At 71.6% G+C, this 56524-nt stretch carries 49 protein-coding genes and 1 pseudogene (1 of these 50 running past the window's edge); 29 read left to right on the forward strand and 21 right to left on the reverse strand.

All coding sequences use genetic code 11. The features are described 5' to 3' along the window. Positions 1–205: 205 nt before the first annotated feature. Complete coding sequence (locus ACFVQG_RS04930) at positions 206–961, reverse strand: hypothetical protein (RefSeq protein ID WP_383376910.1); 756 nt, start codon at positions 959–961, stop codon at positions 206–208. Positions 962–1089: 128 nt separating this feature from the next. On the opposite strand from ACFVQG_RS04930, the gene ggt reads away from it, so the two are divergent. After that, positions 1090–2886 (forward strand): gamma-glutamyltransferase, encoded by a 1797-nt coding sequence (gene ggt, locus ACFVQG_RS04935; RefSeq protein WP_383376913.1) that lies wholly within the window; start codon positions 1090–1092, stop codon positions 2884–2886. Between the two features lie 26 nt (positions 2887–2912). Here ggt and ACFVQG_RS04940 read toward each other — a convergent pair whose 3' ends face one another. Both ACFVQG_RS04940 and map read right to left on the reverse strand, forming a co-directional pair. Then, entirely contained in the window at positions 2913–5504 is a 2592-nt protein-coding gene (locus ACFVQG_RS04940) for an ATP-dependent Clp protease ATP-binding subunit (protein ID WP_383376915.1), read from the reverse strand. Between the two features lie 284 nt (positions 5505–5788). Beyond that, a complete protein-coding gene (gene map, locus ACFVQG_RS04945; RefSeq protein WP_383376917.1) occupies positions 5789–6556 on the reverse strand; it encodes a type I methionyl aminopeptidase in 768 nt (255 codons plus the stop codon). A 32-nt stretch (positions 6557–6588) separates the two neighbouring features. On the opposite strand from map, the gene ACFVQG_RS04950 reads away from it, so the two are divergent. From ACFVQG_RS04950 to ACFVQG_RS04990, 9 genes are all read left to right on the forward strand, one after another. Further along, positions 6589–6840 carry a helix-turn-helix domain-containing protein gene (locus tag ACFVQG_RS04950; RefSeq protein WP_383376919.1) on the forward strand — a complete coding sequence of 84 codons (252 nt, stop codon included), beginning with the start codon at positions 6589–6591 and terminating at the stop codon, positions 6838–6840. Between the two features lie 79 nt (positions 6841–6919). Next, positions 6920–8239, forward strand: a complete 1320-nt coding sequence (locus ACFVQG_RS04955; RefSeq protein WP_383376921.1) for a hypothetical protein — start codon at positions 6920–6922, stop codon at positions 8237–8239. A gap of 157 nt (positions 8240–8396) precedes the next feature. Further along, positions 8397–9239 (forward strand): nitrilase-related carbon-nitrogen hydrolase, encoded by an 843-nt coding sequence (locus ACFVQG_RS04960; protein ID WP_383376923.1) that lies wholly within the window; start codon positions 8397–8399, stop codon positions 9237–9239. Beyond that, positions 9236–10522 (forward strand): aspartate aminotransferase family protein, encoded by a 1287-nt coding sequence (locus ACFVQG_RS04965; protein WP_383376925.1) that lies wholly within the window; start codon positions 9236–9238, stop codon positions 10520–10522. The genes ACFVQG_RS04960 and ACFVQG_RS04965 overlap by 4 nt, the downstream gene beginning before the upstream one ends. Positions 10523–10628: 106 nt before the next feature. Beyond that, complete coding sequence (locus tag ACFVQG_RS04970) at positions 10629–12191, forward strand: PucR family transcriptional regulator (RefSeq protein WP_383376927.1); 1563 nt, start codon at positions 10629–10631, stop codon at positions 12189–12191. A gap of 156 nt (positions 12192–12347) precedes the next feature. Beyond that, positions 12348–13190, forward strand: a complete 843-nt coding sequence (locus tag ACFVQG_RS04975; protein WP_383376929.1) for a nitrilase-related carbon-nitrogen hydrolase — start codon at positions 12348–12350, stop codon at positions 13188–13190. A 27-nt stretch (positions 13191–13217) separates the two neighbouring features. Beyond that, positions 13218–14621 (forward strand): dihydropyrimidinase, encoded by a 1404-nt coding sequence (gene hydA / locus ACFVQG_RS04980; RefSeq protein WP_383376931.1) that lies wholly within the window; start codon positions 13218–13220, stop codon positions 14619–14621. A 14-nt stretch (positions 14622–14635) separates the two neighbouring features. After that, positions 14636–15655, forward strand: coding sequence for a TIGR03842 family LLM class F420-dependent oxidoreductase (locus ACFVQG_RS04985; RefSeq protein WP_383376933.1), 1020 nt, complete (start codon positions 14636–14638; stop codon positions 15653–15655). A 106-nt stretch (positions 15656–15761) separates the two neighbouring features. Continuing rightward, entirely contained in the window at positions 15762–17297 is a 1536-nt protein-coding gene (locus ACFVQG_RS04990; protein ID WP_383377932.1) for an NCS1 family nucleobase:cation symporter-1, read from the forward strand. A 23-nt stretch (positions 17298–17320) separates the two neighbouring features. Here ACFVQG_RS04990 and ACFVQG_RS04995 read toward each other — a convergent pair whose 3' ends face one another. The 3 genes from ACFVQG_RS04995 to ACFVQG_RS05005 all read right to left on the reverse strand — a co-directional run bounded on the left by ACFVQG_RS04995 (position 17321) and on the right by ACFVQG_RS05005 (position 20241). After that, a complete protein-coding gene (locus ACFVQG_RS04995; protein WP_383376935.1) occupies positions 17321–18001 on the reverse strand; it encodes a hypothetical protein in 681 nt (226 codons plus the stop codon). 423 nt (positions 18002–18424) lie between these two features. Next, entirely contained in the window at positions 18425–19243 is an 819-nt protein-coding gene (locus ACFVQG_RS05000) for a class I SAM-dependent methyltransferase (RefSeq protein ID WP_383376938.1), read from the reverse strand. Further along, entirely contained in the window at positions 19240–20241 is a 1002-nt protein-coding gene (locus ACFVQG_RS05005; RefSeq protein ID WP_383376941.1) for a carboxymuconolactone decarboxylase family protein, read from the reverse strand. Before ACFVQG_RS05005 ends, ACFVQG_RS05000 begins: the two co-directional genes overlap by 4 nt. 165 nt (positions 20242–20406) lie before the next feature. Between ACFVQG_RS05005 and ACFVQG_RS05010 the strand changes: the two genes are divergently transcribed. Both ACFVQG_RS05010 and ACFVQG_RS05015 read left to right on the forward strand, forming a co-directional pair. Continuing rightward, positions 20407–21522, forward strand: coding sequence for a sensor histidine kinase (locus tag ACFVQG_RS05010; protein ID WP_383376943.1), 1116 nt, complete (start codon positions 20407–20409; stop codon positions 21520–21522). 58 nt (positions 21523–21580) lie between these two features. Beyond that, positions 21581–22243, forward strand: coding sequence for a response regulator (locus tag ACFVQG_RS05015; protein ID WP_383377934.1), 663 nt, complete (start codon positions 21581–21583; stop codon positions 22241–22243). A gap of 83 nt (positions 22244–22326) precedes the next feature. Here the strand turns inward: ACFVQG_RS05015 and ACFVQG_RS05020 are convergent, their stop codons facing one another. The 3 genes from ACFVQG_RS05020 to ACFVQG_RS05030 form a co-directional block, all read right to left on the reverse strand. After that, on the reverse strand, positions 22327–23313 hold the full coding sequence (locus ACFVQG_RS05020) for a polysaccharide deacetylase family protein (RefSeq protein WP_383376946.1): 987 nt from the start codon (positions 23311–23313) through the stop codon (positions 22327–22329). 34 nt (positions 23314–23347) lie between these two features. Then, positions 23348–24328, reverse strand: coding sequence for a glycoside hydrolase family 11 protein (locus ACFVQG_RS05025; protein ID WP_383376948.1), 981 nt, complete (start codon positions 24326–24328; stop codon positions 23348–23350). Between the two features lie 670 nt (positions 24329–24998). After that, positions 24999–25730 carry a hypothetical protein gene (locus ACFVQG_RS05030; RefSeq protein WP_383376950.1) on the reverse strand — a complete coding sequence of 244 codons (732 nt, stop codon included), beginning with the start codon at positions 25728–25730 and terminating at the stop codon, positions 24999–25001. 243 nt (positions 25731–25973) lie between these two features. On the opposite strand from ACFVQG_RS05030, the gene ACFVQG_RS05035 reads away from it, so the two are divergent. The 5 genes and pseudogenes from ACFVQG_RS05035 to ACFVQG_RS05055 form a co-directional block, all read left to right on the forward strand. Next, complete coding sequence (locus ACFVQG_RS05035; protein WP_383376953.1) at positions 25974–27803, forward strand: gamma-glutamyltransferase family protein; 1830 nt, start codon at positions 25974–25976, stop codon at positions 27801–27803. Between the two features lie 102 nt (positions 27804–27905). Further along, positions 27906–28760 (forward strand): inositol monophosphatase family protein, encoded by an 855-nt coding sequence (locus tag ACFVQG_RS05040; RefSeq protein WP_383376955.1) that lies wholly within the window; start codon positions 27906–27908, stop codon positions 28758–28760. A 101-nt stretch (positions 28761–28861) separates the two neighbouring features. Continuing rightward, entirely contained in the window at positions 28862–30271 is a 1410-nt protein-coding gene (locus ACFVQG_RS05045; RefSeq protein ID WP_383376957.1) for a phytoene desaturase family protein, read from the forward strand. 88 nt (positions 30272–30359) lie between these two features. Then, on the forward strand, positions 30360–30869 hold the full coding sequence (locus ACFVQG_RS05050; RefSeq protein WP_383376959.1) for an O-acetyl-ADP-ribose deacetylase: 510 nt from the start codon (positions 30360–30362) through the stop codon (positions 30867–30869). Between the two features lie 244 nt (positions 30870–31113). Continuing rightward, a pseudogene (locus ACFVQG_RS05055) lies at positions 31114–31306 on the forward strand (macro domain-containing protein); the annotation flags it as partial. A gap of 12 nt (positions 31307–31318) precedes the next feature. Here ACFVQG_RS05055 and ACFVQG_RS05060 read toward each other — a convergent pair. From ACFVQG_RS05060 to ACFVQG_RS05075, 4 genes are all read right to left on the reverse strand, one after another. Continuing rightward, on the reverse strand, positions 31319–32131 hold the full coding sequence (locus ACFVQG_RS05060; protein WP_383376962.1) for an MBL fold metallo-hydrolase: 813 nt from the start codon (positions 32129–32131) through the stop codon (positions 31319–31321). Positions 32132–32341: 210 nt separating this feature from the next. Then, positions 32342–32950, reverse strand: coding sequence for an ABATE domain-containing protein (locus ACFVQG_RS05065; RefSeq protein WP_383377936.1), 609 nt, complete (start codon positions 32948–32950; stop codon positions 32342–32344). A gap of 217 nt (positions 32951–33167) precedes the next feature. Further along, positions 33168–33875 (reverse strand): lytic polysaccharide monooxygenase, encoded by a 708-nt coding sequence (locus ACFVQG_RS05070; RefSeq protein WP_383376964.1) that lies wholly within the window; start codon positions 33873–33875, stop codon positions 33168–33170. 236 nt (positions 33876–34111) lie between these two features. Further along, positions 34112–35572, reverse strand: coding sequence for an aldehyde dehydrogenase family protein (locus tag ACFVQG_RS05075; protein WP_383376966.1), 1461 nt, complete (start codon positions 35570–35572; stop codon positions 34112–34114). Between the two features lie 290 nt (positions 35573–35862). Between ACFVQG_RS05075 and ACFVQG_RS05080 the strand changes: the two genes are divergently transcribed. The 4 genes from ACFVQG_RS05080 (at position 35863) to lpdA (ending at position 42687) form a co-directional block, all read left to right on the forward strand. Next, the gene (locus ACFVQG_RS05080) at positions 35863–40002 is read left to right on the forward strand and encodes a glycoside hydrolase family 2 TIM barrel-domain containing protein (protein WP_383376968.1); all 4140 of its coding nucleotides are present in this window, start codon (positions 35863–35865) and stop codon (positions 40000–40002) included. 280 nt (positions 40003–40282) lie between these two features. Beyond that, complete coding sequence (locus ACFVQG_RS05085; protein ID WP_383376970.1) at positions 40283–40708, forward strand: CBS domain-containing protein; 426 nt, start codon at positions 40283–40285, stop codon at positions 40706–40708. 19 nt (positions 40709–40727) lie between these two features. Beyond that, positions 40728–41069 (forward strand): DUF6343 family protein, encoded by a 342-nt coding sequence (locus tag ACFVQG_RS05090; RefSeq protein WP_383376972.1) that lies wholly within the window; start codon positions 40728–40730, stop codon positions 41067–41069. Between the two features lie 196 nt (positions 41070–41265). Then, positions 41266–42687 carry a dihydrolipoyl dehydrogenase gene (gene lpdA / locus ACFVQG_RS05095; RefSeq protein WP_383376975.1) on the forward strand — a complete coding sequence of 474 codons (1422 nt, stop codon included), beginning with the start codon at positions 41266–41268 and terminating at the stop codon, positions 42685–42687. A gap of 64 nt (positions 42688–42751) precedes the next feature. Here the strand turns inward: lpdA and ACFVQG_RS05100 are convergent, their stop codons facing one another. Further along, on the reverse strand, positions 42752–43120 hold the full coding sequence (locus ACFVQG_RS05100) for an ArsR/SmtB family transcription factor (protein WP_383376978.1): 369 nt from the start codon (positions 43118–43120) through the stop codon (positions 42752–42754). Between the two features lie 57 nt (positions 43121–43177). On the opposite strand from ACFVQG_RS05100, the gene ACFVQG_RS05105 reads away from it, so the two are divergent. The 3 genes from ACFVQG_RS05105 to ACFVQG_RS05115 all read left to right on the forward strand — a co-directional run bounded on the left by ACFVQG_RS05105 (position 43178) and on the right by ACFVQG_RS05115 (position 47209). Further along, on the forward strand, positions 43178–45091 hold the full coding sequence (locus ACFVQG_RS05105; RefSeq protein ID WP_383376981.1) for a heavy metal translocating P-type ATPase: 1914 nt from the start codon (positions 43178–43180) through the stop codon (positions 45089–45091). Between the two features lie 96 nt (positions 45092–45187). After that, positions 45188–46693, forward strand: coding sequence for an AlkA N-terminal domain-containing protein (locus ACFVQG_RS05110; RefSeq protein ID WP_383376983.1), 1506 nt, complete (start codon positions 45188–45190; stop codon positions 46691–46693). Between the two features lie 21 nt (positions 46694–46714). Then, complete coding sequence (locus ACFVQG_RS05115) at positions 46715–47209, forward strand: methylated-DNA--[protein]-cysteine S-methyltransferase (protein WP_383376985.1); 495 nt, start codon at positions 46715–46717, stop codon at positions 47207–47209. 13 nt (positions 47210–47222) lie between these two features. Here the strand turns inward: ACFVQG_RS05115 and ACFVQG_RS05120 are convergent, their stop codons facing one another. Continuing rightward, on the reverse strand, positions 47223–47918 hold the full coding sequence (locus tag ACFVQG_RS05120; protein WP_383376987.1) for a TetR/AcrR family transcriptional regulator: 696 nt from the start codon (positions 47916–47918) through the stop codon (positions 47223–47225). Positions 47919–48027: 109 nt separating this feature from the next. Between ACFVQG_RS05120 and ACFVQG_RS05125 the strand changes: the two genes are divergently transcribed. Then, positions 48028–48753: an NAD(P)-dependent oxidoreductase gene (locus ACFVQG_RS05125; protein ID WP_383376990.1), complete on the forward strand. Its 726-nt coding sequence runs from the start codon at positions 48028–48030 to the stop codon at positions 48751–48753. Here ACFVQG_RS05125 and ACFVQG_RS05130 read toward each other — a convergent pair. Further along, the gene (locus ACFVQG_RS05130; RefSeq protein ID WP_383376992.1) at positions 48750–49754 is read right to left on the reverse strand and encodes an NAD-dependent epimerase/dehydratase family protein; all 1005 of its coding nucleotides are present in this window, start codon (positions 49752–49754) and stop codon (positions 48750–48752) included. The genes ACFVQG_RS05125 and ACFVQG_RS05130 overlap by 4 nt on opposite strands. A gap of 156 nt (positions 49755–49910) precedes the next feature. Here ACFVQG_RS05130 and ACFVQG_RS05135 point away from each other — a divergent pair, with 156 nt between their 5' ends. Together ACFVQG_RS05135 and ACFVQG_RS05140 are read left to right on the forward strand one after the other, a co-directional pair. Beyond that, on the forward strand, positions 49911–50741 hold the full coding sequence (locus ACFVQG_RS05135; protein WP_383376993.1) for a helix-turn-helix transcriptional regulator: 831 nt from the start codon (positions 49911–49913) through the stop codon (positions 50739–50741). A gap of 62 nt (positions 50742–50803) precedes the next feature. Next, on the forward strand, positions 50804–51295 hold the full coding sequence (locus tag ACFVQG_RS05140; protein ID WP_383376995.1) for an NUDIX domain-containing protein: 492 nt from the start codon (positions 50804–50806) through the stop codon (positions 51293–51295). Between the two features lie 3 nt (positions 51296–51298). Here the strand turns inward: ACFVQG_RS05140 and ACFVQG_RS05145 are convergent, their stop codons facing one another. Beyond that, on the reverse strand, positions 51299–51499 hold the full coding sequence (locus ACFVQG_RS05145) for a DUF2191 domain-containing protein (RefSeq protein ID WP_383376998.1): 201 nt from the start codon (positions 51497–51499) through the stop codon (positions 51299–51301). Positions 51500–51568: 69 nt separating this feature from the next. Here ACFVQG_RS05145 and ACFVQG_RS05150 point away from each other — a divergent pair, with 69 nt between their 5' ends. Then, positions 51569–52300 (forward strand): NAD-dependent deacetylase, encoded by a 732-nt coding sequence (locus tag ACFVQG_RS05150; RefSeq protein WP_383377000.1) that lies wholly within the window; start codon positions 51569–51571, stop codon positions 52298–52300. Positions 52301–52316: 16 nt separating this feature from the next. On the opposite strand, the gene ACFVQG_RS05155 is transcribed toward ACFVQG_RS05150, so the two are convergent. Beyond that, positions 52317–53384 (reverse strand): ADP-ribosylglycohydrolase family protein, encoded by a 1068-nt coding sequence (locus tag ACFVQG_RS05155; RefSeq protein ID WP_383377003.1) that lies wholly within the window; start codon positions 53382–53384, stop codon positions 52317–52319. A 166-nt stretch (positions 53385–53550) separates the two neighbouring features. Here ACFVQG_RS05155 and ACFVQG_RS05160 point away from each other — a divergent pair, with 166 nt between their 5' ends. Further along, positions 53551–54693, forward strand: a complete 1143-nt coding sequence (locus ACFVQG_RS05160) for a glycerate kinase (RefSeq protein WP_383377938.1) — start codon at positions 53551–53553, stop codon at positions 54691–54693. Positions 54694–54811: 118 nt separating this feature from the next. On the opposite strand, the gene pssA is transcribed toward ACFVQG_RS05160, so the two are convergent. The 3 genes from pssA to ACFVQG_RS05175 form a co-directional block, all read right to left on the reverse strand. Then, positions 54812–55663 carry a CDP-diacylglycerol--serine O-phosphatidyltransferase gene (pssA, locus tag ACFVQG_RS05165; RefSeq protein WP_383377005.1) on the reverse strand — a complete coding sequence of 284 codons (852 nt, stop codon included), beginning with the start codon at positions 55661–55663 and terminating at the stop codon, positions 54812–54814. Then, positions 55650–56306, reverse strand: coding sequence for a phosphatidylserine decarboxylase (locus tag ACFVQG_RS05170; protein ID WP_383377007.1), 657 nt, complete (start codon positions 56304–56306; stop codon positions 55650–55652). The genes pssA and ACFVQG_RS05170 overlap by 14 nt, the downstream gene beginning before the upstream one ends. 171 nt (positions 56307–56477) lie before the next feature. Further along, positions 56478–56524 carry the final stretch of an acyl-CoA dehydrogenase family protein gene (locus ACFVQG_RS05175; protein WP_383377009.1) on the reverse strand. It continues 1159 nt past the right edge of the window, so the window shows 47 of its 1206 coding nt (coding positions 1160–1206); its start codon lies off the right edge, out of view — the gene reads right to left on this strand; its stop codon occupies positions 56478–56480.

Consider the following 56524-nt stretch of genomic DNA (forward strand, 5'->3'; position numbering starts at 1 on the left):
TCGTAGCCTGAGACCGCCGATGCGCGGGGTCATGCCGGGAGGAGGGGTGCTCCAGGCCTCGACTACGATGTGGCGTTCATCCCCGTGAGCCCGGCCGGGCGCGGCCGCCGATCACTGCTCGGGCGGTGGAACCGACATCTGTCGGCCCCCGCCGAGGAGAAGGTCAGCCGCGCGCCGGACGGGCTCGGTCGGCCTCAAGGGGTGCTCACGAGGCGCGGTGGGAGTTCTTGGGCGCCGACACCGGCAGCGCGGTCTGGGCGGTGCGGGTCACGTCGGCGACCAACTCCACTACATCCGGGCCGTACGCCTGCGAGTTGACGACCTTCAGCAGCAGCACGAAGGAGTTGCCGCCGTGCTTGCGGGCCAGTCGTTCGTGGTGGCGGGCGAGATAGCGGGTGGCGGCCTGGTTGGTGATCGCGCGCTGACCGCAGAACAGGAACACCGGGCGCGTCTCCCGGCGGTCACCGGCCGTCAGCCGCGCCAGCAGGACGTACTCGGTGATCCCCGGCTCCATGCGGTAGCGCTCGGTGCCGATCTGGAAGGCGCCCCGGTCCGGGCCGGGTTCGGGATCGACGTTGACGCGTATGCCCGGCAGCATCGCGGCCATATGGGCGACCATACGGCGGTTGGAACCGGGTCCGCCGACGCAGAACTCGGTGCGTTCACCGAAGCCTTGGGGGTTGGCGTCCTGGGTGACCACCTGGAAGTGGGCGCCGCAGTCCTTGATGAGCGCGGACAACTCCAGCAGGGCGAACACGTCGAAGCGGTGCACCGCCGGTTCCGCGGTGGCCGGGTCGCGGTTGACGACGAGCAGCGACTCGGAGTTCTCCGGCAGCCCGAAGAAGGCCTGTTTGCGGCGGAGCTTGCGCTTCCACAGATAGGTACGGGCGATCCAGCCGAGCGCGGCACTGATGCCCGCCGCGACCACGCCCAGGACGATGTTGCGCACGTCGTCATTCATGGGCGGGGATGGTAGCGGGTGAACACAAACCGTTGTTCGACGCGGGGGGCGGGGGAGGGGGTGGCGGTCCTGACGCGGGCATGCCGCTCGGACTACGCTGCGCGGACATGCCCTGCCTGGAGGTGCGGATGCGTCGCCCTGTCATGCGGAAACTGACGGTTCTCGTGGTGTCGGCCGCTGTGGTGGCCTCGGTGGGGGCCGCGGCTCCGCCGGGGAGCGGGGGTGAGAAGACCCCGGTCGCCGTCGGGTACGGCGGTGCGGTCGCCAGCGTCGACGCCGACGCCTCGGCCGCGGGGATCGAGGTCTTGCGGAACGGCGGCAACGCCGTGGACGCGGCGGTCGCCACCGCCGCGGCGCTGGGGGTCACGGAGCCCTACTCGGCGGGGATCGGCGGGGGCGGGTACTTCGTCTACTACGATGCCAAATCCCGTATGGTGCATACAGTCGACGGTCGGGAGACGGCACCACTGTCGGCAGGATCCGACCTCTTCCTGGAGGACGGGCGGCCGATCCCCTTCGCCGAGGCCGTGAGCAGCGGACTGTCGGTCGGAGTGCCGGGGACGCCCGCCACTTGGCAGAGCGCGCTCGACAAGTGGGGCAGCCGGAAGCTGGGGACGCTGCTGAAGCCCGCCGAGCGGCTCGCGCGGGACGGCTTCGTCGTCGACGAGACCTTCCGGTCCCAGACCGCCGCGAACGAGACGCGGTTCCGGTACTTCCCCGACACGGCCGAGCTGTTCCTGCCGCAGGGCGAGCTTCCGGTGGTGGGTTCGGTGTTCCGCAACCCCGACCTGGCCCGCACCTACCGGGAGTTGGGGCGGCCGTCGGGCGTCGGGCAGTTCTACCGCGGGGACGTGGGGCGGGAGGTCGTCCGGACCGTCAACCAGCCGCCGGTGGACGCCGCTTCGGGGTGGCGGGCCCGCGGCGGCGATCTGTCGACGCGGGACCTCGCCTCGTACCGGGCCAGGTTCCAGGCGCCGTCCAAGACCTTCTACCGAGGGCTCGGCGTCTACTCCATGGCGCCCTCGTCGTCCGGCGGTACGACCGTCGGGGAGGCACTCAACATCCTGGAGGGGACGGATCTGTCCCGGGCGAGCGAGGCCGCGTACCTGCACCGGTTCATCGAGGCCAGCCGTATCGCGTTCGCCGACCGGGGGCGCTGGGTCGGGGACCCGGCCTTCGAGGACGTACCCACACAAGGGCTGCTGTCCCAGGAGTTCGCCGACTCGCGGGCCTGTCTGATCAAGGACGACGCGGTGCTGAGCAGCCCCGTCGCGCCCGGTGATCCGCGGGACCCGGTGGCCTGCGGGGTCGGGGGTGCCGCGGCGCCCACCACGTACGAGGGCGACAGCACCACGCATCTGACGGTGGCTGACAAGTGGGGCAACGTCGTGTCCTACACCCTCACCATCGAGCAGACCGGCGGCAGCGGCATCACCGTGCCCGGCCGTGGGTTCCTCCTCAACAACGAGCTGACGGACTTCTCCTTCGCCCCGGCCAACCCCGCCGTCCACGACCCCAACCTGCCCGGTCCCGGGAAGCGGCCCAGGTCGTCGATGGCGCCGACGATCGTGCTCGACGGGGACCGGCGGCCGGTGGTCGCGCTGGGGTCGCCCGGCGGTGCGACCATCATCACGACCGTGCTCCAGACCCTGACCGGGTTCGTCGACCGTGGGCTGCCGCTGGTGGACGCGATCGCCGCGCCTCGGGTCAGTCAGCGGAACGCCGCTCTGACCGATGTGGAGCCCGGGCTGTACGGCGCGCCGGTGCGGGGCGAGTTGGAGGGGATCGGGCATGCCTTCCGGGTCAGTGCGGAGATCGGGGCGGCTACGGCGGTCCAGCGGCTGCCCGGGGGCAAGTGGCTGGCCGCCGCGGAGACCGTGCGGCGGGGCGGGGGGTCCGCGATGGTGGTGCGGTCTGGTCCCTAGGGCGACGGTGTGGTGAGGGGCGTTCCCTAGGGCGACGGTGTGGTGAGGGGCGTTTCCGGGGTGGGCGTGTGGAACGTGAGGGCTCCGTTCTCCGCGTCCACCGTCACCTGGTCGCCCTCCCTGAGGCGGCCGTCCAGGAGGAGGCGGGAGAGCCGGTTGTCGACCTCCCGCTGGATCGTGCGGCGCAGCGGGCGGGCGCCGTACTCCGGCTGGAAGCCTTCCTTGGACAGCCAGTCGACCGCCGCGTCCGTGAACTCGACGGTGATGTCCTGCGCGTGCAGCAGGCGCCGGGTGCCCTCCAGGAGGAGGTGGGTGATCCGGTGCAACTGGTCCGGCGAGAGCTGGCGGAAGACCACGATCTCGTCGATGCGGTTGAGGAACTCCGGGCGGAAGTGGTCCCGCAGCGGGCGCAGGATCTGCTCGCGGCGGGCCTCCTCGTCCGCGTCGGCGCCGCCCGAGCCGAAGCCGATGCCCGTGCCGCGCCGGGTGATCGCCTCCGAGCCGAGGTTGCTGGTCATCACGATGACCGTGTTGGTGAAGTCGACCGTGCGGCCCTGCGAGTCGGTGAGGCGGCCGTCGTCCAGTACCTGGAGGAGGATGTTGAAGACGTCCGGGTGCGCCTTCTCCACCTCGTCCAGGAGCAGCAGCGAGTACGGGTGGCGGCGGACGACCTCGGTCAGCTGGCCCGCCTCCTCGTGGCCCACGTAGCCGGGGGGAGCGCCGACGAGACGGCTGACCGTGTGGCGCTCCTGGTACTCGCTCATGTCCAGGCGGACCATGCGGTCCTCGCTGCCGAACAGGGCCTCGGCCAGGGCGCGGGCGAGTTCGGTCTTGCCGACGCCGGTCGGGCCGAGGAAGAGGAAGCTGCCGATCGGACGGTTGGGGTCGGCGAGGCCCGCCCGTGACCGCATGATCGCGTCGGAGACGACACGGACCGCCTCGTCCTGCCCGACGACGCGTTCGTGCAGGTGCTGTTCGAGACCGAGCAGGCGGTCCTTCTCCTCCTCGGTGAGGCGGCTCACCGGGATGCCGGTCTGCCGGGACACCACCTCGGCGATCGCCTCCGCGGTGACCTCCAGGTGCTGGCCCTCGTCGGCCTCGCCGTCGTGGCTGGCCTCGGCGATGCGGCGCTTGATCTCGGTGATGCGGTCGCGCAGGCGCATGGCCTCCTCGTACTGCTCGTCCGCGACCGCCTGGTCCTTGTCCCGGGTGAGCTGGTCGGCCTCGCGTTCCATGGCCCGTACGTCGGTGCCCTTGGTCTTGGCGCGCAGGCGGACGCGGGCGCCCGCCTGGTCGATCAGGTCGATCGCCTTGTCCGGGAGGCGGCGGTCGGTCAGGTAGCGGTCGGACAGCTCCACGGCCGCCGTGAGCGCCTCGTCGGTGTAGCGGACCTGGTGGTGGGCCTCGTAGCGGTCGCGCAGGCCGCGGAGGATCTCGATGGCGTCCGCGGTGGTGGGTTCCGGGACGAGGATCGGCTGGAAGCGGCGGGCGAGGGCCGCGTCCTTCTCGATCCGGCGGTACTCCTCCAGGGTCGTGGCGCCCACGATGTGCAGCTCGCCCCGGGAGAGGGCGGGCTTGAGGATGTTGCCCGCGTCCATCGAGCCGCCCTCGCCGCCGCCGCCCGCGCCGACCACGGTGTGCAGTTCGTCGATGAAGACGATCAGGCGGTCCGTGTTGGCGCGGATCTCGCCGACGATGTTGTTGAGGCGCTCCTCGAAGTCGCCGCGGTAGCGGGTGCCCGCGACGACGCCGCTGAGGTCGAGGGCGACGACGCGACGGCCGGTGAGGACGTCCGGGACGTCGCTGTCGGCGATGCGCTGGGCGAGGCCCTCGACGATGGCCGTCTTGCCGACGCCCGCGTCCCCGATGAGGACGGGGTTGTTCTTGCCTCGCCGGGACAGCACCTCGATGGTCTGCTCGATCTCCTCGTCGCGGCCGATCACCGGGTCGATACGGCCCTGGCGGGCCATGTCGGTGAGGTCGCGCCCGTACTTGTCCAGGGTGGGGGTGTCGGAGCGGCGGGGCTGCTCCGGGCCGACCCGGGGAGCGGGGCCCGTGCCCGGACCCTGCTGGCCGCGCAGGGCGGGGTCCTGGGAGTCGGGGGGCAGGCCGCCCGGGGTGAAGCGGGCCGCGTTGAGGATGTGGCCCGCCGCGGAGTCGGGGTTGGAGGCGAGGGCGCTGAGGACGTGCTCGGGACCGATGTACCCCGCGCCGCTGGAGCGGGCCATGTCGTGGGCGTCGAGGAGGGCGCGCTTCACGGCCGGGGTGAGCGAGAGGGAGGTGGGCGGCGGGGCCTCGCCCTCCGCGTACTGGACCGGGCCGGAGCGCTCGTCGATCTCCGAAGCGAGGGAGTCCGGGTCGGCGACGCCCGCGCGGCTGAGGAGGCTGCGGGTGGGCTCGGTACTGAGCGCCGCGCGCAGCAGGTGCTCGGTGTCGAGGTCCCGGCTGCCGTGCTCGGCGGCGTACTGGGCGGCGCCCTGGACCAGCTCGCGGGCCGGCTGGCTGAGCAGTCGGCCTATGTCGATCTGGCGGGGGCGGGGTCCACCGAAGAAGCGTGCGAGGAATTCTCCGAAGGGGTCCGGGCCGTAGCCCTGCGGACCGTTGAAGCCGCTGGTCATGGCCTTCCGTTCCGGCGTCCCGGCGGTGGCCTTGCGGTGGCCGACCGGGACGCGCTCGCTGATCGACGTGCCGGTTCGGACGCGGGTGCCCGGGGGTGGTCCGGTTACACCTGGGGGACACCTGGGGCGTGGGGCCGGTCCGTAGAACACCTTCGCATGAACGGGGGCGGGGGGCATGTTCAGCGATTCGGTGGGGGGAGGGTGGGCGCAGCAGCCCCCGCAGCGGCCCCGCAGCGGCCCCCGCAGCGCCGGGCCGCGCGCCCCACCCACCCTCATCCGGGCGGTCAGCGAGCCGTCAGCACCCGCGGCCCTCCCTCCGTCACGGCCACCGTGTGCTCCACGTGCGCCGCCCGCGACCCGTCGTCCGTGCGCAGGGTCCAACCGTCCGGCAGGGCGTGGTAACCGTCGCCACCCCCGGCAGTCAGCATCGGCTCGATCGCGAGGACCATGCCGTGCCGGAGGCGAAGACCGCGCCCGGCGCGCCCCTCGTTGGGGACCGGCGGGTCCTCGTGCATATGGCGGCCGATGCCGTGACCGCCGAACCCGTCCGGGATGCCGTAACCGCCCGCCCGGCACACCGAGCCCACGGCGGAGGCGATGTCGCCGACGCGGTTGCCGACGACCGCCGCCTCGATGCCCGCGGCGAGTGCCCGTTCGGCGGTGTCGATCAGGCGGAGGTCGGCGGCCCGCGGTCGGCCGACGGTGAAGCTGATCGCCGAGTCACCCGCCCAGCCGTCCAGGACCGCGCCGCAGTCGATGGAGACGAGGTCGCCGTCGCGCAGCCGGTACGGCGTGGGGATGCCGTGCACGATCGCCTCGTTCACCGAGGCGCAGATGACCGCGGGGAACGGCGTCGGCGCGAAGGAGGGCCGGTAGCCGAGGAACGGCGAGGACGCGCCCGCCGCGCGGAGGACCTCGCGTGCCACCTCGTCCAGCTCCAGCAGGGAAACGCCGACGTCAGCGGCCTTCCGCACGGCGGTGAGGGCTTGTCCGACCACGTGCCCCGCCGCGTGCATCGCGTCGATCGATGCGTCTGTCTTGAGTTCCACCATGCCAATTAATATACCGGTATTAGAATGGCCGCATGGTGCGCACCCCTCTCACCCCAGAAGAACGCGAGCGCGGCGAACGGCTCGGACAGTTGCTCCGCGACGCCCGCGGCGGCCGCAGCATGGCCGAGATCGCGGCGGACGCCGGTATCTCCGCCGAGACGCTGCGGAAGATCGAGACCGGACGGGCCCCGACCCCGGCCTTCTTCACCGTGGCCGCGCTGGCCCGCGCCCTCGGGCTGTCGATGGACGACCTGGCCGGACGGTGTGCCCTCGCGGGCGTCTGAAAACTGCCCGTAGTCCCCCTGTAACACGGCTGGTGTTGTCTACTGGACCGGAGTGCTCCGGTCTTGCGGGGGTTCGGCAATGGCAGTGGATCAACTCCCGGGAAAAGCACGGGAGTTCGCGGACTATCTGAGTGGGTTGCTGACGCGCCTGGATCCCGGGACCGGGTGGTGCGCGGTGTTCTGGCAGCGCGACCCGGACGGCATGCGAGCCTGCCGGGAGGGGCGCGAAGTGCCGCCCTGGGATGTCGTGGAGGCCCTGTTGCAGGACCTCGCCACCGCCTACGGGACGCAGGCCGCCGCCGCTGAGCGGGAGCCCGTCCGCGCGCTGCACGCCGCCGCGCTGGAGGCCTGGGATGCCCGGCCCGGGGCGCGCGACGCCCTCGGCGACCGGCTCGACGTCATGCTCCGGGAGCAGAAGTACGCCGCCGACCGGCTGGCCGGGCTGGGGCGGGCCCTCGCCTCGGTGAGCAGTCCCGAGCAGGATCGGGCCCTGCGGCTCGATCTGGCCTGGGCCCGCGACGACCATGAGCGGGCCACCTCCCGCTGCGCCGAACTCCGCGCGCGGATCGAACGGTTGGAGCGCGATGCCGGGGGGCGGCCTGCCGCCGTTGCCGTCTCCGCGCCCGTCTCCGCGCCCGTCACCGTCCCCGAGGAGCCCCAGCCCGCCGTACCCAAGCAGCGCAAGCGCCGACGGGGCGGTGCGCGGTTCGCCGGGGTGGTGGAGGACGACGTCGCCCCTGCCGCTGTCGTGGTGCCGGAGGAGGTTGTTCCGGCTGGGGGGAGCGGTACGCCCCGCGGCGCTCGGTTCGCCGGTGCCGCCGAGGAGGAGAGCGCGTCGGTGCCGCGGGAGCGGGCCGTGGCCGTGGACGGGGCCGTGCGGCGGCAGATCGCCGGGACGGTGGAGGCGCTGGTGCGGCTGCGGGCGGCCGGGCGCAGCGGGGAGGCCCACGCGGTGTTGGTGGAGGCCGCGTACTGGCCCCCCGACTGGTATCCGCCGCTGGCCGTGGAACTGGAGCGGGCCGGGCTGGGCGCGGACTGGGCGACCCTGTTGTGGGAGGCCGCCTCGATGCCCGCCGACCGGCTCGTCGCCGCGGCTGACGCGCTCGTCGCCGCCGGGCGGCTGGGGGACGGGCGGCAGATCCTGCGGCAGGGCGTCGTGCGGCCCGCCGAGGAGATCGGGATCGCCGTGCTCTCACTGCTGGGCGAGGGGCGGCGGCGGGAGATCGACGCGCTGCTCGACGCCTGTGTGCGGATGCGTACGCCGGAGGAGGCGGCCCGCAGCGCCGGGGCCGATCCGCCGACGCTGGTGCCGTTACTGCTTCAGGCCGCCCAGCGGGTCTCCGAGGAGCGGCACTGGGATGTGCTGCACGCCCTGCGCGTCGCCGGGCTGACCGCCTGACCGGCCCCGTCGCCCGCCCACGGGAGGGTGAAACACGCCCGACTCGGTGGGTTAACGACGATGGTCTTGGCAAGGCCGTTTCCTAGGCATACGTTCATCCCTCTACGGCCTGCTCTACGGGCGTAGAGGCTCTGACGTCCCGTCGAAGGAGCAGCTCATGGCCAACGTCGTACGCGCCGCTCTGGTCCAGGCGACCTGGACCGGCGACACCGGGTCCATGGTGGCGAAACACGAGGAGCACGCCCGCGAGGCGGCCCGGCAGGGCGCGAAAGTCATCGGTTTCCAGGAAGTCTTCAACTCGCCCTATTTCTGCCAGGTGCAGGATTCCGAGCACTATCGCTGGGCCGAGCCGGTGCCCGACGGGCCGACCGTACGCCGTATGCGGGAGCTGGCGCGGGAGACCGGCATGGTGATCGTGGTGCCGGTGTTCGAGGTGGAGCAGTCGGGCTTCTACTACAACACCGCCGCCGTGATCGACGCGGATGGCTCCTATCTCGGGAAGTACCGGAAGCATCACATTCCGCAGGTCAAGGGGTTCTGGGAGAAGTTCTACTTCCGGCCGGGGAATGTCGGGTGGCCCGTCTTCGACACGGCGGTGGGGAAGGTGGGGGTCTACATCTGTTACGACCGGCACTTTCCCGAGGGGTGGCGGCAGCTCGGGCTGAACGGGGCCCAGCTCGTCTACAACCCGTCGGCCACGCATCGCGGGCTGTCGTCGTATCTGTGGCGGCTGGAGCAGCCCGCCGCCGCTGTCGCCAACGAGTACTTCGTCGCCGCCATCAACCGGGTGGGGGTGGAGGAGTACGGGGACAACGACTTCTACGGGACCAGTTACTTCGTGGATCCCCGGGGGCGGTTCGTGGGGGATGTCGCCAGTGACAGCAAGGAGGAACTGGTCGTCCGGGATCTCGATTTCGGGGTGATCGAGGAAGTCCGGCAGCAATGGGCGTTCTACCGGGACCGCCGTCCCGACGCGTACGAAGGGCTGGTGCGGCCGTGACCAAGGACCTGCTGGGACGCCATCGGGATGTGCTGCCGGAATGGCTCGCTCTTTACTACGACGAGCCGATCGAGATCACCCATGGCGAGGGGCGGTATGTCTGGGACGCCGAGGGGCGGAAGTATCTCGACTTCTTCGGCGGCATTCTGACCACCATGACCGCGCACGCCCTGCCCGAGGTCACCAAGGCGGTGAGTGAGCAGGCCGGGCGGATCATCCATTCGTCGACGCTCTACCTGAACCGGCCCATGGTCGATCTGGCCGAGCGCATCGCGCAGTTGAGCGGGATTCCCAACGCCCGGGTGTTCTTCACGACCTCGGGCACCGAGGCCAACGACACCGCGTTGTTGCTGGCGACCACCTACCGGCGCAGCAACACCGTCCTCGCCATGAGGAACAGTTACCACGGGCGGTCCTTCAGCACGGTCGGGATCACCGGGAACCGTGGGTGGTCGCCCACTTCGCTCTCGCCGCTCCAGACGCTGTACGTGCACGGGGGCGTGCGGGGGCGGGGGCCCTTCGCCGGGCTGGGCGACGAGGAGTTCATCGCCGCCTGTGTGGAGGACCTGAGGGACCTGCTGGGGCACACCCGGCCGCCCGCCGCTCTGATCGCCGAGCCCGTGCAGGGCGTCGGCGGCTTCACCGCGCCGCCCGACGGGCTGTACGCGGCCTTCCGCGAGGTGCTGCACGAGCGGGGCATCCTGTGGATCGCCGACGAGGTGCAGACCGGCTGGGGGCGTACCGGCGAGCACTTCTGGGGCTGGCAGGCGCACGGGCGCAGCGGGCCGCCGGACATCGTCACCTTCGCCAAGGGCATCGGCAACGGCATGTCCGTCGGCGGTGTGATCGCCCGGGCCGAGATCATGAACTGTCTGGACGCCAACAGCATCTCGACGTTCGGCGGCACCCAGATCACCATGGCCGCGGGGCTCGCCAACCTGACGTATCTGCTGGAGCACGACCTGCAGGGCAACGCCCGGCGGGTCGGCGGGCTGCTCATCGAGCGGCTGCGGGCCGTCGGCGCGCAGGTCCCGGCCGTACGGGAAGTGCGCGGGCGCGGGCTGATGATCGGCGTCGAGGTGGTGCGGCCCGGCACCGACGAGGCCGACCCGCAGGCCGCGGCGGCGGTGCTGGAGGCGGCCCGCGCGGGCGGGCTCCTCATCGGCAAGGGCGGCGGGCACAGCACCAGCGCGCTGCGGATCGCGCCGCCGATGTCGCTGACCGTCGCGGAGGCCGAGGAGGGCGCCGCGATCCTCGAAGACGCTCTGCGGAGCATCCAGTAGCCCAGAAAGCCAGAAGCCCAGTAGCCGAGTAGCTCAGTAGCCGAGTAGCCGAGTAGCCGAGTAGCCCAGGAGCAGCAGTGAGCCGAGCAGGGGAACGCCACGCGCCATGACCATCGCCCTGGGGACAGCGGAACCCGCCCTGTCGGTCCGGCAGGTGCTCAGGCTGGAGCGGGTGCTCGCCGGGGAGCCCGAGGTGGTGGCCGGGGCGGACCAGCTCGACCGGGCGGTGCGCTGGGTGCATGTCGCCGAGGCCGCCGACGTCGGGGTGATGCTCAGCGGCGGCGAGATGGTGCTCACCACCGGGGTGCTGCTCGCCGGGGACGAGGGCAAGCAGGCCGAGTACATCCGGTCCCTGCACCGGGCGGAGGCGGCGGCCGTCGTGCTGGGGCTCGGGCGGGCCTTCCCGGCTCCGCCGGAGGTGATGCGGCGGGCGGCCGAGCGGTGCGGGCTGCCCATGGTGGTGCTGCACCGGCCGTTCCCGTTCGCCGAGCTGACCGAGGAGGTGCAGTCCCGGCTGGTGCGCCGCAAGTTCGCCGCGGTCAGTCTGTCGGAGGCCGTACGGACCGCGCTGACGGGGCTCATCACCGCGGGCGCTCCCTTGCAGCGGCTCCTCGATGAAGTGGCGCAGCACAGTGGGTGTCCCGTCGTCGTGACCAACCTCGCGCACCGGGTGCTCGCCACCGCGGGGGAGCGGTCCGCCGTGGACGACGTGCTGCGGGACTGGGAGCGCATCGCCCGGCAGGCCGGTGGCCGGGAGGGCGCCGGATGGATCCGTGCCGAGCTGGGCGGGCGCGGGGAGCGGTGGGGGCGGATCGTGCTGTGCGGATACCGGGGGGACACCGCCACCGGGCGGCTGCTCGCCGACCGGGCCGCCGAGGCGCTGGTGCTGCACCGGATGCTGGGTGGCGCCGCGCACTCCTGGGAGGAGCAGTCCGCGCAGAGCCTGCTCACCGACCTGGTCTCCGGCGTCGTACCGGCCCGGCAACTGCTGCCACGCGCGCGTGCCGCCGGGCTGCCGGTCAACCGGCGTGCCTTCGTGCCGCTGGTGGTGCGGGACGGGCGGGTCGGGCAACTGGACCGGGTGCTCAGGCTGCTGGGGCTGCCGGGGCTGGTGGCCGAGCTGGCCGACGGGGCCACCGCCGTGCTGCTGAGCCTCGCCCGCGACCAGGACGCCGACGCGCTCGCCGCGCACTTCGCCACCCGGCTGCGGTCGGAGTCGGGCACCGCGCGGACCGTGGTCGCCGCGGCCGGGGCGCGCACCGTCTGGGAGGACGTGCCCGCGGGGCTGCGGGAGGCGCGGCATGTCGCCGACGCCGTGGCGGGGTCCTCGGCCGCGCTCGAACTGCCCGTGGTGGTGCGGCTGAGGGACGTACACCTGCGGGGCCTGGTGCGGCTGCTGCGGGACGATCCGCAGGTGCAGTCCTTCGCCGAGCGGGAGCTGGACGGGCTGCTGAGCGCCGATGACGAGGACCTGCTGTCCGTGCTGCGGACCTATCTCGCCACCGGGCGCAACAAGTCCCGTACCGCGCAGCTCCACCATGTCTCGCGGCCCGCCCTGTACCGGCGGCTGGAAGTGATACAGACCCGGCTCGGGGTGGACCTCGACGACTTCGAGCAGGCCGCCTCGGTGCACATCGCGCTCCTCGCGCATGACGCGCAACAGGGGTGAAACATGCGACCACCTGGGAAAACGGCGGTGAAACATGCGGCAGGGGCGACGTGACAGCGTGGCACGCGGCGTGCCCGCAGACGTGACACGGTGGAACTCAACGACGACTTCAGGACTTCCTAGGCTCACCGCACACCGAGCCAACCGGAGGTCCCGATGAGCAGAGTGATCCGTGCCGCCGTCTTCCAGACCGCCTGGACCGGCGACAAGGAGTCGATGATCCGGGTGCACGAGCAGGCCGCCCGGGACGCCGCCGCGCAGGGCGCCCAAGTGCTGTGCTTCCAGGAGCTGTTCTACGGGCCCTACTTCTGCCAGGTCCAGGACCCGGCCTTCTACGCGTACGCCGAACAGATCCCGGACGGCCCGGTCGTCCAGCGCTTCCAGGCGCTGGCGCGGGAGCTGGGGATCGTGCTGGTGCTGCCGATGTACGAGGAGGAGCAGCCCGGCGTGCTCTACAACACCGCCGCCGTGATCGACGCGGACGGGTCGTACCTCGGCAAGTACCGCAAGACCCACATCCCGCAGGTGAAGGGCTTCTGGGAGAAGTTCTACTTCCGGCCCGGCAACAGCGGCTGGCCCGTCTTCGACACGGCCGTGGGGAAGGTGGGCGTCTACATCTGCTACGACCGGCACTTCCCCGAGGGCTGGCGGGCGCTCGGCCTGGCGGGCGCCGAGATCGTCTTCAACCCGTCGGCCACCTCACGCGGCCTGTCCGGCTATCTGTGGCAGCTGGAACAGCCCGCCGCGGCCGTCGCCAACGAGTACTTCGTCGGCGCCATCAACCGGGTGGGCGTCGAGGAGTACGGCGACAACGACTTCTACGGGACCTCGTACTTCGTCGATCCCGAGGCGCAGTTCGTGGGGGAGGTGGCCAGCGACAAGGAGACCGAACTCGTCGTGCGCGACCTCGACCTGGCCAAGCTGCGCGAGGTCCGCGACCGCTGGCAGTTCTACCGCGACCGTGCGCCGGGGGCCTACACGCCGCTGACCGCACCCTGACACACCGAGCACGGCAGGAGGAGCAGCATGAGCAGCCGTACCGTCATCCGCGGCGGCCTCGTCATCACCGCGTCCGACGAGATGCACGCGGACGTCCTGATCGAGGACGGCCGGATCGCCGCCCTCGCCGCGTCCGGCACCCCGGCCGCCGAGGCCTTCAGCGCCGAGCGGGTCATCGACGCCACCGGGAAGTACGTCATCCCGGGCGGTGTCGACGCCCACACGCACATGGAGCTGCCGTTCGGCGGCACCTTCGCCGCCGACACCTTCGAGACCGGTACCCGTGCCGCCGCCTGGGGCGGCACGACGACGATCGTCGACTTCGCGGTGCAGAGCGTCGGACACTCGCTCAGGGAGGGGCTGGACGCCTGGCACGCCAAGGCGGAGGGCAACTGCGCCATCGACTACGCCTTCCACATGATCGTCTCCGATGTGAACCAGGAGACGCTGAAGGAGATGGACCTGCTGGTGGAGGAGGGTGTCACCTCCTTCAAGCAGTTCATGGCGTATCCGGGGGTGTTCTACTCCGACGACGGGCAGATCCTGCGGGCCATGCAGCGCTCCGCCGAGAACGGCGGACTGATCATGATGCACGCGGAGAACGGCATCGCGATCGACGTGCTGGTGGAGCAGGCGCTCGCGCGCGGGGAGACCGATCCGCGGTACCACGGCGAGGTGCGCAAGGCCCTCCTCGAGGCGGAGGCCACGCACCGCGCCATCCGGCTCGCGCAGGTCGCGGGGGCGCCGCTGTACGTCGTCCACGTGTCGGCGATGGAGGCCGTCGCCGAGTTGGCCAGGGCGCGGGACGCGGGGCTGAACGTGTTCGGGGAGACCTGCCCGCAGTATCTGTTCCTGTCCACCGACAACCTCGCCGAGCCCGACTTCGAGGGCGCCAAGTACGTGTGCAGTACGCCCCTTCGGCCCCGCGAGCACCAGGCCGAGCTGTGGAAGGGGCTGCGCACCAACGACCTCCAGGTGGTGTCCACCGACCACTGCCCGTTCTGCTTCACCGGGCAGAAGGAGCTGGGACGCGGTGACTTCTCCAAGATCCCGAACGGGCTGCCGGGGGTGGAGAACCGTATGGACCTGCTCCACCAGGCCGTCCTCGACGGGCACATCTCACGCCGCCGCTGGATCGAGATCGCCTGCGCCACCCCGGCGCGGATGTTCGGCCTGTACCCGAAGAAGGGCACCATCGCGCCGGGCGCGGACGCCGACGTCGTCATCTACGACCCGCACGCCGAGCAGGTCATGTCCGCCGTGACGCACCACATGAACGTCGACTACTCGGCCTACGAGGGCAAGAGCGTCACCGGCCGGGTCGAGACCGTCCTCGCGCGCGGGGTGCCCGTCATCACCGAGCGGGAGTACACGGGCCGTGCCGGGCACGGCGTCTACACCCCCCGCTCCACCTGTCAGTACCTCAACTAGGAGCGGTGGCGCCCATGGACTTCGGACTCGTACTCCAGACGGACCCGCCCGCCTCGCGGGTGATCTCCCTGATGAAGCGCGCCGAACGCAACGGCTTCCGGTACGGCTGGACCTTCGACTCGGCCGTGCTGTGGCAGGAGCCGTTCGTCATCTACAGCCAGATCCTCGCCAACACCCAGAAGCTGACGGTCGGCCCGATGGTCACCAACCCGGGCACCCGCACCTGGGAGGTGACCGCCTCCACCTTCGCCACCCTCAACGACATGTACGGCAACCGCACCATCTGCGGCATCGGACGCGGCGACTCCGCGATGCGCGTCGCCGGGCGCAAGCCCAACACCCTCGCCCGGATCAGCGAGGCGATGAAGGTCATCCGCGCCCTGGGCAGCGGCCAGGAGGCCGACCTCGGCGGTACGGTCGTCAGGTTCCCGTGGATCGGGCCCGGCGCCCGGCTGCCGGTGTGGATGGCCGCGTACGGGCCCAAGGCGCTGAAGATGACCGGCGAGGAGGCCGACGGGTTCATCCTCCAGCTCGCCGACCTGTATCTCACCGAGTACATGGTGAAGGCCGTCAAGGACGCGGCGGTCGCCGCCGGTCGTGACCCGGCGGACGTGACCGTCTGTGTCGCCGCGCCCGCCTACGTCACCGCGGACGACTCGCCCGAGGCGCTCGCCCACGCGCGCGAGCAGTGCCGCTGGTTCGGCGGCATGGTCGGCAACCACGTCGCCGACCTGGTCTCCAAGTACGGCGCGGACGGCAGCGTCGTACCGCAGGAACTGACCGACTACATCAAGGCGCGCGAGGGCTACGACTACTCCCACCACGGGCGCAGTGGCAACCCGGACACCCAGTTCGTGCCGGACGAGATCGTCGACCGGTTCTGTCTGATCGGCCCGGTCGACAAGCACATCGAGAAGCTGAACGCGCTGCGTGAGCTGGGCGTGGACCAGTTCGCCGTCTACGACATGCACGACGCGCAGGAGGCCGTGATCGACGCCTACGGCCAGCAGGTCATCCCGGCCCTCAACGCCTGACCCTCCCCCCCCCACGCTCTCCCTGTCTCCCCTCCCCTTCCGCCGGGGAGGGGTCCGGGCCTCCGCACGGCCTTTCCCGTCCCCCTTTCCCCTGATTGGCGTGCTCATGACAGAGATAGCCCCGACCCGCAGCGGCCCGGACGGCCGGATCGAACTCGCCCCCGACGCCTTCCCCGCCGACAGCCCCTACGCCAACGACGACCTGCGCCCCGTACCGCTCGCCGAACGGCGCTGGACGACGTACAACTTCGCCGCGCTGTGGATCGGCATGGCGGTCAACGTGCCCTCCTGGACGCTGGCCGCCGGACTGGTCGCGCTCGGCATGGACTGGAAGCAGTCCGTGCTCACCATCGCCCTCGGCAATGTCATCGTGCTGCTGCCGATGCTGCTGACGGGCCACGCCGGACCCAAGTACGGCATCCCGTTCCCGGTGCTCGCGCGGGCCTCCTTCGGGGTGCGCGGCGCCAACCTCCCGGCGCTGCTGCGGGGGTTGGTGGCGTGCGCCTGGTTCGGCATCCAGACCTGGATCGGAGGGCAGTCCATCTTCTTCCTCGCCGGGAAGCTGTTCGGCGCGGCCAACTGGTGGACCGACGCCGGGAAGGTCGGCGGCTATCCGTGGACGCAGTGGCTGTGCTTCCTGCTGTTCTTCGCCGTGGAGATCGTCATCATCCTGCGCGGCATGGAGGCGGTGCGGCGGCTGGAGAACTGGGCGGCGCCGCTGATGCTGGCCGGTGCGGTGGCGCTGCTGGTGTGGATCGCCAACAAGGCGGGCGGCTTCGGGCCGCTGCTCGACCAGCCCTCACAGCTCGGCTGGGGCGCCGACTTCTGGAAGGTCTTCTTCCCCGCCCTGATGGGCATGATCGGCTTCTGGTCGACGCTTTCGTTGAACATTCCCGACTTCACGCGCTTCGGCGCCGGACAGAAGGCGCAGGTGTGGGGCCAGTCGCTCGGACTGCCCACCACCATGGCCGCGTTCGCGCTGCTGTCGGTGCTGGTGACCTCTGGTGCGCAGGCCGTCTACGGTGAGCCGATCTGGGACCCGAGCCAGCTCGCCGCCCGGATGGACAGCACCGTGGGTGTGCTGTTCGCCCTGTTCGTGCTGCTGCTCGCCACGCTGTCCACGAACATCGCGGCGAATCTGGTCAGTCCCGCCTACGACCTGTCCAACCTCGCGCCCAAGCTGATCAATTTCCGTAGCGGGGCGATCATCGCCTGTGTCATCGGCGTCGTGATCTTCCCGTGGAAGCTGATCGAGAACCCGGACATCTACATCTTCACCTGGCTGGGCACGGTCGGCGGTCTGCTCGGCACGGTCGCGGGCATCCTCATCGCCGACTACTGGCTCGTCCGCCGCACCCACCTCGACCTGCGCGGCCTCTACACCGGCCCCGGCAGTCCCTACTGGTACGACTCCGGTTGGAACTGGCGGGCGCTGGCGGCCTTCGGCGTGGGCGCGGTGCTCGCCGTGGGCGGGTCGTACTCCAACGTCGACGCCCAGGGCGAGAAGGCCGGGCCCTTCCCCGCGGACGGCCTCATCCCGTTCCTTCAGCCGCTCGCCGACTACGGGTGGGCGGTGGGTCTGGGGACCTCGCTGGTGCTGTACGTGGTGCTGATGGCGTCGGCGCCGCGGCAGAAGGCCTGAACCCCGGCCGGGAGGACGGCCGGTCAGCTCTCCTTGGACCGGCCGTCCTCCAGCGCCGCGACCGCCTCCTTGGCGGCCTTGATCGCGCCCTTGTTGATCTCTTCCGTGCTCGGTGCCGACTTCGACTCGAAGTCGCTGCCGTTGTAGGTGATCGCTACCAGCGCGTTCGCGGCGCGCACCAGGACGACGCCCTCACGGGTCTCCTGTTTGTCCTCGGTGGTGAGGTTCACGACCGAGTAGGCGGTGTCACCGAGGCCGGGCACCGCGCCGCCGCCGCTTTTCTCCTCGGTGCGCGCCTTGTAGGACTTCTCCGCCGCCGCGTCGGACGCCATGATCTCGAAGGAGACGTCGAGCCAGCGGTAGTCGAAGCCCTTGAGCGCGTTCCAGGAGCAGGTGCGGCGCTTGTCCGTGTCCGTCGACGGGATCTCCTTGCCCGCCGTCTTGGCGCCGGGGACCAGCGAGGTGATCGTCTTCTTCGCCAGGCTGCCGCAGGGCGCGGGAGCGGCGGTGTACGTCTTCGAGACCGCCGTCGACGACGGGGCGGACGGATCGGAGGCAGACTGGTTCTCGGTCTGCGGGGTCTCCTTGTCCTTGGCGGTCGGCGTCGCGTCGGAACCGGACGTGAGCGCCCAGCCCGCGCAGGCGAGCACCACGACAGGGGTCAGTCGCGCGGTGAGAGCGAGCGGCAGTGGAAGTGAACGCACGGCGCACTTTTCGTGGGGGAGGGTGCGGAGCGGGGGTCCGCACTGCGGACGGGACGCCAGTGTCACATGACTGCCTGGGAGGTGGAAGTGCCAACTCGCTGTGTGCCCGGGCGGTGACAGCGGGCCTACCGGAGGCCCGGCGGAGTGGGTCGATGTGTCCTGTTCGTAGGCGGTTCGCACGCGCGCGTGCCTGTTCGTTGCGGTTCGTGTCCGTTCCGGATCGTATTCGTGCGTACGGCGGCACACGCGCGTGTGCGGTGTTCCGGGTTACTGAAGGCGGGTGGCTGTGTCGGTCACTGTGGGCGGGTGGCTGTGTCGGTCACTGAAGGCGGGTGGCTGTGTCGGTCACTGTGGGCGGGTGGCTGTGTCGGTCACTGAAGGCGGGTGGCTGTGCCGGTCACTGAGGGCGGGTGGCCGTGTCGGTCACTGCGGGCGGGTCGCCCGTACCAGCCAGACGCCCGAGCGCAGCCGTACCCCGTGGCCGCTCTCGTACGGGCTGAGGGCGTCCGTCAGTTCGGCGCGGACGGCGGGGGAGAACGTACGCCCCAGGGTGTCACGGGACAGCGCGAAGTCGACGGCGTCCGCCGCGTCCCGGCCCCATACCGTCAGCACGTCGACGGGTTCGACGGTCAGGTCCTTGTAGCCCGCGAGCACCTGCTGGAGGTACGCCGGGTCGGAGAGGGAGGTCATCGCCGAGTGCGCGGCCACGGCGTCGGGGTCCGGCGGGCCGAGCACCCCGCCGAACGGGGCGAACGCCCGCGCCTCCTCGCTGTCCGCTCCCGTCGGCCGAGGACAGACGAACACCAGCCGCCCGCCCGGCCGCAGCGCCCGCGCGAGATTGCCGAAGGCGCCCGCGTGGTCGTCGAAGAACATCACGCCGCCACGGCTGATGATCACGTCGTACCCGGCCGCCGGGAACGGGTGCGTCTGGGCGTCGGCCTCCTGGAAGGTGACGTTGGCCAGACGCTCCGCCGCGCTGCGCGCCCGCGCCCGGCGCAGGAGCGGCGCCGAGACGTCGACCCCGACGACATGGCTGCGGGCGGCCAGCCGGGCCGCGATCCGGGTGGTGGCCCCGGAGCCGCAGCCGACGTCGAGGACCCGGTCGGCGACCGTGATGGCCGCCGCGTCGAACAGGACGTCGTTCAGGTCGGCCAGCATGGCGTCGTAGCGGTCGTCGTGGGTGGCCCAGTGGGTGCCCACGGGGCCGTTCCAGGCCCGCTTCTGAAGGGAGTTGGCGTTCATACCGTCTCCGATGCGGTGTGCGGGGCCAGGGCGCGCTCGATGCGGTCGACGGCGGCGAACGCACCGTAGGCGACCAGGTGGACCAGACAGTGATCGGTGTGCTCCGGCCGCCGCCAGGCCACCACGTCCTCCTCCGTGATCCGGTACGGCGCCAGCGCGGCCAGCAGCGCCAGACGCGCGCCCGGCCGCTCGACGCGGTCGGGGAACGCGGCGTGGGCGAGCGACGGATGCGAGCCGTCCCAGGACGCCAGGGTTTGCCGTACGAGATTCTGGTCCTCCCCGTCGAGCAGGCCCGCGCCCATGGTGGCGGCGCGGCGCAGGGCGGCGTAGGCCGGGCCGACGGGGGTGCCGCCCGCCCATGCCGGGCCGTCACCGGGGTCGTCGAGGAGGGCGAGGGAGGCGCCCGGTGCGGCCGGGCGGCGCACGGTGGCGGACAGGGAGCGGCCCGCCATGCTGCGCACCGCCCGGAACCGCTGCGCGCCCCTGGGGAGCAGGTTCTCGGTCACCAGCGCGGAGACGATCCGGTTGATGAAGTGGAAGGCGAGCGCCGTGCCGAGGTGGGCGGGCAACTCCTCGCGCGGGAACGGGTACGGCTCCAGCGCGGCGCCCGGAGTGCGGGTCAGCCGCCCCCAGTCGAGGAGCCGCGCGTGCTCCTCGCTCTCCGGCCGCTCCCCGCGCGCCAGGCGTTCGGCGAGGGCGTGGTCGCCGGTGGCGTGCAGCAGCACGGTGTGCGCGTCCACGCAGAACGGGCACTGGTTGGCGAGCGACACACCGAGCGCGACCAGCTCCCTGCCGCTGCGGCTGCCCGCGCCCGCGATCAGCGACTCACGGGTCAGCGCCCAGGCGGCGGTGAGCAGTTCGGGCGCGGAGGACAGGACCACGAAGGTCGGCGGACGGTCGATGCCGAAGTCACGGGAGAGCTGCTCGAAGGTTTCGGCGACCCGGCCGGTGGCCGCCTTGGGCGACGGCGGGCTGGTGAAACGGAAGGGTGTGGACATGGGAGCACTGTCGCCGCCCGGACGGTGCCGAAGCGTCGTACGGCCGGAGACAGTTGCCGCTGCTCCGGCCGGGCCCCCGTGGCGGCGGACTACTACGCCGGGAGTAGCGCGGGAGTTGTCCACAGGTCGGACGCCGTTGTCGGTGCGGCCGTCTAGGGTGCGGACATGGACGGGCACCAGGTCATTCGCAGGCATCTCGCCGACGCGGCCCTCGCGGTCGTGGTCGGCGCCCTCGTCGTGACCACGGCCGCCTTCGACGACGACACGACCGCCGCCGACTACGCGCTGATCGTCCTCGGCTGCGCGGCACTGGGCTGCTACCGGGCCGCCCCGCGCGCGGTCCTCGCGGTCGCCACGGTCACCGGCACGGCGTACGTCCTGCACGCCCATCCCGGCCCGCTCGCCGCGCTGCCCGTCCTCGGCGCCGTGCACACCGCCGCCCGCGCCGGGCACCGTGGCCTCGGCGCGGCGGCCGGACTGTTCTTCCTCGCCGGGTACCTGGCCACCGGGCCGACCACACAGGAGATCGTCGAGCGGACCGCGCTGCTCGCGGGCTGGTTCCTGTGCGCGGTGGCGACCGGTCTCGCCGACCGCAACTGGCAGGCGTATCTGCGCCAGACCGAGCAGCGCGCCCTCGAGGCCGAACGCACCCGTGAGGAGGCGGCCCTGCGCCGCGCCGGGGAGGAACGGCTGCGCATCGCCCGGGAGTTGCACGACTCCCTCACGCACAGCATCTCCATCGTCAAGCTCCAGGCGGGCGTCGCCGTCCACCTGGCCCGCAAACGCGGCGACGAGGTGCCGCCCGCGCTGCTCGCCATCCAGGAGGCCAGCGGCGAGGCGATGCGCGAGCTGCGGGCCACCCTGGAGGTACTGCGCACCGACGAACCCACCGGCACCCCCGAACAGCTCGTGGAGCGGGCCCGCGCGGCGGGGCTCGCCGTCGAGCTGACGGTCACGGGTGAGGAACGGCCGCTGCCGGACGGCGTCGACCGGGCCGCGTACCGCATCGTCCAGGAGGCCCTCACCAACGCGGCCCGGCACGCGGGTCAGGCGAAGGTGACCGTCCGGCTCGACCACGGCCGGGACGCGCTGGCGATATGCGTGGACGACGACGGGCTTGCCGACCCGGCCCGCCCGCCGGTGCCCGGCACCGGGCTGACCGGCATGCGCGAACGCGTCACCGCGCTCGGCGGCACCCTGCACGCCGCGCCGCGCGCGTCGGGCGGTTTCTCGGTGCGGGCGGAACTGCCGCTGGAGGGAGGGGGGAAGGGTGGTCGGTGACGGAGGTGTGGGGGACAGGCCGGTGACGGTCGTGAAGGGGAGAAGACCGGTGGGCGATGTGATCCGGGTGGCGCTCGTCGACGACCAGGCGCTGATGCGGGCCGGATTCCGGGCCCTGCTGGAGGCCGAGGACGGCATCGAGGTGGTGGGGGAGGCCGCGGACGGGGAGCAGGGGCTGACGCTGGCGCGCGACCAGATACCCGACATCGCGCTGGTCGACGTCCAGATGCCGGTGCTGTCGGGCATCGAGACGACCCGCCGCATCGCCGCCGACCCGGCCCTGGCCGCCGTACGCGTGGTGATCCTCACCAACTACGGCTTCGACAGCTACGTCTTCGAGGCGCTGCGCGCGGGGGCGAGCGGTTTCCTGCTGAAGGACACCGAACCGGCCGACCTGCTGCAGGCCATCGAGGTCGTCGCGCAGGGGGAGGCCCTGCTGTCGCCGTCGGTGACGCGCACCCTGATCGGCGAGTTCGTGTCCCGGCCCCCGGACCGGGCGACGGCGCCTGGCCTGGAGTCCCTCACCCGTCGCGAACGCGAGGTCACGGCCCTCGCGGCGCGCGGGCTGACGAATGAGGAGATCGCCGCGCACATGGTCATCAGCCCCTTCACCGCGAAGACCCACGTCAGCCGGGCGATGACCAAGCTGGGCGCACGGGATCGCGCCCAGCTGGTCGTCTTCGCCTATGAGTCGGGCCTGGTGACGGCGCGCGGCCGGTGAGCGTCGGCTCTTGGAGCGGTCGGCTTTGGGAGCGGTCGGCTCTTGGAGCGGGCAGCTCGTGGAGCAGTCCGCTCTTGGAGCCGTCAGCTCGTCGAGCAGGAGACGGTCGGCCAGGTCCAGTTGCCGTTGTGCTGGATGGTGACACCCCAGTTGTTGCCGCTGCCGTTGGGCTTGGCGGTCAGCACCTGAGCACTGGGAAAGGTGGTGCTGACGTTCCAGGTGGACAGGACCTTGGCCGGGGAGGGCACGTTCATGGTGACGGTCCAGTTGCTGGAGCCGCTGACGGAGACGTTGAGGTTGTAGCGGTCACCCCACTGCTGTCCCGCGGAGAGGGTCGCCGTACAACTGCTGCCCCCGCCTCCGCCCCCGCCACCTCCGCTGCCGTCGGGCGCCACCGCCCGGCCGGTCTGCGGGGAGATCATGCCGGAGCACAGGCCGCGGGCGGCCAGGTTCTGCGCGATGCGCGGGATCGCCGCGAGCGAGTTGGCGGACCAGTCGTGCATCAGGATGACCTGGCCGTCGGTGAGCCGCGAGGCGGCCTGCACGATCGCGTCGGTGCTCGCGCCGTTCCAGTCCTGTGAGTCGACGTCCCACAGGACCTCGGTCAGACCGTACTTGGACTCGACCGAGCGCAGGGTGGAGTTGGTCTCCCCGTACGGCGGACGGAACAGCTTCGGCGTGCCGCCCCCGGCGTTGGCGATGGCCTGCTGGGTGCGGGAGATCTCCGAGTCCATCTGCGCCTGGCTCAGCTGGGTCATGTGGGGATGGGTGTAACTGTGGTTCCCGACCCACATCCCGGCGTCGATCTGGGCCCTGACCTGGGCCGGGTTGGCCGCGGCGTACTGGCCCTGGTTGAACATCGTGGCCCGCAGCCCGTTCTGTCTGAGGGCGTTGAGCAGGCCCGGGGTGCTGCTGGACGGGCCGTCGTCGAAGGTCAGTCCTACGTATCCGTTGCAGGCCGCGGCCCGTGCCGGGGCCGCCTCGACGGCGGCGGTGCCCGTCACGGCCAGTGCGCCGACCGCGAGCCCTGCGACCAGGGTGCGGGTGGCCAGGCGTGGTGTGATGCGCATGCGAGTGCGTCCTCCTGTGGTGGCCGGGTCAGGGTCAACTGGCACTGCATGAGACCGATGGCCAGGTCCAGTTGCCGTTGTGCTGGATGGTGACGCCGAAGTTGTTGCCGCTGCCGTTGGGTGTGGCCGTGAGTACCTGGGCGCTGGGGTAACTGGCGCTGACGTTCCAGGTGGACAGGACCTTGGCGGGGGAGGGTACGTTCATGGTGACGGTCCAGTTGCTGGAGCCGCTGACGGAGACGTTGAGGTTGTAGCGGTCGCTCCACTGCTGTCCCGCGGAGAGGGTCGCGGTGCAGCCGCCTCCGCCACCGCCGCCACCGCCGCCCCCACCGCCGCCTCCGCCACCGGAGCTGCCGACCGTGATGTTGGAGCTGCCGCTGCTCTGGTAACCCTCGGTCGCCATGATCATGTAGTAGTTGAGGGTGCCCATGGGCATCCCGGCGCGGGACCAGGCGTCGAAGTGGTTGCCGGTGGTGATGGTGCCGCCCGTGCGCTTCGACTGCCGGACGCTCCAGTACTGGTCGAAGGTGCGGGTGCCCTCCACGGACGGGGCGTTGTAGCGCGTCGTCTTGTAGATGTCGTACGTACCGCCGTCGCTGCTGACGGTGCCCATGAAGGTGCCGGTGGGCCGGTACGTGCCCCAGTTGTCGACGATGTAGTACTCGACGAGCGGGTTCGACATCCAGCCGTACAGCGTCAGATAGGCGTTGCCCGACGGGTTGAAGCTGCCCGAGTAGGTCACCGCCCTGCGGCTGCCGCTGCTCCAGCCCTTACCGGCGACGAAGTTGCCCGTGTTGCTCCACCGGGTGCTGTAGTTGCCCGCGGTGCTCATGTTCATCGAGACCGTGCCGGGGGCGTCGGTCCAGAACGAGTAGTAGTACCCCTCGTGCGTACCGGTCTGGTTCTGGTTGACGACCGTGTCGGCGTGCGCCGCCGACGGGATCAGCAGTGCGATCACGACGGCCAGGACAAGGGTCCAGCCGCGTTTGAGACTTCTGGTGCTGAGCGCGTTCATCTCCGTGCTTCCTCCAGTGGGAAGGGGGGTGCGGGTTGCGCGGTGCGAACGGCGCCAGTGTTGGTGTGCCCCCGTCAAGTGTCAACAGTTTCGGTACGTATTTCGAAACTTGCGGGTGGGGTCAAGAGGGCTTGGGAGGGATGAAGGTGCAGGTAGGAGGCGATATGTGGCGCGCCCAGATTCCCTGCCCTGTGAAGGTGAAGCCCTCTAGATCAATCAACCCGGCGAGGTGCTTCGAATGTTTCGAAGGTTCTTGCGGAAGGCATGCCGGAACCCAGAACGTGGCGGAGCCCGGGAGTCGTATCCAGCTCCCGGGCCCCTGGGGATGCCACCCAATTGCGCACGCCAGTGGCGTTTAAGAGGACGGATCAGTCATCAGGCCGTCGTGTTCTTCCTTTGAACTACCGCACCATGCGAGAGGTGCAGGCGAGAGTCGAACTCGCATCCGACGGCGCTCGTCCGGCCCCGGTCGATCCGGCGATCGGTGGCGATGCTGAAGCTGGAGCGAGAGTCTGAGCTTGAGCACGGCCGTGCGGCCGTGGGTCGTCAGTCTGAACCTCAGTTTCAGCTTGCGCTCATCACGCGAACCGGTCCTCAATCCGGCCCGCGCCTGTCGCGCACCCCCGCGCTCGCACGCGGGGGCGATCATGGATGCTACCCGCGGCCGACGTCAGCCGAACAGGTAGCCGAACACCGCGTCCCCGACCCGCTGGTCGGTGACCTCGGCGCCGTTGGCCTCCTCGCGGGCGAACTTCACCGCCCCCTGGAGCTTCTCGACCCGCTCCAGCAGCTCGTTCACCCGCCGCGCCGGGAGCGCCCCGGAGAACTTCACCGTCGTCCAGTACCCGATGGGCACGTCCTCGTAGTAGACCTCGACCTGCGCCGGGTGCTTCTCGGTCGCCTCGGCCTTGACGTGGTTGCGCGGCACCTTCTTGGTGCGGATCGTGCGGACCGGGTCCGTCTTCCACCAGTCCGTCGACGGGTCCAGGGACCAGGACTCGGCGGCGTCGAGCACGGGCAGCTTCTTGACGAAGGTGTGCAGATCGGTGAGCTGCTTCTCCAGGAACAGCAGATAACTCACCGGCACGTCCGCGACGACGGTCCGCCCGTCGACCGTGACGTCCGCGCGGGCGGTGCAGTTGGCCCAGTCCTTGGTGGCGGTCACATCGAAAAGCCGGGTCAGCGACGCGGCCATCTCCCGCAGCACGTCCTCGGCCTTGATCTGCACCCGCGTGGACTCGGGCGGCAACTGCTCGCCCTCCTCGTCCTTCGGCTGGTACGTACGCGAGATACCGGCCAGCAGCGCGGGCTTCTGCACCTTGTGGTGCGCCGCGGTGATGTCCTGGAACGACTTGCTCTTGACGCCCTTTTCCACGGCGATGATCTGGTTCAGCTTCGCCACTTCGGTCCCCCTTCGAACAGCAGGAAACTTATCCCACCGGGTGCTTCGGGGGCTTCTGGTTTTCGCCCGGGCCGGGACCGGAAAGGGCTCCCTGGCTTCTAGCTCCTCTAGCTCCTCTAGCTCCTCTGGCTCCTCTGGCTCCTCTTGTTCTTCTTGTTCTTCTTGTTCCTCTTGCATCCTGTTGCATTCTGTTGCTCGATCAACAACCTGTCGCCTGATCACGCCGACACACCGAGGTGAGAGATGCAGTTCACGACCCGGCCCACCCTCCAGGGCACCTTCGGCATGGTGTCGTCCACGCACTGGCTGGCGTCGCAGTCGGCGATGGCGGTGCTGGAGGACGGCGGCAACGCCTATGACGCCGCCGTGGCGGGGGCGTTCGTGCTGCATGTCGTCGAGCCGCATCTGAACGGGCCGGGTGGTGAGGTGCCGATTCTGCTCGCTCCGGCGGGGGGTGAGGTGCGGGTGCTGTGCGGTCAGGGTGTCGCACCGGCCGGGGCGACCGTCGCGCACTACCGGGGCCTCGGTCTGGAGCTGGTGCCCGGGACCGGGCCGCTCGCCGCCGCCGTGCCCGGGGCCTTCGACGCGTGGATGCTGCTGCTGCGTGACCACGGCACCAAGTCCCTTGCCGACGTGCTGAAATACGCCATCGGGTACGCCGAGGACGGGCACGCGCCCGTGGAGCGCGTCGGGCAGACCGTCGAGACGGTCCGGGAACTGTTCGAGACCGAGTGGGCCTCGTCGGCGGCGGTGTACCTGCCGGACGGCCGGTCGCCGCGCCCCGGCGCCCTGCTGCGCAACCCCGCCCTCGCCGCCACCTGGAAGCGGCTGCTCACCGAGACCGCCGGGGCCGGTGACCGGGAGGCGCGGATCGAGGCCGCGCGGGAGGTGTGGCGCACCGGCTTCATAGCCGACGCCCTGGTACGGCAGTCCCAGCGGCCCACCCTGGACACCAGCGGTGAGCGCCACACCGGCACCCTCACCGCCGCCGACCTCGCCACCTGGTCGGCGACCTACGAGGCCCCGGCGACGTACGACTGGGACGGCTGGACCCTGTGCAAGGCGGGCCCCTGGAGCCAGGGCCCCGTCCTCCTCCAGCAGCTCGCCCTGCTCCCGCCCGCGCTGCCGGAGTACGGCTCCGCGGACTACGTCCATCTGCTGATCGAGGGCTGCAAGCTGGCCATGGCCGACCGGGAGGCCTGGTACGGCGACGCCGCCGACGTGCCGCTGGCCGAGTTGCTGTCGGACGGGTACAACGCGGCTCGGCGCGACCTCGTCGGCGAGCAGGCCTCCCGCGAGCTGCGGCCGGGCAGCCCCGGCGGACGCGACCCGCGACTGTGCGCGCACGCGCGCGTGGTGGCCACCGACGAGCCCGGCTTCAGCCCGATGGGGATCGGCGAGCCGACCGTTGCCAAGAGCCCGCTGTCGCCCGTACCCGGCGAGCCCGACGTGTCGGCCGACGGCGCCACCCGCGGCGACACCTGCCACATCGACGTCGTGGACCGCTGGGGCAACATGGTCGCCGCCACCCCCAGCGGCGGCTGGCTGCAGTCCAACCCGGTCGTGCCCGAACTGGGCTTCCCGCTCGGCACCCGGCTCCAGATGGCCTGGCTGGAGGAGGGCCTGCCGAACTCCCTCACACCGGGCCGCCGCCCCCGCACCACCCTCACCCCGTCCATCGCGCTGCGCGACGGCGTGCCCGTCATGGCCTTCGGCACGCCCGGCGGGGACCAGCAGGACCAGTGGCAGCTGCACTTCTTCCTGGCCGTCGCCCTGCGCCCCGGTGTCCGCGGGGGCCTCGACCTCCAGGGCGCCATCGACGCCCCGAACTGGCACAACGACAGCTTTCCCGGGTCCTTCTACCCGCGCGGCATGCGGCCCGGCAGCGTCACCGTCGAGGGGCGGATGGGCCCGTCCGTCGTGGCCGAGCTGCGGCGCCGCGGCCATGACGTCGTCGTCGGCGACGACTGGTCCGAGGGGCGGCTGTGCGCGGTCGCGCGGGATCCGGAGACGGGGGTGCTGTCGGCGGCGGCGAATCCGCGGGGGATGCAGGGGTATGCGGTGGGTCGCTGAGAGCGGCCGGGTCTCAGGGGAAACCTGTCTCGTTCATCCCGATTCCATCCGGAGTACACCCCGCGGGTGGGGATTGTCAGTGGCGCGTGCTCTCATGGAGGCATGATCGAAGACAGTGAAACCATCGACGAGTTTCTCGCCCGTCACTCGGCCGACGTGGAGGAAGTGGTACGCAAGGCGGCCGCGGCCGAGATCATGCCGCGCTTCCGGCAGCTGGCCCACCACGAGGTGGACGAGAAGACCGGCCCGCACGACCTGGTCACCGACGCCGACCGCAACGCCGAGCTGTATCTCACCGAGGCGCTCAGCACCCTGCTGCCCGGCTCCGCCGTCGTCGGCGAGGAAGCGGTGCACGCCAACCCGGCGTCGTACGAGGCGATCCGGGGCGAGGCGCCGGTGTGGATCGTGGACCCCGTCGACGGCACCCGGCAGTTCGTGCACGGCGACGACGGCTTCTGCACCCTGGTCGCCCTCGCGGTCGGCGGGGTCGTCGTCGGCTCCTGGACGTACGCCGCCGCGCGTGACCAGCTGGCCACCGCCGTGCGGGGCCGGGGCGCCTTCCTCGACGGGCGGCGGCTGCGCGCCGGGTCGCCCGACCCCGGCCAGGACCTGCGGATCGCCACGTCCCACCCGGACTTCACCACGGACGAGGAGAAGCGCGCCCTGCTGGCCCTGCGCACGGAGGGTGTCGCGGCACGGCCCTGCGGATCCGCCGGTCTCGAGTACCTCGCGATAGCCCGGGGCGAGGTGGACGCCGTCGCCTTCTCCTGGGAAGCGGCCTGGGACCACGCGGCGGGCCTGCTGCTCGTCGAGGAGGCGGGCGGCCTGCACCTGACCCGCGCGGGTCAGCCGTTCCGGATCACCGGCAGCAACGCCCTGCCCTTCACGGCGGCGCGGGACGCGGCCACGGCGCGGCGGGTGGCGGGGCTGCTGGCGAGCGGGGTGGCGGCGGCCTGAGACCGGGAGGGGCCACACCCGCCCCCGGCCGCTGTCGGTCCCCCCGCATATCCTGAAGTCCAGTGGCCATCGGCAGACGAAGGGGTCCGAAGGTGCCGTCGATGCTCGATGCGGTCGTGGTGGGTGCGGGGCCGAACGGACTGACCGCTGCCGTGGAGCTGGCCCGTCGCGGCTTCTCCGTGGCCGTCTTCGAGGCGCGGGACACCATCGGCGGGGGAGCCCGCACCGAGGAGCTGACCCTCCCCGGCTTCCGGCACGACCCGTGCTCCGCCGCCCACCCCCTCGGCATCAACTCCCCGGCGTTCCGCGCCCTGCCCCTGGACCGCTACGGCCTGGAGTGGCTGCACCCCGAGCTGCCCATGGCGCACCCCTTCGCCAACGGCACCGCCGCCGTGCTGGCCCGCTCGGTCGCCGAGACGGCCGCCTCGTTCGGCCCCCGTGACGCGGGCCCGTACCGCAGGCTGGTCGAGCCCTTCCTGCCCAGGTGGGACACGCTCGCCCGGGACTTCATGTCCCTGCCGCTGACCGCGCTGCCCCGCGATCCGGTGACCCTGGCCCGCTTCGGCCTCGTCGGCCTGCCCCCGTCGACGTGGCTGACCCGCCGCTTCCACGACGAACCCGCCAAGACCCTCTTCGCCGGGCTCGTCGCCCACGTCATGGCCCCGCTCACCGGCTTCGCCACCGGCGCGATCGGCCTGGTCTTCGCCCTCGCCGCACACGCCCGCGGCTGGCCCGTGGCCCGCGGCGGCTCGCAGTCCATCTCCGACGCGCTCGCCGGATACCTGAAGGACCTCGGCGGCACCGTCCACACCGACTACGAGGTGAAACGCCTCGACGACCTGCCGCCCGCCCGCGCCTACGTCTTCGACACCTCACCCACCGCCCTGGCCCGTATCGCGGGCCTCGGCAGCACCTATGCGGGGTACCGGTACGGTCCCGGCGTCTTCAAGATCGACTACGCGCTGGACGGCCCGGTGCCCTGGACCGCCGAGGAAGCCCGCCGTGCCGGAACCGTGCAGATCGGCGCGGACAGCGCGGAGATCGGCACGGCACTGCGCGCCGCGTCCAAGGAGGGCCGCGCCCCCGACCGGCCGTTCCTGATCACCGTGCAGCCCAGCGTTGTGGACCGCGACCGGGCCCCGGAGGGCAAGCACGTCTTCTGGGCGTACGGCCATGTCCCGCACGGCTGGACCGGCGACCTCACCGACGCCCTGGAGCGCCAACTGGAGCGCTTCGCACCGGGATTCCGCGACCGCGTCCTGGCCCGCGCCACCGCCGGACCGCCCGAGATCGCCGCCCGCAACGCCAACTACGTCGGCGGCGACATCGCCTCCGGCGCGGTCAGCGGCCTGCAGACGGTGCTGCGCCCCCGGCTGTCCCCGTTCCCCTACGCCACCCGGCACCCGGCCGTCTTCATCTGCTCCTCGGCCACCCCGCCAGGACCGGGCGTGCACGGCATGTCCGGCCACAACGCCGCGAAGGCGGTCTGGCGCAGACTTCGGCAGACCTGACCCACTCATCATCACGAGCGGCAGTGCTGACCCGTCGGACATCATGAACGGGCAGACCTGACCCACCGAACATCACGCGGGGGACACCATGACCACCATCACCCTCGTCCAGGGCGACATCACCCGCCAGAGCGCCGACGCGATCGTCAACGCGGCCAACTCCTCCCTGCTCGGCGGAGGCGGCGTCGACGGCGCCATCCACCGGCGCGGCGGTCCCGCCATCCTGGCGGAGTGCCGCAAGCTGCGCGCCTCGCGATACGGCAAGGGCCTGCCCACCGGCCACGCCGTCGCCACCACCGCCGGTGAGCTGGACGCCCGTTGGGTGATCCACACCGTCGGCCCGGTCCATGGGTCTTCCGCCAGCGATCCGTCCCTGCTCGCATCTTGCTACACCGAGTCCCTGCGCGTCGCCGACGAACTCGGAGCACGGACCGTCGCCTTCCCGGCGATCTCGGCCGGTGCGTACGGGTGGCCGATGGACGACGCGGCCCGTGTCGCTGTCGAGGCGGTGCGGGAGGCCGACACCGCTGTCGAAGAGGTCAGGTTCGTGCTCTTCGACGACGGAGCCTATGAGGCGTTCGCGGCACAGGTCGGCTGACTGCCAGCGGGCGGTGGAGGGCGCAGGGTCTGGTCAGTCGACCGCGCGCAGTACCAGCCGTACGACGGCCATGGCTCCTCGCCCGATCCATCCGAGCAGTCCTGTCTCCATGGCCAACTCGGCAGCGTCTCCGGCCGTGTCCCCTCGGTCCGACTGGGAAGGGCACCGGGAACAGGCACGGGGCCAACGGCGCTTGTCCGCGCCGCACTGCTTGCATCTCGCCATGGCCTCATTCTCTCTTCGCCTCCGCGTCGCCGATCAACCGGGCGTCCGCACGGTCGCGTTCCCGGCCATCGGTCAGCGGGGTCTTCCGCTGGCCCATGGCGGACGCCGCGCGGATTGCGGTGCGCGCGGTCCAGGAGAGGGTCACGGCCGTCGGAGAGGTCGGATTCGTCCTCTTCGACGAGCCCGCGTACGTCACCTTCGCCGCGCAACTGCCGTCAGCGGAGTCAGTCCCCGGTGATCCCGAGGTCCAGCAGGTCCGCCAGTCCGGCCGACGCGAAGGCGGCCACCAACTCCTCCCGGCCCTCGGTGAAGTGGGCCCAGCTGTCGTAGTGCACCGGGACGACGCGGCGGGCGCCGAGGAGCCGCGCCGCCTCGGCGGCCCGGGTGCTGTCGAGGACGAGCGGCTCGCCGTCGAAGAGGAACGGGAAGCGCGGGGCCCCGGCGAACAGGACGGCGGTGTCGACCGGGCCGAAGCGGTTCGCGATCTCGCGTACGGCGTCGAGGGAGGCGTTGTCGCCGCTCACGTAGACCGTGGGCAGACCCTCGCCGGTGAGGACGAAGCCGACGACCTCGCCGGTGAGCGGCTCGACCGCCTCGCGGGGGCCGGGGCCGTGCACTGCGGGCACGCCCGTCACCGTGACGGTGCCGCCGCCCGGCCGGTCGAGGACGACCGACTCCCAGTCGGCGAGCCCCCGGGCACCTTCCCCGAGGCGCCGTCCGCCACCGGGGGTGGTCAGGGTGAGCGGGACGTCGGCGAGCAGGGCGCGTCCGGAGTCGTCGAGGTTGTCGGGATGCTCGTCGTGCGAGAGCAGGACGACGTCGACGCGTCCGAGGCCGTCGGGCGTGCCGGAGGCGGCTGCCGTCTTGGTCAGGACCGCGCCGCTGGGTGTGGGGTGGTCGCCGGGGGCGTCGAAGGTCGGGTCGGTGAGGAAGCGCAGGCCGCCGTACTCGAAGAGGGCGGTGGGGCCGCCGTAGACGCGGACCGGGAAATGATCGCCGGGTGCGTGGGTGGAAGACGCGGAGGTCACGGACGTCATGACAGAACCCCTCACGGATAGGGAGTGGAGTAACCGTGAGGGACGGTAGTCGCTTCTCACGGATTGAGGCAACTCTTTCCGTGAGGAGCGGTGTGGAGCGGGCATGACGGCTCGGATCCGCGCCGAGTCCTGCGGGATCGTCGGGAACAGCGATGCCGGTTCCTGGTCCTGTACAGCCAGTCCTGCTACGGCTCCAAGGCCCCCTACCGCCTACGACCCGCCCTCATGGCGCCGGGCGTAAGCCCGCGCCGCCCGAACCCGGTCCCCGCACCGTGTCGAGCACCAGTGACGGCGGCCGTGGGTGCGCAGCAGGAAGCGGTCGCAGGGGGCGGCGCCGCAGGCGGTGAGGAGAGCGGCGTCCGGGCCGGTGAGCAGGTCCGCGGCGTCGGCGGCGAGGGTCGCCAGGGCGTGGTCGACGGCCTGGTCGGTGGGGTGCAGCTGCACCCGCCGCGGGCCGTGGTCCGTGTCCCAGGTGAGCAGCGGAGCGGTGGGTACGCGTGTCAGCGCGTCGTTCACCGCGCGCAATGACTCCGGGGGTGCCACACGCTCCTCGACCCGGGCCGTGAACAGGGCGCGCACGTGCTCGCGCAGGGTACGTGTCCGGAGCGCGCACACCTCGTACAGCCGGACCTCCGGCGAGATGAGGTCGTGCCCGAGGAGCCAGGCCTGGGCGGTGGCGGGAGCCGCCAGGAGGTCGTAGCCGTGCCCGCCCGGCAGGGTGGCGGCGCTGTCGGCGAAGTCCAGGGCGGGATGCCGGTCGGCGCCCGGCGCGGGCGGCAGTACCGGGTGGACGGCGTCGGCGGGCGGGGCCTCCTTCATGGCGTTCATGCTACTGCCGACGTTATTCCGTGAGCTGTGAGCTGTGAGCTGTGAGCTGTGAGCCGCTGTGAGCCGCTGTGAGCCGCTGTGAGCCGCTGTGAGCCGTAAGCCGTAAGCCGTAAGCCGCGATGCCCGTCCTGTGGGCCGTATGCGATATCCCGCCGTGAGTGGTGTGCCCTATCCCGCCGGGCGCGGCGCACGCCCGGCGGGACGGGGCTCAGCGGAAGTTCACATCACTGCACAGGAAGTACGTCTGGTCCATGTGCGACGCCTGCCAGATCGTGTACACGACGTGTCGGCCGGTCAGGCCCGCAGTGCTCACGTTGATCGAGTAGGTCTGGCCGGGTGCGTACCGTCCGGTGCGGGTGACCAGCTGGAGGTCGCTCCACCGCAGCGGCTGGGTGGTGGGGTCGTAGCCCTGGCGGCTGACGTAGACCAGGATGTAGTCCGCGCCATGGCTGGCCTGGTCGTGCAGTTGGACGGTGAAGTTGCTGCTGACGTCCGTGGTCTTCCAGGCGCCCGCCGTGTCCATCGAGTCGTACCGGCCGCTCTCGGTCCGGCCCCCGCTGCACAGCTGTCCGTCGGGGATGACCGCCTGGAAGTTGCCCCCGGAGCCGTTGCGGTAGAGGCCGTTCCAGTTCCACATGGCGTTGGGGTCGTCCTGCCAGGCCTGCCAGCACATGGGGTCCTGCTGGGCCATCGCCGGGTTCTGGAAGTCGCTGCCCCAGCGCTGCCAGCAGCCGTAGTTGCGGGACGCCGGGTCGATGACCGAGCCGTGCGCGACGGCGGTGCCGCTCCAGGGGATCAGGCAGAGCAGCATGGCCACGAGGCCGCTGAGCGCGAAGGTCAGCTTCGGCCGGGTGAGCCGGGGGGTGCGCACGGCACGTGGGGTTATGGTGGCGTGATCATGACAAGTGGCGGTCATGGTCTCCTTCTTCGCGTGTGGGGGTGTGGGGGTGTGGGGGTGTGGGGGTGTGGGGAGGGGTGCACTCTGAGGCTGTTGGGAGCGCTCCCATTTCTTCAATCTGCGCCCTGTGAAACAGCACCGCAACCTTCGATCGCGCCACTTTCGCGCCCCCGTGGCGCAATCACCACGGGGGCGCGAGGAGGAGTCGCCCTCGTCCGGCGGGGAGCAGGGCGGTCGCTGTCATCCTGCGCGGATCAGAACGGATAGTGCGCGTGCCGCGTGGCCACCGTCACCCACCGTGTGTTGGAGAACGCCTCCAACCCCCACCGCCCGCCGAACCGCCCGTACCCCGACGCCTTCGCGCCACCGAACGGCGCCTGCGGCTCGTCCCCGACGGACTGGTCACCGATGTGCACGATGCCGGTGTGGATCCGGCGCGCGACGCGCAGCCCATGGGTGCCGTTCTCGGTGATGATGCCGCAGGTCAGCCCGTTCTCGGTGTCGTTGGCCAGTGCCACCGCCTCGTCGTCGGTGGCGAAGCCGGTCACGACGCAGACCGGCCCGAACGCCTCGGCGTGGTACAGCTCCATGTCCGCCGTGACCCCGGTGAGCACGGTGGCCGGGTGCACCGCCCCCTCCGGCTCCCCGCCCCCCGTGAGCACCGTGGCCCCCTTCGCCACCGCGTCCCGCACCAGCGCCGCGACCCGCCCCGCCGCGTCGGCGCCGATCAGCGGGCCGACGACGGTCCGCGGGTCTGCGGGGTCCCCGGCCGGAAGGGAGGCGACCTTGGCCGCGAACTTCCGCGTGAACTCCGCCAGCAGCGAGTCGTGTACGAGGATCCGGTCGCCGGACATGCAGATCTGCCCGGCGTTCATGAAGACGCCGAAGGCGGCGGCGTCCACGGCGTGGTCCACGTCCGCGTCGTCGAGGACGACGATGGAGTTCTTGCCGCCCAACTCCAGGACGGCGGGCTTGAGGTGGCGGGCGGCGTGTTCGCCGATGACGCGGCCCACGCGTGTGGAGCCGGTGAAGTTGACGGCACGCACGCGCGGGTCGGCGATCAGCGCCTCGGCTATCGCGGCGGCGTCGGCGCGGTCGTTGGTGAGCACGTTGAGCACCCCGTCCGGCAGTCCCGCCTCACGCAGGACGTCGGCGACGAGCAGCCCGCACGCCAGCGGCGCGTCCTCGCTCGCCTTGAGCACGACGGTGTTCCCGGCGGCGAGCGGCGCGGCCACGGCCCGTACGCCGAGGATCACCGGTGCGTTCCACGGCGCGAACGCGGCGACCACGCCGAGCGGTTCGCGCACCGCCAGTCCCAGCGTGCCCTCCTCCTGCGCGCTGAGCACCTCCCCGCGCGGGGCGGTGACGGCGGCGGCTGCCTCCCGCAGCATGTTCGCCGCCAGCCCGACGTTGAAGTGCGCCCAGGGGTGGGTGCCGCCCACCTCGTGCGCCATCAGCTCCGCGACCTGTCCGGCCCGGTCCTCCAGCAGGTCAGCGGCCCCAAGGAGGATCGTCCGGCGGGCGAACGGGCTCACCGCCGCCCAGGACTCGAACGCCGCCGAGGCCGCCTCCACCGCGCGGGCGACATCCTCGACACCCGCCGCGGCGACCCGGGCGTAGGGGAGCCCGGTGTAGGGGTTGACGTCCTCGGTGGTGCGGCCCGACGCGGCGGGCACGTCCTTGCCGCCGATGTGCAGCTCGCGGGTGATGGTCATGGGTGCCTGCCGTCCGTCCGTCTTCCGTCCCTGCCCGGCGTCGGCTGTTCGCCAGGTGAATTAATCTTCAAGTATCTGTCGGTATGGAGTCTCCAAGCGGCGGAAGTCGATGTCAATGGGGTGGACGAGGGGCGGAATCAGGCCTTCATCGCTCCCTCTCCTCAGGACCACACAAAGTCCGACGGGGTAATTGATTCGTTTGTGTTCGGAGTCCTAGGGTGAGCCGTCTGTGAGCTGAGCCGCCCTCAGCCCGTGCAGCGCACTGTTCGTCCCTCAGGAAGGACACGGTCATGCCGCACCCGCACCCCTCGCGCCCTCACACCTCTCCGGACGACACTCCCGACCCCTTGCCGGGCGCCCGCGCCGAGCGTCCCGTCGTCAGCCGCCGCAGGCTCCTCGAAGGGGGAGCCGCCGTACTCGGCGCGCTCGCCCTGTCCGCACCGCCCGCCGTGGCCCGCCCCCTGGGGCTGCCCCGGGTGACGGACACCCCCGAGTGGAACGGCGACATCGCCCTCTTCCAGGTCGGCACCGAGCCCCCGCACACCACACTCATGCCGTACGCCGACCTCACCCAGGCCCTGGCAGCCGACCGCACCCGCTCCCCGTACCGGCAGAGCCTCGACGGCACCTGGAAGTTCGCCTACGCCGACCGCCCCGACGACCGCGACCCCGACTTCCACCGCACCGACGTCGACGACAGCGCCTGGGACACCATCCCCGTCCCCTCCGCCTGGCAACTGCACGGCTACGACTTCCCGATCTACGTCAACATCACCTACCCGTACTGGGGCCCCAACGGCCTCGGCGAGGAACCGCGCCCACCCGCCGCCCCGACCCGCTACAACCCCGTCGGCCAGTACCGGCGCACCTTCACCGTCCCCCGCGGCTGGGCGGGACGCCGTACGTTCCTGCACTTCGAGGGCGTCAAGTCCGCGCACTACGTGTGGATCAACGGCGAGTTGGTCGGCTACCACGAGGACTCCTTCACGCCCGCCGAGTACGACATCACCGACCACCTGAGACCCGGCACCAACCAGATCGCCGTCGAGGTGTACCGCTACTCCGACGGCGACTGGATGGAGGACCAGGACATGATCCGGCTGAGCGGCATCTTCCGCTCGGTCTACCTGTACTCGACGCCGCCCGTGCATCTGCGGGACTTCAAGCTGGACACCCCGCTGAGTGATGACTACAGGGCGGCGGAGTTGTCGGTTACGGCGACCGTGCGGGCGTATGGGGTTGGTGGATCCGGTGGCGGGTCTGGTGGATCTGGTGGCGGGCCTGATGGATCCAATGGACGGCATACAGTCGCCGATCGCCGGTATGCGGACGGCGATGGCTCGTACGTCGTAGCCGATGGCCGGTATGCAGTCGCCGGTAACCCGCACACGGTCGCCACCAACCCGCACACGCTCGTCGACGGCCCGTACACCGTCGACACCATGCTGTACGACGACCACGGCCACCCCGTCTGGTCCCGCCCCCTACGCCAGACCGTGGACGTCGACCCCACCGGCGCCGACACCACCGTCCAGGCCGCAAGGCCCGTCCCCGCCCCCCGCCTCTGGTCCGCCGAACACCCCACCCTCTACACCGCCGTGCTACGCCTGCGCGACCCCGCCGGAAAGGTGATCGAGACCCTCTCGCACCGGGTCGGACTGCGGGAGTTCGCACTCAGGGACGGGCTGATGCGCATCAACGGCAGACCCGTCTCCTTCCGCGGCACCAACCGCCACGAGATGCACCCGGACCGGGGCATCGCCCTCACCCGCGCCGACATGGTCGAGGACATCGAGATCATCAAGCGGATGAACATGAACTCCGTCCGCACCTCGCACTACCCCGACAACCCGCTGTGGCTGGAACTCGCCGACGAATACGGCCTCTACCTCGTCGACGAGACGAACCTGGAGACGCACGGCATCCGCGACGAGTACCCCGGCGACCACGCCGACTGGACCGAGGCGTGCGTGGCCCGCGCGCGGAACATGGTGCACCGCGACAAGAACCACGCCTCCGTGGTCATCTGGTCCCTCGGCAACGAGGCGGGCGGCGGCAGCACGTTCGTCGCCATGCACGACTGGATCCGCTCCTACGACCCCACCCGCGTCATCCAGTACGAGGGCGACGACCGGCCGGGCGTCAGCGACATCCGCTCGGAGATGTACGACAGCCCCTCCCGCGTCGAGCAGCGCGCGCGGGACACCTCCGACACCCGTCCGTACGTCATGATCGAGTACTCCCACGCGATGGGGAACTCCAACGGCAACTTCAAGAAGTACTGGGACGTCGTCCGCCGCCACGACGTCCTCCAGGGCGGCTGGATCTGGGACTTCATGGACCAGGCGCTCACCTGGCCCACCCCCGCCCGTACCCTGTTCACCGAGTCCGGCCCGCTCGGTCTGCGCGGTGAGATCCTCGCCCCGAGCGGCACCTTCGACCGCGACCGCGGTGTGTCCGGCGGCACGATCTTCGCCCGTGACCCCGGCCTCGACCTCACCGGCTCGCTCACCCTGGAGGCCTGGGTCACCCCGCAGGTGACGGGCTATCACCAGCCGATTCTGGCCAAGGGCGACACGCAGTACGCCCTCAAGCAGAGCAACAACAGCCTGGAGTTCTTCATCTACGACGGCGGCCAGTGGATCAGCGCGAACTGGGCGCTGCCGGACGGCTGGACCGGCACCGAGCACCACATCGCGGGCGTCTTCGACGCGGCGGCGGGCACTCTGACCATCTGGGCGGACGGCGAGACGCGGGCCACCCGGACCACCACCCGACGGCCCTCCGTGAACACCGCACCCCTCGGCCTCGGCACCGACGCCGACAACTGGAGCCGCGAGTTCAGCGGCACCATCCGGCGCGCCCGGGTGTACGCCCGCGCCCTGACCGCCGCCGAACTGGCCTCCGACCGACGCGGTCCCGGCGACGAGGGCGTGCGGTTCTGGTTCGACGCCGCCACCGTCGACCGCACCGAGCGGCGGCCACGGGAGAGGACCTTCCTCGCCTACGGCGGCGACTGGGGCGACAACCCCAACGACGGCAACTTCGTCGCCGACGGCATCGTCACCGCCGACCGCCGCCACACCGGCAAGGCGGCCGAGGTCAAGCGCATCTACCAGGCGATCAACGCCGCACTCGCCGAGGGAGGCGGCGCCCCGGGCGCGGTGACCGTCAGGCTCACCAACGAGTACCTGTTCACCAACCTCCGTACCTTCGAGAGCCGTTGGTCCCTCACCGCCGACGGCGAAGTGGTCCGGCGCGGCACACTCACCCGCGACCAGTTGGACCTCGCACCGCTGTCCAGCAAGGACATCACCCTCCCCGTACGACCGCCCGACGACCCGGCCCCCGGCACGGAGTACGCCCTCCGGCTCTCCTTCACCACCAGGGAACCCACCCGCTGGGCACCCACCGGATTCGAGGTCGCCGCCGCGCAACTGCCCCTCGACTTCCCGAGCCCGGCCGTCACCCCCGTCCCGCTGAGGAGCGTGCCGCCACTGACCCACGACGACGGCGACACGGCCGTCACCGTCAGTGGCCGGGACTTCTCCGTCACCCTCGACAAACGCAGCGGGGTCATCACCTCCTACGAGGTCAGGGGCACCCGGTTGATCACCTCCGGGCCCGCGCCGAACTTCTGGCGCGCCCCCACCGACAACGACCGGGGCAACGGCCAGCACACCCGCAACCAGACCTGGCGCGACGCCGGGGCCCGGCGCGAGGTGACGGACGTACGGGTGCGGGTCCTGGGGGAGGGGGCCGCCATCCAGATCACAGTCGACGGGATACTGCCGACCACCATTCAGTCGGTATACAGCACAACGTATACAGTCTTCGGCAACGCTGAGATCAAGGTCGACAACACCCTCCATCCCGGCGCCCCCACCCTCCCCTACATCCCGGAGATCGGCACCCTGCTCCTCCTCCCCGGCCGCCTGCACCGTCTGCACTACTACGGACGCGGCCCCGAGGAGAACCACTGGGACCGCAACAACGGCACCGACGTCGGCCGGTACTCCGGCACGGTCGCCGACCAGTGGACCCCCTACATCCGTCCCCAGGAGAACGGCAACAAGACCGACGTCCGCTGGGTTGCCCTCACCGGCCGCGACGGCATCGGCCTGCTCGCCTGCGCCCCGCCCGGCGGCCCCCTCCTCGAGGTCAACGCCTCGCACTTCACCCCGGAGGACCTCTCTCTCGGGGCCCGCCACGACTACCAGCTCACGCCGCGCGAGGAGATCGTCCTCCGGCTGAACCACCGGCAGATGGGGGTGGGTGGCGACAACAGCTGGGGCGCGCACACGCACGACGAGTACAAGCTGTTCGCCGACCGCGACTACGCCTACACCTACCGGCTCCGTCCGCTCGCCGACCCCGACGAGGCCATGGGGCTCGCCCGGCGGCCGACGGCGACGGAGTCCGCCGAGTGAGGTGAGCGGGTACTGGCCGACCCGAGTGAGGTGAGCGGATAACGGGGCTGGGCCGGTGTGCGGTGCGCCGTGTGCGGTACTCCGTATGCCGTAGCCCGGCCTTCGTATACCGCACGGCCTATACCGCACGGCCTATACCGCACGGCCTATACCGCACGGCCTATACCGCACGGCCTATACCGCACGGCCTATACCGCACGGCCTATACCGCACGGCCTATACCGCATGGCCTTCGTAACCCGCACGACCTTCGCATACCGTACACACCCGGGAGGCCCCCATGACCCGGCAGATCCGTGACCTGATGTCGTCCGGGGCAGCCGCCGTCGAACCCATGACCACGGTGGCGCGGGCCGCCCGGATGATGCGCGAGCAGGACATCGGAGAGGTACTGGTCGCCTACGACTGCGACCTCTTCGGTGTCCTCACCGACCGTGACATCGCCCTGCGGACCGTCGCCGAGGGCCGCGACCCGAACGGCACCACCGTCGGCTCGATCTGCACCCCACCGCCCGTGGTGACCCTCGCCCCCGAGGACACCACGGACCGGGCGATCGAACTGATGCGGCAGTATGCCGTCCGCAGGCTCCCGGTAGTCGAGCACGGCGGCTGCCCCGTCGGCATGGTCAGCCTCGGTGACCTCGCCACCACCGAGGACCCGCACTCCGCGCTGGCGGACATCAGCCGCGCAGCACCGAACCACTGACAGAGGCGGCGAGGCCCCTATGTCCCACCACCGTCACCGCCCCCACCGCCCGCCGGTGCCCCGCTCCCGCTCCGGCGTCGTCGGCCGCCGCCACCCGCGTACCGGAACCGAACCGATCACCGCGCAGAGCGCCCTGCGGCTGCGCCTGCTGCTCACGGCCGTCTTCCTGCCCCTCTTCGTCGCGGCGACGGTCGGCTTCGCCGTCTGGGCGGGGAACTCCGGCCCCGGCGACTCGCCCAGCCGCGGCGTGCTGACCGGCCTGGCCGTCGGCTGCGGGGTGCTCGCGCTGATCGCGGCCCTGGACGGTGCGGTCGTACTCCGCCGGATGCGCCGCGAGAGAGGCGCGCCCCCGGGCGGCTGACGGCAACCGTGCCGAGCACGGCTGACGAAGTGCGCAGCACGTCACAGTGACCGGTGTGGCGAGGAGCAGGCCGGGGCGAAAGAATTCCTGATGCGCGGTCGGGACGACGTGCGCGACGTGCACGACGCGCCCCACACGCAGGACATGCACGACTCCTGGCCAGACGCTCCCGCCGTACCGAAAGGGACCTCAACGCATGGATGAGCAGGACGAGCAGGACGAGCACTTCGACGTCGTGGTCCTCGGCGCGGGCCCCGGCGGCTATGTCGCCGCCATCCGCGCGGCCCAGTTGGGCAAGCGGGTGGCCGTCGTGGAGGAGAAGTACTGGGGCGGCGTCTGCCTGAACGTCGGCTGCATCCCGACCAAGGCCCTGCTGCGCAACGCCGAACTCGCGCACCTCGTCACCCGTGAGGCCAAGACCTTCGGCATCAGGTCGGACAGCCCCATCACCTTCGACTACGGCGAGGCCTTCCGGCGCAGCCGCAAGGTCGCCGACGGCCGGGTCAAGGGCGTCCACTTCCTGATGAAGAAGAACAAGATCGCGGAGTTCGACGGCCGCGGCACCTTCCTCGACCCGCACACCCTCCAGGTCGCCGGATACGACGGCTCGACGCGGACCATCGGCTTCGACCACTGCGTCATCGCCACCGGCGCCACCCCGAAGCTGCTGCCGGGCACCAAGCGCAGCGCGCGCGTGGTGACGTACGAGGAGCAGATCCTCGCCGAGGACCTGCCGGGGTCGATCGTCATCGCGGGGGCCGGGGCGATCGGCGTCGAGTTCGCGTACGTACTGCACAACTACGGTGTGAAGGTCACCATCGTCGAGTTCCTGGACCGCATGGCTCCGCTGGAGGACGCCGAGGTCTCGGCCGAGCTGGCCAAGCAGTACCGGCGTCTCGGCATCGACGTCCTCGCCTCCACCCGGGTCGACGCGATCGACGAGTCCGGCCCGCAGGTGCGGGTGACGGTCACCGCCAAGGACGGCTCCCAGCGGGTGCTGGAGGCCGACAAGGTGCTCCAGGCGATCGGCTTCGCGCCGAACGTCACCGACTACGGCCTGGAGAAGACCGGTGTACGGGTCACCGAGCGCGGCGCGATCGACGTGGACGGCCGGTGCCGCACCTCCGTGCCGCACATCTACGCCATCGGTGACGTCACCGCGAAGCTGATGCTGGCGCACGCGGCGGAGGCGATGGGCGTGGTGGCCGCGGAGACGATCGCGGACGCGGAGACGATGGAACTCGACTATGTGATGATCCCGCGCGCGAGCTACTGCCAGCCCCAGATCGCCAGCTTCGGCTACACCGAGGCGCAGGCGCGCGAACTCGGCTACGACGTGAAGGTGGCGAAGTTCCCCTTCACCGCGAACGGCAAGGCGCACGGCCTCGGCGACGCCACCGGCTTCGTGAAGCTGATCAGCGACGCCAAGTACGGCGAGCTGATCGGCGGCCACATGATCGGCCCCGACGTCACCGAACTGCTGCCCGAGCTGACCCTGGCCCAGATGTGGGACCTGACGGTCCACGAGGTGGCCCGCAACGTCCATGGCCACCCGACCCTCGGCGAGGCGATCCAGGAGGCGGTCCACGGACTGGCCGGACACATGATCAACTTCTAGCGCGCCGCGCGGGCCGGTCGGGGGTGTCAGGCCTGCCCCGGGGCGCGGCGCCCGCCCCGGGGCGCTACGCCTGCTCGGCCGCGTCGCTGATCCCCAGCCGCAGGTGCTCCACGTGGTAGACGGCCTGGTCGAGGAGTTCGGCGACGTGGTGGTCGTGCAGGGCGTAGACGACCGACCGGCCGTGCCGCTCGCCGACCACCAGGCCCAGGTTGCGCAGCAGCCGCAGCTGGTGGGAGCACGCCGACTGCTCCATGCCCACCTCGGCCGCCAACTCCGTGGCGGGCAGCGGTCCTTCGCGCAGGCGGGCGAGGATCAGCAGCCGGGAGGGGGTGGACAGGGCCTGGAGCGTGGTGGCCACCTTCGCGACGTTGGCCTCGTCGAGGCGTACGCGTTCGGCGGTGTCCTGTGCTGTGGTGACGGCTCCATGACCCATGACCGGTATCCTACCGGCCGCATATGAACGCATGAATGAGTCTTCAAGTGTTCCTGTATGGTGGGTGCCGTGTCAGCGACTCTCACTCCCCGTCCGGCCGCCGTACCCGGCGCCCCCGCGGCCCCGCGCCGCCGCACCCGGATCCTGGCCCTGCCCGAAGCCCGCTGGGCGCTTGCCGCGCTGCTGGCCTTCCTGTTCGGTCTCGCGGTGGATGTCGGCGGTGGACCGTTGTGGGTCTACGGGCTTCTGTATGCAGTCGCCTACGTCACCGGCGGCTGGGAGCCCGCCCTCGAAGGTCTGCGGGCCCTGCGCGAGAAGACCCTGGACGTCGATCTGCTGATGATCGTCGCCGCGCTCGGCGCCGCCTCGATCGGCCAGGTCCTCGACGGCGCGCTGCTGATCGTCATCTTCGCCACCTCCGGCGCCCTGGAGGCCCTGGCCACCGCCCGCACCGCAGACTCCGTCCGAGGCCTGCTCGACCTCGCCCCCGCCACCGCGACCCGGCTCACCGCGGACGGCGGCGAGGAGACCGTCCCCACGGCCCGCCTCGCCGTCGGCGACACCCTGCTGATCCGCCCCGGCGAACGCATCGGCGCCGACGGCACGGTCCTCGACGGCACCAGCGAGGCCGACCAGGCGACCATCACCGGCGAACCCCTCCCGGTCGTCAAGCAGCCCGGCGACGAGGTCTTCGCCGGGACCCTCAACGGCACCGGCGTCCTGCGCGTCCGCGTCGACCGCGACCCGGCCGACTCCGTCATCGCCCGCATCGTCACCCTGGTGGCGGAGGCCTCCCGCACCAAGGCCCCGACCCAGCTGTTCATCGAGAAGATCGAACAGCGCTACGCCGTCGGCATCGTGGTCGCCACCCTCGCGGTCTTCGGTATCCCGCTCGCCTTCGGCGAGAACCTCACCGACGCCCTGCTGCGCGCCATGACCTTCATGATCGTCGCCTCGCCGTGCGCGGTCGTCCTCGCCACCATGCCGCCGCTGCTGTCCGCCATCGCCAACGCGGGCCGCCACGGCGTCCTGGTCAAGTCGGCCGTCGCCATGGAACGCCTCGGCGAGATCGACACCGCCGCCCTGGACAAGACCGGCACCCTCACCGAGGGCGCCCCCGAGGTGACGGACGTACGGCCACTGCCCGGCTCCGGCCTGGACGAGGACGGCCTGCTCGCCCTGGCCGCCGCCGCGGAACACCCCAGCGAGCACCCGCTGGCCCGCGCCGTGGTGACCGCCGCCCGCGCCCGCGACCTGCCCCTGGCGCCCGCCGAGGACTTCACCGCCACCCCCGGCCGGGGCGTCACCGCCACCGTCGCCGGGCACGAGGTGACGGTCGGCCGGGCCGCACAGCCCGCGCCCGACGTCGCGACCGTCATCGAGGTCACCCGCGACGGCACCCCTGTCGGCACCCTCGCCCTCACCGACCGCCTCCGCCCCGACGCCGCCGCGACGACCGCTTCCCTGACCGCCCTCACCGGCACCGCCCCCGTCCTCCTCACCGGCGACAACGCCCGCACCGCCGCCCGGGTCGCCGAGGCCACCGGCATCACGGACGTCCGCGCCGACCTGCTGCCCGAGGACAAGGTGAACGCCGTACGGGAGTGGGAACGGTCCAACCGGAAGGTGCTGTTCGTCGGCGACGGCGTCAACGACGCGCCCGCCCTCGCCGCCGCGCACTCCGGGATCGCCATGGGCCGCGCGGGCAGCGACCTGGCGCTGGAGACGGCGGACGCCGTCGTCGTACGCGACGACCTCACCGCCGTCCCCGCGGTGGTCCGGCTCTCGCGCACCGCCCGCCGACTGGTGCTGCAGAACCTGGTCATCGCGGGCACCTTCATCACGGTGCTGGTCGTCTGGGACCTGGCCGGACATCTGCCGCTGCCGCTGGGTGTGGCGGGCCACGAGGGCTCGACGGTGCTGGTCGGCCTGAACGGACTGCGACTGCTGCGCGAGTCGGCATGGCGATGAGGTCACACGGGGTGTTCCAGGTCGGCGAAGGCTGATGTCGGATTCTCGCCAGCCCGGCCCCCGCGCATCCCCGATGCTGGACGTATGCACAAGGGGATGCACACCGATACCGAGCGCTGTGTGCGCGCCGTCCAGTCCAAGGACGCGCGCTTCGACGGCTGGTTCTACACGGCGGTCCTGACCACGGGCATCTACTGCAGGCCCAGCTGCCCGGTAGTGGCGCCGAAGCCGCGGAACATGGTGTTCCACCCGAGCGCGGCGGCCTGCCAGCAGGCCGGGTTCCGGGCCTGCAAGCGCTGCCGCCCGGACACCAGCCCCGGCTCACCCGAGTGGAACCACCGGGCCGACCTCGTGGCCCGCGCGATGCGGCTGATCGCCGACGGCGTCGTGGACCGCGAGGGCGTCCCCGGCCTCGCCGCCCGCCTCGGCTACAGCACCCGGCAGATCGAACGTCAGCTCCTCGCCGAACTGGGCGCGGGACCGCTCGCCCTGGCCCGCGCCCAGCGCGCCCAGACCGCCCGCCTGCTCATCGAGACGACGGCACTGCCCATGGCGGAGATCGCCTTCGCCGCCGGTTTCGCCTCGATCCGCACCTTCAACGACACGGTCCGCGAGGTCTTCGCCCTCACGCCGAGCGACCTGCGCACCCGAACCCCAAGGACCACCCCTCAGGGGACCACCCCAGGCACCCTGACCCTCCGCCTCCCCTTCCGCGCCCCCCTCAACCCCGACAACCTCTTCGGCCACCTGGCCGCCACCGCCGTACCCGGTGTGGAGGAGTGGCTCCCCCACGGCCCCGAAGGCATGGGGGGTACCCCCACCGGCGCCTACCGCCGAACCCTCCGCCTCCCCTACGGCCACGGCATCGCCGCCCTCACCCCGCGCCCGGACCACATCGCCTGCCGCCTCACCCTCACCGACCTGCGGGACCTCCCGGTCGCCATCAGCCGCTGCCGCCGCATGCTGGACCTGGACGCCGACCCGGAGGCGATCGACGACCAACTGCGCACGGACCCCCTACTGGCCCCCCTGATCGACAAGGCCCCCGGCCGCCGCGTCCCGCGCACGGTGGACGAGGCGGAGTTCGCGGTACGGGCGGTCCTGGGCCAGCAGGTCTCCACGGCCGCCGCCCGCACCCACGCGGCCCGCCTGGTCACCGCGCACGGCGACCGCGTCGACGACCCGGAGGGCGGCCTGACCCACCTCTTCCCGTCGACGGACGCACTCGCGGCGGTGGACCCGGACACCCTCGCGATGCCGAAGACCCGCCGCGCCACCCTCACCACCCTGATAGCCCAACTCTCCACCGGGGCCCTCCACTTGGGGGTGGAGAGCGACTGGCCCGAGACGCGCGCCCGGCTCCTCGCCCTCCCCGGCTTCGGCCCCTGGACCGCCGACGTCATCGCCATGCGCGCCCTCGGCGACCCCGACGCCTTCCTCCCCACCGACCTCGGCATCCGCCGCGCCGCGCAGGAACTGGGCCTGCCCGCCACCCCCGCGGCCCTCACCGCCCGCGCCGCGGCCTGGCGCCCCTGGAGGGCGTACGCCGTCCAGTACCTGTGGGCGACGGACGGCCACCCCATCAACTTCCTCCCCACCTAGGGAACACCGGGACGACATCACATGAAGCAGCACACCATCATCGACAGCCCCTACGGCCCCCTGACCCTCGTGGCCGACGACGGAGTCCTGTCGGGCCTCTACATGACGGACCAGCGCCACCGCCCCGCGGAGGAGACCTTCGGCCCCCGCGCCGCGAGCCCGTCCGAGACGCCGTTCGCGGCGGCCGAGGAACAACTGGAGGCGTACTTCGCGGGCGCCCTGAAGGAGTTCACCCTGGAACTCCGCCTGCACGGCACCCCGTTCCAGCGCGCGGTCTGGGCCGAGCTTCGCGACATCCCCTACGGCGAGACCCGCACCTACGGCGACCTGGCGGCCACCCTCGGCAACCCCAACTCCTCCCGCGCCGTGGGCCTCGCCAACGGCCGCAACCCCGTCGGCATCATCGTCCCCTGCCACCGGGTCGTCGGCGCGACGGGCAGCCTCACCGGCTACGGCGGCGGCCTGGACCGCAAGCGCCGCCTGCTGGACTTCGAACGGGGGGCGTCACTGTTCTGACCCCCCACCACCCCTAGGCATCCCTGCCCTCGTCCGGCTCGAGCGCGTCCAGGATCACCCCCAGCCCGAAGACGAACTCGTCGGCGTAGTCGTAGCCGGGCTTGAGGGCGTGTTCGGTGGCCAGTTCGGTGAGGTGGGGGTAGGCGTCGGGGGGCATGGCGTTCAGCATGGCGTCGGCGATCTCGTGCAGTTCCGTCTCGCCGGTGAAGGGCAGGCTCAGTTCCTGCAGCACGAAGCCGTAGAGGTAGCTGTCGATCAGTGAGAAGGCGTGCGCGGCCATCGGGACGGAGAAGCCCCCGGTGCGCAGGGCGCCGAGGACGGCGTCGTGGTGGCGCAGGGTCGCGGGGCCGGGCTGGGCGCGGGAGTCCATCAGGCCGATGGCCCAGGGGTGGCGGCGCAGGGCGGCGCGGGCCGAGTGGGCGCGCCCGCGCATGGCCGTCTTCCAGTCCGTGCCCGCCAGGTCGCGCGGGGGCAGCTCGATCTCGGCGAACACCGCGTCCACCATGCCGTCGAGGATGTCCTCCCGCCCCGCGACATGGTGGTAGAGCGACATCGCCTCCACGCCCAGCCGCTCGGCGATCGCCCGCATGGTGAGCGCGGACGCCGAGCCCTTCTCATCCGCCACCGCCACCGCCGTACGGATCACGCGCTCCCGGCTGAGCGGCGTGCGCGTCGACGTCCGGCGCCGCCCCTTGCCTTGCTCGGGCATACCGCCCTGCCCCTTCCTCCTCCGGCCTTCCGGCTCCCCTTGACCGCCTTACGGCATAAGGCTAGCTTGCCTTACAACATAAGGCTGCCAATCGGCGGAGGGGGATGCCGTGCAGAAGGTCTGCATCGTGGGGGCTTCGGGGAAGCTCGGGCAGTACATGGTCCGGCACGCGCTGGACCGTGGTTACGAGGTGGTCGGCGTGTGCCGGGAGCGCAGCGTGCCGAAGCTGGCCGCGTTCGAGGGGCGGATCACCGTCGTACCGGGGCAGACCGACGACCCCGAGGTGATACGGCGGGCAGTGGCCGGATGCGACGGGGTGCTGACCGTGCTGGTGCCCTGGGGGGTGCGGCAGTACGCGTCGGGCACGGCGCAGGCGGTGCTCGACCACGCGGCGCCGGACGCCCGGTTGGTGTTCTCCTGCGGCTGGCACATCACCCGCGACGGCAAGGACCGCTACTCGTGGTGGTTCACCACGGGCGTACGGCTCGCCGCCCTGCTGGGCAGACTGGTGCGCGCCGTGGAGATCGACGACCAGGTGGAGGCATGCCGCCGGGTGTTCGCCAGTGGCACCCGGTGGACCGTGGTGCGCGGCAGCAGCCTGGAGGAGGGCAAGAGCCAGGGCCTGCCCGTGTGGAGCAGGCGGGTGGGCGACGCGGTGCTGGCCAGCAACAGGACGCGCCGGGTGGACTTCGCGCTGTTCATGGTGGAGGCGCTCACGGACGACACGCTCGTCCGGGAGGCCCCGGCGATCGTCGGCCGCCTCACCCCGAGCGCCCTCGCCCACGCCTCCGCCTCGGGCGCCCCGCGCACCGATCCGTCCCCGCCGACCGGCTAGCGCTGTGGCGCGGTCGCGCGCATCTCGTCCACTCCGGCGGCGAAGGGCACGCCCGGCCGGTAGTCCAGGTCGGCGCGGGCCCGGCTGATGTCGTAGCTGCGGTCGCGCCCCATGATCGCGACCAGCCAGTCGAACAGCGGCGGCGGGGTGGGGCGGCGCAGCAGCCGCCAGGACCGGTCCAGGATCCTGGCGACCGGCGAGGCGACGGCCAGCGGCACACTCCGTACGTGGCTGAGGTCGGCGCCCATGGTCTCCAGGACCGGGGTGAAGAAGTCCCGGATCGGCATCGGGGTGCCGTCGGTGACGTAGTAGACCTTGCGGTCGTAGCCGCGGCTCAGCGCGGCGGCCGTCGCGGTCGCGAGGTTGTCGACGTGGACGAAGTCCATGATGTGCCGTCCGCCGTCGATCCAGGCGAAGCGCCCGGCGGCGGCAGCGGTGGCCGCGTCGCGCAGCGTCGTCATGCCCCGGCCCCAGATGAACGGGGGGCGCAGGGTGATCAGGGTCATCCCCGGGGTGGCCATGCGCGCCAGGGCCTGCTCGGTCGCCAGCTTGACCCGGCCGTACGCGATGATCGACCGACCGGTCGGGGTGGCCTCGTCGACCACCTCGGGGGTGCGGCGCCGGTCGGTCGACACCGCGGCGGCGCTGATGAGTACGAAGCGCTTGACGCCCGCGGAGGCCGCGGCGGTGAACAGGGCGACGGTCGGCCGGTGGTTGTCGCGCTCGAATCCGGCGTCCGGCCCCCAGAACTCCATGCGGGCGGCCGAGTGGATCACCGCTTCGCACCGGTCCAGTACGGCCGACCAGACCGCCGCCCGGGCGGGGTCCGGGCCGCACAGGTCGGCGAGATCGCCGAGGACGGGCGTCGCTCCGGCCTGCTCCACGTGTCGCGCGGCCCCGGCACTGCGGGCCAGTGCCCACACGCTGTGGCCGTCGGCGATCAGGCGGGTGATGAGGTGCTGTCCGACGAAACCGCTGCCGCCGGTGAGAAAGATGTCCATGTCCCGGCTCTCCCATTGCCCTCAAGGGCTGTCTCGTGAGTCGAAGTGGGCTTGAGCCTGATCGTGGGCCCGAGGACGGACCCCGTGGAAGCCACGGGTCTTCCTGGTACAGCCGGTACCACGCCACGACAGCCGGTCTGCGCAAGGATGGCCCCCATGAACGAACTCGGTGTCGCGCTACGGGCCTGGCGGGACCGGCTCGACCCCGGCGCCGTCGGTCTGCCGCGCCGTTCCCCGCGCCGGGTCGCCGGCCTGCGGCGGGGCGAGCTGGCGCAACTGGCCGGGATCTCGCCCGAGTACGTGGTCCGGCTCGAACAGGGCCGGGCGGCGAGGCCGTCGGCGCAGGTCTGCTCGGCACTCGCCCGCGCGCTGCACCTGTCCGACGACGAGCAGGCCCACCTCCTGCGCCTGGCCGGTCACGCCGCGGCCCCGGACCGGGTTCCGCGACTGGTCCCCGCCAGCGTGCACCGGATCGTCGAGCAGCTCGCCGACAGCCCGGTGGTGGTGTTCGACGCCGCCTGGCAGGCGCTGCACTGGAACCCGATGTTCGCGGCCGTCTTCGGCGACCCCACCAGGCTGGGCGACGACGAACGCAACGCCCTGATCGCCCAGTTCGAGAGCCAGCCCACCCGCATCCGGCAGACCGCCGAGGAGCGGACCGCGTTCGAGGAGTCCCTGGTCGCCGACCTGCGCGCCACGACCAGCCGGTACCCGAACGACCCCGACATCAAGGCGTTGCTCACCAGGCTGAACCGCGGTCACCGGTTCCGCGGACTCTGGGCCCTCCGGTCGGTGGGTGACCACCAGGGCACACACAAGGTCGTCGCACATCCGGCGGTGGGCGACATCGCGGTGGACTCCAACGTGCTCACCACACAGGCCACGGACCTCCGCCTCGTGGTGGACACCCCGCACGACGCGGACGCCAGGAGCAAGTTCGCTCTCCTGTCGGCCATCGGCATACAGGAAATGACGTCGAAGAAGTGATCTCGAACGGCTGACGGTCTTCGCGCTCCGAGGGGTCGAGCGCGCTGGCTACCCTGTGCAGGGTGACGACCCTTGACTACGCCGCCTACATCGCCTCCCTGCCCCGCATCCTCGCCGGTGCCGCCGCCCTGTTCCGCGACGCCGAGGGCCGGGTGCTGCTCGTCGAGCCCAACTACCGCGAGGGCTGGGCACTGCCGGGCGGCACCGTCGAGTCCGACGACGGTGAGACCCCCCGGCAGGGCGCGCGCCGGGAGACCGCCGAGGAGATCGGCCTCGACACCGAACCGGGCCGCCTGCTGGCGGTCGACTGGGTGCAGGGCCCGGGTCGGCCCCCGGTGGTGGCCTATGTCTACGACGGTGGGGTGCTCGGCGAGGACGACTTCAAGGCGATCCGCCTCCAGGAGGAGGAACTGCTGTCCTGGCGGCTCGTGCCCCGCGCCGACCTGCCCGCCCATCTGCCCGGTGCCCTGGGCCGCCGTGTGCTGGCCGCCCTCGATGTCGTCGACTCCGGCGCCGGGACGGTGGAGCTGGAGAACGGCCACCGCGTCGGCTGACGCTCAGCCCTCCACGTCGCGCGGCTTCATGTCCACCACGCGCAGCGCCTCGTCGCGTTCCGCGAGGCGGGCCTCCGTGCGGTGACCGCGCTCGATGTAGTCGCGCAGCACCAGTTCGACGGCGTCCTGCGGGCTGCCCACGCCGGACAGCACCATCGCTTCGACGACGAGATCGGCATTGAGGGATACGGAGACCTTGGCCATGGCCGGGACCCTAGCACCGGATCGCAAATCCGTTCGCCGCGCGTACCGGGCCGTCCTACCCTCGGTGCCATGAACAAGCCCCTGGTCGCGATCCTCAGCGGCGCCGGAATCTCCACCGACTCCGGAATCCCGGACTACCGCGGCCCGAACGGACTGTGGCGGCGCGACCCCGAGGCCGAGAAGCTCGTCACGTACGACTACTACATGGCCGACCCGGAGATCCGCCGCCGCTCCTGGCGGATGCGGCGCGCGACCCACACCCTCAACGCGGCACCCAACTCCGCACACCGGGCGGTCGCCGAACTGGAGCGCTCCGGCGTCCCGGTCCGGGTCATCACGCAGAACGTCGACGGTCTGCACCAGCTCGCCGGACTGCCCGCCCGCAAGGTCCTCGAACTGCACGGCAGCGCACGGAGCGTGGTGTGCACCGCCTGCCACACCCGGGGCCCGATGGAGGACGCGCTCGCCCGCGTCGATGCCGGGGAGGACGACCCGGCCTGCCTGGAGTGCGGCGGCGTCCTCAAGCCCGCGACGGTGATGTTCGGCGAGCGCCTCGACCCGGCCGTCCTCGGCGACGCCCTCGCCATCACCAAGGCCTGTCAGATCTTCATCGCCGTCGGCACCAGCCTCCAGGTCCAGCCCGCCGCGGGCCTCGCGGGCGTCGCCACGGACCACGGCGCGCGGCTGCTCATCGTCAACGCGGAGCCCACGCCGTACGACGAACTGGCCGACGAAGTGATCCGTGAACCCATCGGCACCGCGCTTCCGGCGCTGCTGCGCGGGCTGACCACGGCGGCCTGAGAGCGCGGGGCGACCTTCAGCGGGACCGCGCCAGCGCCGCCGTCCGGCGGGCCAGGTCGGTGATGCGTACCCCGTCGAAGCCGAAGACCGCGCTGCGGACCGTGTCCTGCAACGGGTCCTTCCAGCGGGGCGGGATGGCCGCCGCGCCGGTGAGGACGCCCGCCACCGAGCCCGCCGTCGCGCCGTTGGAGTCGGTGTCGAGGCCCGCGCGGACGGTGAGGGTGATGGTGCGGGTGAAGTCGTCGGCGCCGTAGAGGAGGCCCGCGGTGAGGACGGCGGCGTTGGGGATGGTGTGGATCCAGTTGAGGCCCGCTGTCTCCTCCTCGATCGTGGTGAGGGTGTCCTGCCAGGTCAGGCCCGTGCCGTGGAGGGAGATGACCCGGCGGACCGTGCGGGCCAGGCGGCTGCTCGGCGGGATGACCGTCAGGGACTCGTCGAGGGCGGGGCGGATCGAGGGTGCCGTGAAGGACGCGGCGATCAGGGCCGCCGCCCACATGGCCCCGTAGACGCCGTTGCCCGTATGGGAAAGGACCGCGTCCCGGCGGGCCAGCGACGCCGCCTCGTGGGGTGCGCCGGGGTTGGTCCAGCCGTGGATGTCGGCGCGGATGAGGGCGCCGATCCATTCCTGGTGGGGGTTGTCGTAGGTGGCTGTCAGGGGTGGCTTCAGGCCGTTGGTGAGGTTGCGGTAGGCGGCGCGTTCCGCGGTGAAGGTCTGGAGGTACGGCAGGCGCAGCAGCCACAGGTCGCCCACCTGTTCGGTGGTGAAGGCGAAGCCGTGGGTCTCCAGCAGGTGCAGGCCGAGGACGGCGTAGTCGATGTCGTCGTCGCGGCAGCTGCCGTGGATCCGGCCGCGGACGCAGGCCCGCCACTCCGGGCGCAGGTCGGCGGCGATGCCGTCCGGGGGTTCCGGCAGGTAGTCGGTCAGGGGCAGGGCGTCCGCCCGACGCAGGTAGTCGTCGATGCGGGGCCGGGTCCACAGGTCGCCCCGCTCGACCGGCTTGCCGAGCATGTTGCCCGCGATCCGGCCCAGCCAGCCGCCCAGGATCCGGTCGGCGAGCTGCCGCTCGGGCTCCTTAGGGGTCATGGGGTCGGTCTACCCAGTTCTGCCGGTTCGCCCCGCGTTCCGGGGGGCGGGCAGGGGCATGACGGCGAGGGCACGGTCCGGTTAAGGTCGCAGCGGCGCGACTGCCTTGACGTGCTGGACGTGCGCGGGGCTCGGAGAGCAAGGGGAATGCCAGGTGGCGGACGCAGTGGACGGGGCGCGCAGGGTGCTCATCGCCGCGGACAAGTTCAAGGGCTCGCTGACGGCCGTGGAGGTCGCCCAGCGGGTGACGGCCGGGCTGCGCCGGGTCGTGCCGGAGCTGGAGGTGGCCGCGCTGCCGGTGGCCGACGGTGGTGACGGGACCGTGGCCGCGGCGGTCGCGGCCGGGTTCGAGCGGCGGGAGGTGCGGGTCGCCGGGCCGCTCGGGGACGAGGTCGTCGCCGCGTTCGCGCTGCGCGACGGTACCGCCGTGGTGGAGATGGCCGAGGCCAGCGGGTTGCAGCGGCTGCCCGCCGGGGCCTTCGCCCCGCTGACCGCGTCCACCTACGGGTCCGGTGAGCTGCTGCGGGCCGCGCTGGACGCGGGCGCCCGGACCATCGTCTTCGGGGTCGGCGGGAGCGCGACGACCGACGGGGGCGCGGGCATGCTGTCCGCGCTCGGGGCGCGGTTCCTGAACGCCGACGGGTCGCCGGTGGCGCCGGGGGGCGGCGGGCTGGCCGAGCTGGCCTCCGTCGATCTGTCCGGGCTCGACGACCGGCTGGGCGGTGTCGACCTGGTGCTGGCCAGCGATGTCGACAATCCGCTGACCGGGGTGACCGGGGCGGCTGCCGTGTACGGGCCTCAGAAGGGGGCCTCGCCGGATGACGTGGTCGCGCTGGACGCCGCGCTCGCGCACTTCGCGAAGGTGCTGGAGGACTCCACGGGGCTTGGGGGGCGGGCCGCCGCGTACGCGCTCGCGCCCGGTGCCGGGGCGGCTGGGGGGATCGGGTACGGTGCCCTGCTGCTCGGTGCGCGGTTCCGGCCCGGTATCGAGGTGATGCTCGATGTGCTGGGCTTCGCGTCGGCGCTTGAGCGGGCCGATCTCGTGATCACCGGTGAGGGGTCGCTCGATGAGCAGACCCTGCATGGGAAGGCTCCGGCCGGGGTCGCCGCGGCGGCGCGGGCCGAGGGCAAGGAGGTCGTCGCCGTGTGTGGGAGGCTTGCGTTGGCGCCTCAGGCGTTGGGGCGGGCGGGGATTCGGCGGGCGTACCCGTTGACCGATGTGGAGCCGGATGTCGCTCGGTGCATCTCGGATGCCGGGCCGATCCTGGAGCGGGTTGCGGAGCGGATCGCGCGGGACTTCTTCGGCTGAGGCCGAGGGGTCCCGGCCCTGCAGGGGCCTCGTCCCCGAACGCCGGACGGGCTGGACACAACGGAAGAGGGCCCCGGACCCAACCCTGGGTCCGGGGCCCTCTCGGTGCGGCCGACGGCTACGGCAGCTGTGCCGCCCGTGCCTCGCGTCGGTTGTCGCGGAAGGTGTTCACCCGGCGGGCCGTGGCGACCAGGGGGATCACCGCGCCGGTGACCAGCTGGAGGGCGCAGCCCGTCTGGAGGAGGAGCTGGCCGCTGGGGGCGCCGAAGGCCCAGGCGGAGAGCAGGCCCATCGACAGGACGATCCAGGAGAGCATCGCCACGGCGAGGCGGCCCCGGGGCTTGGGGTACTCGACGCGGCTCACCATCAGCCAGGCGGTGCCCAGGATGGCCAGCAGGGTGGCGACGAACGGCAGCTCGAGGAGCACGATCGCGACGACCGTCAGCGCGCCGAAGGGGCTCGGCATGCCCTGGAACATGCCGTTCGTCGGGGTCACGCAGGAGAACCTGGCCAGCCGGAGTACGACGGCCAGGAGCACGACGATCGCGCCGACCGCCGCCACCCGCTGGTGGGCGTCGTCGGCGACCATGCCGTAGACCAGGACGAAGTAGGCCGGGGCCAGGCCGAAGCTGATCAGGTCGGAGAGGTTGTCCAGCTCCGCGCCCATGGGGGAGGAGCGCAGCTTGCGCGCCACCAGGCCGTCGAACAGGTCGAAGACCGCCGCGCAGAGCATGAGGATGACCGCCGTGGCCGCGCTGTGGCGGGCCATGCCGGTCTCCTGGCTGCCCGTGAGGTGCGGGATCAGGATGCCGGTGGTGGTGAAGTACACCGCCATGAAGCCGCAGGTGGCGTTGCCCAGGGTGAGGGTGTCCGCTATCGAGAGGCGCAGCGAGAGGGGCATCTCCTCTTCTTCGTCCTCGGCGACCTCCGGAACCCAGCCCGTCTGTGTCTCCGGGTCAGTCACGGTCAATGCGAGTCACCCCAGCCACGGTCTTCTGGCCGACCTCGACCGCGACCTCGACGCCCTCGGGGAGGTAGAGGTCGACGCGCGAGCCGAAGCGGATCAGGCCGATCCGGTCGCCCTGCTCGACCTTGGTGCCCTCGGGGATGTAGGGGACGATACGGCGGGCCACCGCGCCCGCGATCTGGATCATCTCGATGTCACCGAGTTCGGTGTCGAAGTGCCAGACGACGCGCTCGTTGTTCTCGCTCTCCTTGTTGAAAGCAGGAACGAATCCGCCCGGGACGTGCTCGACGGACGTCACGGTGCCGGACAGCGGCGCGCGGTTGACGTGCACATTGAGCGGGCTCATGAAGATCGCGACGCGGGTGCGTCCGTCCTTCCACGGCATGATGCTCTGCACCACGCCGTCGGCGGGGGAGATGACCCTGCCCTCGGCGATCTCGCGCTCGGGGTCGCGGAAGAACCACAGCATTCCCGCCGCGAGCGCGGTGGCGGGAACGGCGACGGCCTTGGCGGCGCCGGAGCGGCGCGCCCGGGCCAGGCTGAGGGCTGCGGTGGCGACGGTCGGGAGAAGCCACGGCGATGCTCCGCGCGCGAGGCGTACGCCGGCCCGGCTGTCGCGAGATGCAGAGGTTTGGCTGTGGGGCATGGATGACCTTCGTAGCGGATTATGCCGCGCTGCTTACGGGGGACGGCGGCTTTCCGGCGATCGTAGCGGCTAAGCGCCACAACTGGGTAAGCCAGGAAGCCGAGTCGACGGCCGAAGACTGCCTACGGGGTGTGATCTTCTTCTCGGAGATTACACCCCGTTTCCGGACATTCAGCCCTGGAACCGATACTCTTCGAGCAGTCGGCGCCCGATGATCA

The organism is Streptomyces sp. NPDC057877 (assembly GCF_042796855.1).
Taxonomy (GTDB): Bacteria; Actinomycetota; Actinomycetes; order Streptomycetales; family Streptomycetaceae; genus Streptomyces.

Bases quoted from the DNA above. Each gene is read 5' to 3' on its own strand.
- ACFVQG_RS04955 (WP_383376921.1), top strand. From the start codon at position 6,920: ATGGCAGTGGATCAACTCCCGGGAAAAGCACGGGAGTTCGCGGACTAT.
- ACFVQG_RS04990 (WP_383377932.1), top strand. From the start codon at position 15,762: ATGACAGAGATAGCCCCGACCCGCAGCGGCCCGGACGGCCGGATCGAA.
- ACFVQG_RS05045 (WP_383376957.1), top strand. From the start codon at position 28,862: ATGCTCGATGCGGTCGTGGTGGGTGCGGGGCCGAACGGACTGACCGCT.
- ACFVQG_RS04940 (WP_383376915.1), bottom strand. From the start codon at position 5,504: ATGACCAGCGGCTTCAACGGTCCGCAGGGCTACGGCCCGGACCCCTTC.
- ACFVQG_RS05035 (WP_383376953.1), top strand. From the start codon at position 25,974: ATGCAGTTCACGACCCGGCCCACCCTCCAGGGCACCTTCGGCATGGTG.
- ACFVQG_RS05025 (WP_383376948.1), bottom strand. From the start codon at position 24,328: ATGAACGCGCTCAGCACCAGAAGTCTCAAACGCGGCTGGACCCTTGTC.
- ACFVQG_RS05020 (WP_383376946.1), bottom strand. From the start codon at position 23,313: ATGCGCATCACACCACGCCTGGCCACCCGCACCCTGGTCGCAGGGCTC.
- ACFVQG_RS05150 (WP_383377000.1), top strand. From the start codon at position 51,569: ATGAACAAGCCCCTGGTCGCGATCCTCAGCGGCGCCGGAATCTCCACC.
- ACFVQG_RS04970 (WP_383376927.1), top strand. From the start codon at position 10,629: ATGACCATCGCCCTGGGGACAGCGGAACCCGCCCTGTCGGTCCGGCAG.
- ACFVQG_RS05105 (WP_383376981.1), top strand. From the start codon at position 43,178: ATGGTGGGTGCCGTGTCAGCGACTCTCACTCCCCGTCCGGCCGCCGTA.
- ACFVQG_RS05115 (WP_383376985.1), top strand. From the start codon at position 46,715: ATGAAGCAGCACACCATCATCGACAGCCCCTACGGCCCCCTGACCCTC.
- ACFVQG_RS05080 (WP_383376968.1), top strand. From the start codon at position 35,863: ATGCCGCACCCGCACCCCTCGCGCCCTCACACCTCTCCGGACGACACT.
- ACFVQG_RS05065 (WP_383377936.1), bottom strand. From the start codon at position 32,950: ATGAAGGAGGCCCCGCCCGCCGACGCCGTCCACCCGGTACTGCCGCCC.
- ACFVQG_RS05050 (WP_383376959.1), top strand. From the start codon at position 30,360: ATGACCACCATCACCCTCGTCCAGGGCGACATCACCCGCCAGAGCGCC.
- map (WP_383376917.1), bottom strand. From the start codon at position 6,556: ATGGTGGAACTCAAGACAGACGCATCGATCGACGCGATGCACGCGGCG.
- ACFVQG_RS05155 (WP_383377003.1), bottom strand. From the start codon at position 53,384: ATGACCCCTAAGGAGCCCGAGCGGCAGCTCGCCGACCGGATCCTGGGC.
- lpdA (WP_383376975.1), top strand. From the start codon at position 41,266: ATGGATGAGCAGGACGAGCAGGACGAGCACTTCGACGTCGTGGTCCTC.
- ggt (WP_383376913.1), top strand. From the start codon at position 1,090: ATGCGTCGCCCTGTCATGCGGAAACTGACGGTTCTCGTGGTGTCGGCC.
- ACFVQG_RS05000 (WP_383376938.1), bottom strand. From the start codon at position 19,243: ATGAACGCCAACTCCCTTCAGAAGCGGGCCTGGAACGGCCCCGTGGGC.
- ACFVQG_RS05170 (WP_383377007.1), bottom strand. From the start codon at position 56,306: ATGCCCCACAGCCAAACCTCTGCATCTCGCGACAGCCGGGCCGGCGTA.
- ACFVQG_RS05070 (WP_383376964.1), bottom strand. From the start codon at position 33,875: ATGACCGCCACTTGTCATGATCACGCCACCATAACCCCACGTGCCGTG.
- ACFVQG_RS05005 (WP_383376941.1), bottom strand. From the start codon at position 20,241: ATGTCCACACCCTTCCGTTTCACCAGCCCGCCGTCGCCCAAGGCGGCC.
- ACFVQG_RS05100 (WP_383376978.1), bottom strand. From the start codon at position 43,120: ATGGGTCATGGAGCCGTCACCACAGCACAGGACACCGCCGAACGCGTA.
- ACFVQG_RS05110 (WP_383376983.1), top strand. From the start codon at position 45,188: ATGCACACCGATACCGAGCGCTGTGTGCGCGCCGTCCAGTCCAAGGAC.
- ACFVQG_RS05090 (WP_383376972.1), top strand. From the start codon at position 40,728: ATGTCCCACCACCGTCACCGCCCCCACCGCCCGCCGGTGCCCCGCTCC.
- ACFVQG_RS05135 (WP_383376993.1), top strand. From the start codon at position 49,911: ATGAACGAACTCGGTGTCGCGCTACGGGCCTGGCGGGACCGGCTCGAC.
- ACFVQG_RS04950 (WP_383376919.1), top strand. From the start codon at position 6,589: ATGGTGCGCACCCCTCTCACCCCAGAAGAACGCGAGCGCGGCGAACGG.
- ACFVQG_RS05075 (WP_383376966.1), bottom strand. From the start codon at position 35,572: ATGACCATCACCCGCGAGCTGCACATCGGCGGCAAGGACGTGCCCGCC.
- ACFVQG_RS05040 (WP_383376955.1), top strand. From the start codon at position 27,906: ATGATCGAAGACAGTGAAACCATCGACGAGTTTCTCGCCCGTCACTCG.
- ACFVQG_RS05060 (WP_383376962.1), bottom strand. From the start codon at position 32,131: ATGACGTCCGTGACCTCCGCGTCTTCCACCCACGCACCCGGCGATCAT.
- ACFVQG_RS04975 (WP_383376929.1), top strand. From the start codon at position 12,348: ATGAGCAGAGTGATCCGTGCCGCCGTCTTCCAGACCGCCTGGACCGGC.
- ACFVQG_RS04960 (WP_383376923.1), top strand. From the start codon at position 8,397: ATGGCCAACGTCGTACGCGCCGCTCTGGTCCAGGCGACCTGGACCGGC.
- ACFVQG_RS05145 (WP_383376998.1), bottom strand. From the start codon at position 51,499: ATGGCCAAGGTCTCCGTATCCCTCAATGCCGATCTCGTCGTCGAAGCG.
- ACFVQG_RS05130 (WP_383376992.1), bottom strand. From the start codon at position 49,754: ATGGACATCTTTCTCACCGGCGGCAGCGGTTTCGTCGGACAGCACCTC.
- hydA (WP_383376931.1), top strand. From the start codon at position 13,218: ATGAGCAGCCGTACCGTCATCCGCGGCGGCCTCGTCATCACCGCGTCC.
- ACFVQG_RS05085 (WP_383376970.1), top strand. From the start codon at position 40,283: ATGACCCGGCAGATCCGTGACCTGATGTCGTCCGGGGCAGCCGCCGTC.
- ACFVQG_RS04985 (WP_383376933.1), top strand. From the start codon at position 14,636: ATGGACTTCGGACTCGTACTCCAGACGGACCCGCCCGCCTCGCGGGTG.
- ACFVQG_RS05010 (WP_383376943.1), top strand. From the start codon at position 20,407: ATGGACGGGCACCAGGTCATTCGCAGGCATCTCGCCGACGCGGCCCTC.
- ACFVQG_RS04930 (WP_383376910.1), bottom strand. From the start codon at position 961: ATGAATGACGACGTGCGCAACATCGTCCTGGGCGTGGTCGCGGCGGGC.
- ACFVQG_RS05120 (WP_383376987.1), bottom strand. From the start codon at position 47,918: ATGCCCGAGCAAGGCAAGGGGCGGCGCCGGACGTCGACGCGCACGCCG.